Annotated in this window: 41 protein-coding genes (1 of these 41 running past the window's edge); 32 read left to right on the top strand and 9 right to left on the bottom strand. The window is 54.8% G+C overall.

Going from position 1 to position 57,671, the window contains the following annotated elements; all coding sequences use genetic code 11:
- The 6 genes in view from EJQ19_RS24760 to EJQ19_RS24735 are tightly spaced (at most 59 nt apart) and all read left to right on the top strand, a layout consistent with a single transcriptional unit that may run on beyond the window.
- On the top strand, positions 1-741 hold the 3' portion of the coding sequence (locus EJQ19_RS24760; protein ID WP_126143919.1) for a metallophosphoesterase family protein. The gene continues 84 nt to the left of window position 1, outside the view; only the last 741 of its 825 coding nucleotides appear in the window; its start codon lies beyond the left edge, outside the window; the stop codon is at positions 739-741.
- 26 nt (positions 742-767) lie between these two features.
- Positions 768-2,075 (top strand): ABC transporter substrate-binding protein, encoded by a 1,308-nt coding sequence (locus EJQ19_RS24755; protein ID WP_126143918.1) that lies wholly within the window; start codon positions 768-770, stop codon positions 2,073-2,075.
- Positions 2,076-2,099: 24 nt separating this feature from the next.
- Entirely contained in the window at positions 2,100-3,056 is a 957-nt protein-coding gene (locus EJQ19_RS24750; RefSeq protein ID WP_126143917.1) for a carbohydrate ABC transporter permease, read from the top strand.
- Between the two features lie 59 nt (positions 3,057-3,115).
- Complete coding sequence (locus EJQ19_RS24745) at positions 3,116-3,946, top strand: carbohydrate ABC transporter permease (RefSeq protein ID WP_206438482.1); 831 nt, start codon at positions 3,116-3,118, stop codon at positions 3,944-3,946.
- Positions 3,946-4,644 (top strand): GntR family transcriptional regulator, encoded by a 699-nt coding sequence (locus EJQ19_RS24740; protein WP_164716710.1) that lies wholly within the window; start codon positions 3,946-3,948, stop codon positions 4,642-4,644. The genes EJQ19_RS24745 and EJQ19_RS24740 overlap by 1 nt, the downstream gene beginning before the upstream one ends.
- A 39-nt stretch (positions 4,645-4,683) precedes the next feature.
- Positions 4,684-5,421, top strand: a complete 738-nt coding sequence (locus EJQ19_RS24735; RefSeq protein WP_126143915.1) for a tyrosine-protein phosphatase — start codon at positions 4,684-4,686, stop codon at positions 5,419-5,421.
- Positions 5,422-6,213: 792 nt separating this feature from the next.
- On the opposite strand, the gene EJQ19_RS32670 is transcribed toward EJQ19_RS24735, so the two are convergent.
- Positions 6,214-7,533 (bottom strand): tetratricopeptide repeat protein, encoded by a 1,320-nt coding sequence (locus tag EJQ19_RS32670; RefSeq protein ID WP_126143914.1) that lies wholly within the window; start codon positions 7,531-7,533, stop codon positions 6,214-6,216.
- A gap of 31 nt (positions 7,534-7,564) precedes the next feature.
- Positions 7,565-8,233: an O-methyltransferase gene (locus EJQ19_RS24725; RefSeq protein ID WP_126143913.1), complete on the bottom strand. Its 669-nt coding sequence runs from the start codon at positions 8,231-8,233 to the stop codon at positions 7,565-7,567.
- Between the two features lie 121 nt (positions 8,234-8,354).
- On the opposite strand from EJQ19_RS24725, the gene EJQ19_RS24720 reads away from it, so the two are divergent.
- Positions 8,355-9,242 (top strand): LysR family transcriptional regulator, encoded by an 888-nt coding sequence (locus EJQ19_RS24720; protein ID WP_126143912.1) that lies wholly within the window; start codon positions 8,355-8,357, stop codon positions 9,240-9,242.
- A gap of 90 nt (positions 9,243-9,332) precedes the next feature.
- Positions 9,333-10,751, top strand: coding sequence for a patatin-like phospholipase family protein (locus EJQ19_RS24715; RefSeq protein ID WP_241243082.1), 1,419 nt, complete (start codon positions 9,333-9,335; stop codon positions 10,749-10,751).
- Between the two features lie 71 nt (positions 10,752-10,822).
- Here EJQ19_RS24715 and EJQ19_RS24710 read toward each other — a convergent pair whose 3' ends face one another.
- A complete protein-coding gene (locus tag EJQ19_RS24710) occupies positions 10,823-11,035 on the bottom strand; it encodes a hypothetical protein (protein ID WP_126143910.1) in 213 nt (70 codons plus the stop codon).
- 202 nt (positions 11,036-11,237) lie between these two features.
- On the opposite strand from EJQ19_RS24710, the gene EJQ19_RS24705 reads away from it, so the two are divergent.
- The gene (locus tag EJQ19_RS24705) at positions 11,238-13,157 is read left to right on the top strand and encodes a DUF2334 domain-containing protein (protein WP_164716708.1); all 1,920 of its coding nucleotides are present in this window, start codon (positions 11,238-11,240) and stop codon (positions 13,155-13,157) included.
- A gap of 772 nt (positions 13,158-13,929) precedes the next feature.
- Here the strand turns inward: EJQ19_RS24705 and EJQ19_RS24700 are convergent.
- On the bottom strand, positions 13,930-14,394 hold the full coding sequence (locus EJQ19_RS24700; RefSeq protein ID WP_241243081.1) for a MarR family winged helix-turn-helix transcriptional regulator: 465 nt from the start codon (positions 14,392-14,394) through the stop codon (positions 13,930-13,932).
- Between the two features lie 183 nt (positions 14,395-14,577).
- Between EJQ19_RS24700 and EJQ19_RS24695 the strand changes: the two genes are divergently transcribed.
- From EJQ19_RS24695 to EJQ19_RS24680, 4 genes are all read left to right on the top strand, one after another.
- Positions 14,578-15,510, top strand: coding sequence for a phosphotransferase family protein (locus EJQ19_RS24695; RefSeq protein ID WP_241243074.1), 933 nt, complete (start codon positions 14,578-14,580; stop codon positions 15,508-15,510).
- Positions 15,511-15,609: 99 nt separating this feature from the next.
- Positions 15,610-16,119, top strand: a complete 510-nt coding sequence (locus EJQ19_RS24690) for a hypothetical protein (protein ID WP_126143907.1) — start codon at positions 15,610-15,612, stop codon at positions 16,117-16,119.
- A gap of 413 nt (positions 16,120-16,532) precedes the next feature.
- Entirely contained in the window at positions 16,533-17,987 is a 1,455-nt protein-coding gene (locus EJQ19_RS24685) for an MATE family efflux transporter (RefSeq protein ID WP_126143906.1), read from the top strand.
- 139 nt (positions 17,988-18,126) lie between these two features.
- Positions 18,127-18,960, top strand: coding sequence for a Nif3-like dinuclear metal center hexameric protein (locus tag EJQ19_RS24680; protein WP_241243073.1), 834 nt, complete (start codon positions 18,127-18,129; stop codon positions 18,958-18,960).
- A 138-nt stretch (positions 18,961-19,098) separates the two neighbouring features.
- Here the strand turns inward: EJQ19_RS24680 and EJQ19_RS24675 are convergent, their stop codons facing one another.
- Positions 19,099-20,496 carry a sulfatase family protein gene (locus EJQ19_RS24675; protein ID WP_126143905.1) on the bottom strand — a complete coding sequence of 466 codons (1,398 nt, stop codon included), beginning with the start codon at positions 20,494-20,496 and terminating at the stop codon, positions 19,099-19,101.
- A gap of 253 nt (positions 20,497-20,749) precedes the next feature.
- Here EJQ19_RS24675 and EJQ19_RS24670 point away from each other — a divergent pair, with 253 nt between their 5' ends.
- The 8 genes from EJQ19_RS24670 to EJQ19_RS24635 all read left to right on the top strand — a co-directional run bounded on the left by EJQ19_RS24670 (position 20,750) and on the right by EJQ19_RS24635 (position 32,410).
- On the top strand, positions 20,750-22,237 hold the full coding sequence (locus EJQ19_RS24670; protein ID WP_126143904.1) for a sulfatase family protein: 1,488 nt from the start codon (positions 20,750-20,752) through the stop codon (positions 22,235-22,237).
- Positions 22,238-22,264: 27 nt separating this feature from the next.
- Positions 22,265-23,800: an extracellular solute-binding protein gene (locus EJQ19_RS24665; RefSeq protein ID WP_126143903.1), complete on the top strand. Its 1,536-nt coding sequence runs from the start codon at positions 22,265-22,267 to the stop codon at positions 23,798-23,800.
- Positions 23,801-23,870: 70 nt separating this feature from the next.
- Entirely contained in the window at positions 23,871-24,830 is a 960-nt protein-coding gene (locus EJQ19_RS24660) for an ABC transporter permease (protein ID WP_126143902.1), read from the top strand.
- A gap of 1 nt (position 24,831) precedes the next feature.
- Complete coding sequence (locus EJQ19_RS24655; protein ID WP_126143901.1) at positions 24,832-25,701, top strand: carbohydrate ABC transporter permease; 870 nt, start codon at positions 24,832-24,834, stop codon at positions 25,699-25,701.
- 128 nt (positions 25,702-25,829) lie between these two features.
- Positions 25,830-26,846 carry a response regulator gene (locus tag EJQ19_RS24650; RefSeq protein ID WP_126143900.1) on the top strand — a complete coding sequence of 339 codons (1,017 nt, stop codon included), beginning with the start codon at positions 25,830-25,832 and terminating at the stop codon, positions 26,844-26,846.
- Positions 26,847-26,849: 3 nt separating this feature from the next.
- On the top strand, positions 26,850-28,688 hold the full coding sequence (locus tag EJQ19_RS24645; protein ID WP_126143899.1) for a cache domain-containing sensor histidine kinase: 1,839 nt from the start codon (positions 26,850-26,852) through the stop codon (positions 28,686-28,688).
- The gene (locus EJQ19_RS24640) at positions 28,685-30,148 is read left to right on the top strand and encodes a sulfatase (RefSeq protein ID WP_126143898.1); all 1,464 of its coding nucleotides are present in this window, start codon (positions 28,685-28,687) and stop codon (positions 30,146-30,148) included. Before EJQ19_RS24645 ends, EJQ19_RS24640 begins: the two co-directional genes overlap by 4 nt.
- Before the next feature lie 15 nt (positions 30,149-30,163).
- On the top strand, positions 30,164-32,410 hold the full coding sequence (locus tag EJQ19_RS24635) for a glycoside hydrolase family 3 C-terminal domain-containing protein (RefSeq protein WP_126143897.1): 2,247 nt from the start codon (positions 30,164-30,166) through the stop codon (positions 32,408-32,410).
- A gap of 542 nt (positions 32,411-32,952) precedes the next feature.
- On the opposite strand, the gene EJQ19_RS24630 is transcribed toward EJQ19_RS24635, so the two are convergent.
- On the bottom strand, positions 32,953-34,428 hold the full coding sequence (locus EJQ19_RS24630; RefSeq protein ID WP_126143896.1) for a carboxylesterase/lipase family protein: 1,476 nt from the start codon (positions 34,426-34,428) through the stop codon (positions 32,953-32,955).
- A 56-nt stretch (positions 34,429-34,484) separates the two neighbouring features.
- Positions 34,485-35,240 (bottom strand): sulfite exporter TauE/SafE family protein, encoded by a 756-nt coding sequence (locus EJQ19_RS24625; protein ID WP_126143895.1) that lies wholly within the window; start codon positions 35,238-35,240, stop codon positions 34,485-34,487.
- Positions 35,241-35,370: 130 nt separating this feature from the next.
- On the opposite strand from EJQ19_RS24625, the gene EJQ19_RS24620 reads away from it, so the two are divergent.
- The 8 genes from EJQ19_RS24620 to EJQ19_RS24585 all read left to right on the top strand — a co-directional run bounded on the left by EJQ19_RS24620 (position 35,371) and on the right by EJQ19_RS24585 (position 49,074).
- Positions 35,371-36,303, top strand: coding sequence for a LysR family transcriptional regulator (locus EJQ19_RS24620; RefSeq protein WP_126143894.1), 933 nt, complete (start codon positions 35,371-35,373; stop codon positions 36,301-36,303).
- Positions 36,304-36,376: 73 nt separating this feature from the next.
- Positions 36,377-36,883, top strand: coding sequence for a CcdC protein domain-containing protein (locus EJQ19_RS24615; protein ID WP_241243072.1), 507 nt, complete (start codon positions 36,377-36,379; stop codon positions 36,881-36,883).
- Positions 36,884-37,112: 229 nt separating this feature from the next.
- Positions 37,113-40,583, top strand: a complete 3,471-nt coding sequence (locus EJQ19_RS24610; RefSeq protein ID WP_126143893.1) for a sugar-binding protein — start codon at positions 37,113-37,115, stop codon at positions 40,581-40,583.
- Positions 40,584-40,811: 228 nt separating this feature from the next.
- Complete coding sequence (locus EJQ19_RS24605) at positions 40,812-42,959, top strand: alpha-L-rhamnosidase (RefSeq protein WP_164716707.1); 2,148 nt, start codon at positions 40,812-40,814, stop codon at positions 42,957-42,959.
- 242 nt (positions 42,960-43,201) lie between these two features.
- Complete coding sequence (locus EJQ19_RS24600; protein WP_126143891.1) at positions 43,202-44,095, top strand: ABC transporter permease; 894 nt, start codon at positions 43,202-43,204, stop codon at positions 44,093-44,095.
- Between the two features lie 27 nt (positions 44,096-44,122).
- Positions 44,123-45,007, top strand: coding sequence for a carbohydrate ABC transporter permease (locus EJQ19_RS24595; protein ID WP_126143890.1), 885 nt, complete (start codon positions 44,123-44,125; stop codon positions 45,005-45,007).
- 70 nt (positions 45,008-45,077) lie between these two features.
- Positions 45,078-46,691, top strand: a complete 1,614-nt coding sequence (locus tag EJQ19_RS24590) for an extracellular solute-binding protein (protein ID WP_126143889.1) — start codon at positions 45,078-45,080, stop codon at positions 46,689-46,691.
- Positions 46,692-46,911: 220 nt separating this feature from the next.
- A complete protein-coding gene (locus EJQ19_RS24585) occupies positions 46,912-49,074 on the top strand; it encodes a PDC sensor domain-containing protein (RefSeq protein WP_164716706.1) in 2,163 nt (720 codons plus the stop codon).
- A gap of 151 nt (positions 49,075-49,225) precedes the next feature.
- On the opposite strand, the gene EJQ19_RS24580 is transcribed toward EJQ19_RS24585, so the two are convergent.
- Both EJQ19_RS24580 and EJQ19_RS24575 read right to left on the bottom strand, forming a co-directional pair.
- Positions 49,226-49,837: a transmembrane-type terpene cyclase gene (locus EJQ19_RS24580; protein WP_126143887.1), complete on the bottom strand. Its 612-nt coding sequence runs from the start codon at positions 49,835-49,837 to the stop codon at positions 49,226-49,228.
- 606 nt (positions 49,838-50,443) lie between these two features.
- On the bottom strand, positions 50,444-51,736 hold the full coding sequence (locus EJQ19_RS24575) for an MDR family MFS transporter (RefSeq protein ID WP_126143886.1): 1,293 nt from the start codon (positions 51,734-51,736) through the stop codon (positions 50,444-50,446).
- Between the two features lie 274 nt (positions 51,737-52,010).
- Here EJQ19_RS24575 and EJQ19_RS24570 point away from each other — a divergent pair, with 274 nt between their 5' ends.
- The 3 genes from EJQ19_RS24570 to EJQ19_RS24560 all read left to right on the top strand — a co-directional run bounded on the left by EJQ19_RS24570 (position 52,011) and on the right by EJQ19_RS24560 (position 57,216).
- Entirely contained in the window at positions 52,011-52,781 is a 771-nt protein-coding gene (locus tag EJQ19_RS24570; RefSeq protein WP_126144003.1) for a GTP pyrophosphokinase, read from the top strand.
- Between the two features lie 53 nt (positions 52,782-52,834).
- Complete coding sequence (locus EJQ19_RS24565) at positions 52,835-53,269, top strand: DUF6526 family protein (protein ID WP_126143885.1); 435 nt, start codon at positions 52,835-52,837, stop codon at positions 53,267-53,269.
- A gap of 188 nt (positions 53,270-53,457) precedes the next feature.
- Positions 53,458-57,216: an Npt1/Npt2 family nucleotide transporter gene (locus EJQ19_RS24560; RefSeq protein ID WP_126143884.1), complete on the top strand. Its 3,759-nt coding sequence runs from the start codon at positions 53,458-53,460 to the stop codon at positions 57,214-57,216.
- Positions 57,217-57,671: the final 455 nt, after the last annotated feature.

Genomic DNA, 57,671 nt, shown 5'->3' with positions numbered 1-57,671 from the left:
GACAAACTGCACAGCATTTTCGCCGAAATCGGCAAGTTGGAAACGAAGCCGGCCTTTGTCGTGGTCAGCGGCGATTTGACGCATGACGGCGATCTGGAGGATTACCGTTTTCTGCGGAGTTTCCTGCAAGCGGAAGAGCGTGCGCTCGGCGTGCCGATTCATGTGGCGCTCGGCAATCACGATACGCGCGAGCCGTTTCGCGAGGGGTATCTCGAGGAGGAGCCTTCCGACGCTTCGTACTACTACAGCTTCATGAACGACGGGCTGCGTGTGGTCGTGCTGAATACGCAAGTGCCGGGCAGCCATGACGGATATCTGGATCCTGAGCAGCTTCGCTGGCTGAAAGGCGTGCTCGCCGAACCGGCACCGATCGGCACCATTCTCGTGCACCATCACCCGGTCGTGGCGACGCCGACGGCGATGATGGACAGCCACCTGCTGCAAAATCCACAGGACCTGGCGGCGGTCATCGAAGGCAGCGATGTGATCGGTCTGCTGTCGGGGCACATTCATTTTCACAACATCGGCTTGCTGAACGGCATCCTGTGCGCTTCGGCGGACGGTTCGGCCTTCGGCTTGGATCCGATGGCAGAGGGCGTCATGCGCATGGTCGAGCGCTCCGGCTATAACTATGTTCTCGTGAAAAACGGACAGATGATCGTACAACCGATGATGGTGCCGGGCGAGCAGCGTGTGCTGGTCGAGTATGATCTGAAGAAGCTGCAAGCGGCGCATAGCTAATCAGAATAGAGGAGAGGGAGACCATCATGTCCAGAAAAATGGTAACAGCCGGCGTAATTGCCTTGGCCATGTTGACAACAGCGGCCTGCGGGACTGCCAATCAGGAGGCATCCGGTTCTGTGAAGTCGTCCGGCGAGCCGACCCAAATTACGTTCTACAGCTACAATCTGGCGATTGCCAGTCAAAAAGAGGGCGTGCTGCAGTTGATCTCCGAATTCGAAGCGGCTCACCCGGATATTAAAATCGATCCGATCGCCATTGCGTCGACCGAAATCAATACGAAGGTGCAGGCGGATATTGCCGCCGGCTCGCGTCCCGACGTGGCGCAGCTCGTCTTTGACGGACTGGATTATGCCGTGCAGAACTACGGCGCCAAGGCGCTCGAGGACGTTGTTCCGGCCGACGAGCTGAAAAAGAACTTCGAAGGCTTCTCCCCTAACGGGCTGAAGCTGGGACAGCTTAAAGGCAAAACATACGGCATGCCGTACACATTCAGCACACCGGTTCTCTTTTACAATGCGAAAATCTTCCAAGATGCCGGACTCGACCCGAACCAGCCGCCGAAAACGTGGGACGAGGTGAAGCAGGCAGCCCTGCAAATCACCTCCAAAACGAAAGCCGCAGGCGTCCACATCCAAGGGATGGCAGGCGCAGACTGGGTCGCGCAAGCGCTGGTCGGCAGCAATGGCGGCAAGGTGCTCTCCGATGACCGCAAATCGATTCAGTTCGGTGAGCCTGCGGCCGTCGGCGCCATCACGATGTGGCGGGATCTGATCCAAAGCGGCGCGCACGACAAATTGAACGACGGCGACGTGACGCAATCGTTCAGCGAAGGCAAGCTCGGTATGCTGCTCACCACAAGTGCGCTGCAAAGCGGCTTCATCACAGCGGCGAAAGCAGGCGGCTGGGAACTGAAAAACGCAGCGATGCCTTCCTTCGGCAGCAAGCCGACAACGCCGGTGAACTCCGGCAGCGCTTTGTTCATCTTGTCCGAAGATAAAGCGAAGCAAAAGGCGGCGTGGGAATTCGTGAAGTTTGCGACTAGCGAGCGCGGCTACACCATCATCACGACGAAAATGGGCTACCTCCCGCTGCGTCCCGCGATCGTAGACGACGCGCAATATCTGAAAGACTGGGTTGCGCAGAATCCGCTCGTTAAGCCGAATCTGGATCAGCTTGCGCGCCTGCAGCCATGGGTGTCCTACCCAGGCGCCAAATTCAGCCAAGTCGAGTCGACCTTCCTCGATGCCGTGCAAAAATCGCTGCAAACGACCGGCGATATTACGCCGATCATGCAGGACGCGCAGAAGCGCGCGCAAACGCTGATTCAATAAGCTTGACCGGAAAGGAGCAAACCCATGAATAATACCCTTGCTGGGGCTCTGCCTAAGGAACGGTCCAACCCGGTGCAGCGCGTGCGCCGCAAGCGCTCGCTGCGCTGGATCATGCCGTGGCTGTACCTGCTGCCGGCGCTGCTGTCCATCGGCTACTGGGTGTACCGTCCGCTGCTGCAGACAGTGCGGCTCAGTTTCTATGAGTGGAACATGCTGCCGACTTCGCCTCAGGTCTGGATGGGACTGAAAAACTACGAGCTCCTGTTCAAGCTGCCGGACATGAGCCAGGCGCTGCTGAACACGCTGATCTACACCGTCGGTGTGCTGCCGTTCTCACTTATCATCCCGCTGGCTATCGCCATTGCCACCGACAACATCGGCAAGCGGTCGCGCACCTTGTATCGGGCGCTCGTCTTCGTGCCGATGATCATGGCGCCGGTCGCCGTATCCGCGATCTGGAGCTGGCTCATGAACCCGATGGGCGGCCTCATCAACAAAACGTTGATGGCGCTGCATCTCGTTCATGATCCGATTCGTTTCTTTTCCGACGCCAACTGGGCGATCTGGTCAGTCACCTTCATTACGGGCTGGAAGCTGATCGGCTTCAGCACCTTGATCTTCTCGGCCGCCTTGTCCGGTCTGAACAAGGAGTACGTCGAAGCGGCCAGAATGGATCGGGCAAGCCGCTGGCAAATCATTTGGCACGTGCTGCTGCCCTTACTGTCGCCAACGATTATGTTCATGGCGATGCTGAGCACGTTGTTCGCCGCCGAATGGAGCTTTTCCTACATCAATGTGCTGACGCAGGGCGGCCCGATGAACTCCACGACCAACATCTATTACCTGCTGTGGACGTACGGCTTCAAGACATTCTCCGTCGGATCGAGCTCGGCGGCAGCAGTTGTTGTCGTATTCGGCTCGAGCTTGATCGCGCTTGGTTTCATGAAGCTCTCGAACAAGCTGTCGTTCTACGATAATTAATTGCGCGTTCCGAAATTACTGCCTACTTATTCGGAAAAGTCGCCAAAGGAGGAACAGACGTGAAGAAAACGTCTCTGACCGTGTCCCGCCCGGCGCTGGCCGGCAAGCATATTTTGCTCATATTGCTGAGTTTGTTGGCTGTTTTTCCATTTTACTGGATGCTGAATACATCATTTAAAACGGCCGGCGACATCTATTCCACTTCGCTGCTGCCGAAGCATTGGACGTTCGACAACTACCTCTATGCGTGGAAAGCCATTCCGATGGCCCGCATGATGGCGAATTCGCTGACGGTGGCGATCGTGCAAACGGCAACGCAGCTCTTGACGAGCGTTCTGGCCGCTTTTGCGTTTACCCGCTGGCAGTTCCGCGGGCAGGGCATCGTGTTTGCCCTGATCTCGCTTACTTGGCTGGTGCCGTTTCAGGTCATCATGATTCCGAACTATGTCGTCATCAGCGGCTGGGGGCTGCGCAATAATTTGCTGGGGCTGATTATTCCGAACCTTGTCTCGGCGTTCGCCGTCCTGCAGATGTACCACACGTTCCGAACGTTTCCCAAAACGCTGATCGAAGCGGCCCGTCTCGACGGGGCCTCCGATTGGAGCGTGCTGTGGCGCACCATATTTCCGAACTTGCGGGCGACGATCGCCTCAACGGGCGTGCTGCTGTTCATATCGGCTTGGAACGATTATTTCTGGCCGCTGCTCGTCACGAATAAACCGCAGTTTTCGACCCTGCAGATCGGTCTGCAATCTTTTATGTCCACGGAGGCCAACCAATGGGGGCCGATGATGGCGGCGACAACCATGGCGAGCCTGCCCATTCTCGTGATTTACCTGGCTTTGCAGCGACACATTATCGATTCTTTCTTAAAAGGCGGCTTGCGTTAATGAATTCACCTGCACCCGATGAACGGGATTACTCACAACTAACGGGCTTGGCTAAACCCTCTCTGGAAAAATTAGCCCATCAACAAATTCGGGAGCACATGTTAAATGGCTACTTTTTGCCTGGCATGCTGCTCTCGGAAAATGAACTGGCCGAACGCTTCGGCATGAGCCGAACACCGATCCGGGCCGCTATCTCTTTGCTGGAAAAAGAGGGCTTCGTGGAGTCCATCCGGGGACGGGGCGTCTTCGTCAAAGACATCTCGTTCCGGGAGTTCCACGAGATGTTCGAGGTGTTGTCCTCGCTCCAGCTGTACAGTCTGGACATCGCGGCGATGCGAAAGCTCGACTTCGATTTGCCGACGCTGGAAGGGTATCTGGAGCGGCAGTTGCGCGCCTCTGCGGAGGACGATTACCGCACCTATTATGAAAGCGGGCTGCTCTTTATTGAAACGATGCTGCGCATGGTGAAGAATGCAAGCATGCTGCAGATCATCGAACAGATCAAAGGCAAATATATGTTCAAAATCATTTCGTACCGCAAGCTGCATGTCCACACGCTGCCCAAGCCGCAGCAATCGGGGCATTTCAATAAACGCATCTACCAGGCGCTGGCGGCAGGAGATCTGGACGAAGCGAGAGGTGTCGTCCTGGAGTTGATTGAACAGATGCGCCGGCAATTTCAATCTTTTGATATGTAACGAGCAGTCATCCTATCATAGAAACGGTGGTTACACGCTATGAATGCCATGGTAAAAACAGGGGAGCGCGTGCTTGCAGTGGAAGGCGCATATAACGTACGAGACTTGGGCGGTTATGCGACAAAAGACGGTAAAACGACGAAATGGGGAGCGTTCTACCGCGCGGACGGCTTGCACCGGGTATCGGAACAAAGCCGTGCCGCTTTGGCAGGCCGGGGAATCGCGAGCGTGATCGACCTTCGGCATTCGCGGGAAGTGGAGGAGAAGCGGAACGTCTTCGCGGAGTATGAAGGCGTCGCGTATCACAACATTTCGCTGATTAACCCGGCGAAAGTGTCTAGCGGCGCGGTGCGCAGCCTGGGCGACCTGTACGTCGACCTGCTGGACGGGGCGCAAGCGGAATTGCTGCGCATCTTCACGGTGCTGGCGGAGAGCGGTGAAAGTGCCGTTCTGTATCACTGCACGGCGGGCAAAGACCGCACCGGCGTCGTGTCTGCGCTGCTGCTCGCGCTGGCGGGCGTGCCGGAGGCGACCATCGTCGAAGATTATAGCCTGACGGCTGTCTGCTTGACGCCGCTCATGGACGAACTGCGCCGCGACCGCCCCGAGGGAGTGTCGGCGGAGGTGTACGAGCACTTTATCGGCTGCGACCCCGGCAACATGGTCATGATGCTGGAGCACCTCGCCGAGAAGTACACGAGTGCCGAGCAGTACTTGCGCGGCATTGGGCTGACGGAGGCGCAGCTTCAGGCGCTGAAGGCGCGGTTGGTTGGGTAGAGTTGAACACGTCCCCTCTGTCTGGAGAGGACGTGTTTTTTTGTGGCTAAGCGACGCGGGGAGGGCGTTGTCTCTGCGAAAAGGGGGCGAATCCCGCCTACCGCGGTGCGCCGCCTGCAAAAGTACAGGAAATTTCGCTATCCCGGCCTAATCCTTGAAGGCTCCTGCAAAAAGTACATTAAATTCCGACAACATTTCATTTGGAAGCGATTACAAATCGACCTTCTTGAAATTTAGCTGTAGGAAATGCAGGTATTCCTGTAATTTTGCTCTATTGGGTTGAATTTAGCTGTAGTTTTTACAGTTTGTGGTTCTAAGAAAGTCCCAAAACTCAATGCCAACACGTGGATGCCGCGCCAGTCGCTTAAATCGCACTGTTTATGCTTATTCCAAGAGTTAGAAGAGAGGAGTGGCAGCGAATTTCTGACTTGTTGTACTTGAATGAGTGGAGTTTGGAAAAATGTAATGTGTAGCGGTTGCCACAGTGCTTATGCAGCTTCCGATGCGTCATTTCAAATTGTAACGGTCGCGACAGCGCTTATTTGCTGAAAAACCAACGAAATCTGGTCAATTTGACTCGAATAGCCGCTGCTGCAACCGTTAGCCTTGAAAAAATGGTATTTAGCGCTAAATAGGCGCCAGGGCAACCGTTAGCGTTGAGGTGCTTGTTCAACTTGATCATCATTAGGAGGCGCCAAATTCCACTTCTTTCATCACAACTAAAAACCTGGCCGCAGAGGGCCAGGCTTCTATCTTCACCGCACACATTAGAAGGGAAGCGCATGAGAGCAACTAATTCTTGGCCATCCAGCTGACGATTTCGGGATGCTCCGTGTACAAGCGATGGTGGTACATAAAGTACTCGACAGCCTCCGACTCATCCCCGAACCCAATCGTCTCCGGTGGGTTCTTAGGCACCTTTTTCAGTCCAAGCAGCAGCGGGAGGACATGAGGATTTTGTTTCTTGGCTTGGCGCAGCAGTCTTTTCATTTCCTGTTGTGGCCCTTGCAGCATGTACAGCATGAAAAGGCGGTTATAGTTGAATTGCGCGCTATCCTCATCGTACTCGTCAATGACAGCTATCCCTTTCTGGTATTGCTTAGTGAATATATAGGCGGTGACCAGCAAGTAGCGGGCGCCCATGCCGTCGTCCGGTGAGAGGGCAAGCATCTCCTCAAGCAGGGATACGGCTTCCTTTGAGCGCTGCAACACGTAGAGACAAAGCTCAGCGCAGCCGTACATGGAGCGCATAAATGGTCTTGTTTCCGTTAATCCCCAGAAAAAACCTTTGTTTTTCGCGAAAAAGGCGCTGCCGAGCTGCTTGCGCCCAGCTTCGATGCCTTGGCGATAGTAGTCGGCGGCTAAGTTGAAGTCCTTCAAGTCCCCGGCAATAATGTTATAGGCATCCGGATGAAGGGGATCAAGCTTGATCGCTTGCTCGGCTAGTGACTTCCGTTCCTTCTGGGAGCGTGTGTGCCAAGCTTTATCGATAAGGTGCTGCGCCGGACTGACGGAGCCAAGGCGGGACGACCGCAGCTGCGATGCCATGAAGGAATCCTCTTCATCCAAAAAATCGTCATCGTCATCCCACGCAGCATCCTCTTCTTCATCGCTCATGGTCTGATCTAAGAAACCGAGGATTTCCTGGAACCGTTTGGAGATGCTGCCGGCTGAAACCCCGTAACGCGCGGCTACAGCCGTTTGAGTGGCCTCCACTTCTTCCAACAGGAAGGACAGCGTGTACTCCAACGTGGCGAGGACTACAGTCTGCTTGTTAATGATTGGTTTGGATGAGGTCGAATAATGATTCCAAAGCGAGGCAATCATGGAAATGTCTTTCCACGTGTAACGCCCCAATAAGTGCTCAGGGAGCTTAGTGGCAATGATCTCGTAAACGGGGGATGTCCATTGCAAGTAAGCAATGAAAGACTTATATTCGGCTTGCGAAGCCGGGTGTTGCGGTTCCGCCTTCACTTCTTCCTGCGCCGTTTGCTGCGCGCCGATGCGCACAACGTTCCCGGCCTCGTCTGCCGGAAGGCAGCATTTCTTATACTTATTGCCACTACCGCAAGGACAAGGATCATTCCTGCCGACTTTCACCAATTGTGACATATACAGCCCTCAAATCTTCATTTTCTTTCAATTATATCACAATACCTAACATAAACCCGTCATAGCCTTTGCTGCCCACAGTCTGGATCGCCGTTGCGCTGATGCGCGGTTCTTGGGCCAACAGCTCGTAAAATGTCCGGACCCCCTGCACGCGCGCATCGGCACTGTCTTCCCGCAAGATCTCGCCCTCACGGATGACGTTGTCGCCGAGAATGACCGTGCCTGGCTGCGAGAACGCCAGCGCCCACTTCAAATAGTGCGGATTGTTCGGCTTATCCGCATCGATAAAGATGAAGTCGAACGGCTGCGTGCCCTCGGCTTCGAGCTCGGCCAACTGCGCCAGGGCGTCGCCCACCCGCAGTTCCACCTTGCCGGCCAGCCCCGCCAGCTGCAAGTTCGCTTGTGCGATTTCCGCATGGTGCGGGTCCAGCTCCAGCGTGACAAGCCGTCCGTCTGCAGGCAGCGCCCGCGCCATCCAAATCGTGCTGTAGGCACCCAAGGTGCCGATCTCCAGAATACGCTTCGCACCCTTCATCTGAATGAGAAGCTGCAGCAGTTTGCCTTGGCTCGGGCTGACATCGTAGGGCGGCAGAGCCGCCATCCGATTGGCGGAGAGCACTCGCTCCAGATCGGGGTCATGCGGAATTAATTGCTGCTCAATATAATGATCGACTTTTTCCCACGTTTCGTTCGGTTGCATGTGAATCACGTCTCCTCAGTGAAAGGGTTACTTTCTGCTTTTAGTGTACGAGGATTCGATGCATAAATATAATATATAATTATCTGTAAATCATACATTTAGTGTATAAATGGAGGCGCCAATGAATTTACATGCTTTGCGGCTGTTCCATATCATCGCGTCAACGGGCAGTGTCACGCGCGCTTCGGAGCAGCTCCATATCAGCCAACCGGCCATCACCGCGCAGATCAAAAGGTTCGAAAAAGAGCTCCGCTTCCCGCTCTTAAAGCCGGAAGGGCGAGGCATCGCCTTGACCGATGCGGGGGAGGAGCTTGCTCGGTTGGCGAAGCGGCTGTTCGCGGTGGAGCAGCAGCTTGAGCAGTTCGCGGACGATTACCGCAATGGGGCGACTGGCGTCATTCGGCTGGCGGCGACGTATTTGCCGGCGCACTTTTTGCTGCCGGCGTGGCTAGCGCGTTTTAAACGGCAGTATGAGCAGGTGGAGATGACGATTACGACGACGAACTCCGGAGACGCCTTGGCCAAGCTGATGAATGTCGAGGTGGATATTGCGATATTTGGAGGGGCCGCAGAGGACTATCCGGAGGCGATTCATAAGGAGGAGTTATTCCAGGATGAGCTATGGTTCGTCGTAGCGCCTCATCACCGATACGCGGGTCAGCGGGTGACACTCGCGGAGATGATGAAAGAACCTTTTGTTATGCGGGAGGAAGGAAGTACGACGCGGGAGCGGCTGCTGTCGCTTTGCCGGACGTATGGTGCCGCGCTCCCGACGATATCGCTCCAATTTAATGGCTTGCATGAAGCGATTCAAGCTGTCATTGCGGGGTACGGTGCGAACTTTGTGTCTTCGCTTGTGGTGCGCGACTTTGTGGAGCGCGGCGAGCTCGCCCGCGTCTACGTGGATGGCATTCAGTTGATGAATGCCATCGGCATCTGTACCCGGAAGCATGAGCCGCTCCCCCCTTCGGCAGCGAATTTCATTCAGTTGGTGAAGGGGGAAGCCTGAACGGACATGCAAAACATGTAAAAATTTGTAGAGGAAATGACTTCCATTTGTCGAACTATTCCTCCAAAAGGGGGAATGGACTTGTTAGGAGTGGCATTATCCGGCGGCGGCTACCGTGCATCGTTATTTCATCTTGGGGTGTTGGCACGCCTTGCCGATTCAGGATTGCTAAGGCAGGTCGAGGCGTTCTCAACGGTATCGGGCGGTTCGATTGTAGGGGCATTTTATTATCACATGCTGTGCGAGGAGCTGCGGAAGGATCGCGTGTTAACCGATCAGGATTATCGCGATTTGATGCAGCGGGTTATTGGAGCATTTGTCACAGCGGTGCAGGAGGATTTGCGCAATCGAGCGCTGGTCTCGGGGGTGATCTCATCCGTCATCCCGCCGCAGATTACGAAGCCGCTGCTGAGTTTCATGCATCGGATCTTTCCGTCATTGAACACCGACGTGGTGTTCGCTTCCAAGTTGGAGCAGGGGCTTAGGGCGTTGATGTTCCACGATACCGTCCTGCTGGACTGGCAGCAGCCACCTGTCCACCCGTCGAACCGGAAGCCGGAGCTCATCATGAATACGTCGATTCTTGAGAATGGACAGACGCTTTATGTATCGACGAATCCTGACAGTGTGCTGTGGGCACGCAACGCGATGAATCATGGCGTGCAGGCGGATGAGCTGCAGCAGCTGCCGATTGCCAAAGCGGTGGCGGCATCGGCCTGTGTGCCGGGGCTTTTTGACCCGATGGATATTCGCTTTGGGGATCATGGGGTTCATGGCGTCGACGGCGGTGTATTGGACAATCTGGGCGGTCATGCGCTGGAGCTGCTGCGGCAGTCGGACATGACGATGCTGCTCAGTGACGCGTCAATGCCGATGGCCGTGGAGAGCTACGAGGACGTCGACGCGGTGGAGTCTTTTCTCCGTATCCAGGATTTGTTCATGAATGTCATTCGTGATCTGCGGATGGGAGCGGCCGGGGATGTACGCATCGACATGCGCTGCGATCTTCCCGGCATTGATTCGACTGTCAGGACACTGGCGATGACGATGCGAACGGATCTGAACGCATTCTCGGAGGTGGAGGCCTACACCTTGATGTACGTGGGATATCGATCGTGCGAGGAACAGCTCAGACGCAAACAGGTGAAAGATGAGTTGCTGGCAGAGGCTGCAGCGGAAACCGCCTGGCCGTTTATGACCATTCGCGAATATGCGGCATCGCCAACGCCGGCATACTTGACGATGCTGGATCGCAAGCGAGACAAGCGGTTTGCCATCCCTAAGCCGAGCATCACGCAGTTCATCAGCCTGGCGTATTTGCTGTTATATGCGACGCTGTTTGTCTACATAACGATAAACCACGGCGTAATAGAGGCGCTGTGGTATGCGTTCTGCATACCCGTGCTCTTTGTAACGTGTGTTGGCCTTCTGTATTTACGCAGGCGCCTCGTCAAGGATCGACGCCGAGGGACGCTGGCGCAGCTGGAGCAAAGCAATTTCCGCCTGTAACGGGGCGGGATAGAGAAAGGGAGGTCACGGTATAGACGACCGGGACCTCCCTTTTTAGTTATATCGATAACCTACTGCGGATTCGCTTCAATAGCGCCCCCAAGCCATTCGAATTCATATTCAAATTGAGCTGTGGAGCTGTAAACATCAGGTGAGTAGGGACGGACGACCGGGAGGGAGGCGGAAGGCTGGGCAGCGGCCTCCGGATTCTTTTCATGGGCGCTGACGCCTAACGCCGTTAGGAAAAATAAGCCAATGCATAACCAGACCATTTTGACCGTCATAAGGTTCGCCGCCTCCGTCGCTTCAAGATATTTTAAGTGTAAGCCGGGCATGTCATCGCAGTATCAACGGGATGTAAAGATTGCGTGGATTTTCTAGTAATCTCGTATAGTAAGCGGCGATAGATTCCGATATAATTTGATTACAAAAGATGTCGAATTGTAGGGATGATCGATGCTTGGCACAATTGGGGGAACAGCTAGAATGAGACGCAGATTCAGGTTATGGAAGCAAATTGGCATCGGGATATGCGGCGGTCTCATCGGAACGATCGCTTTAACGTTCACCCCTGCGACAACAGAGCAGAATACCACGCCCAATGTGGAGAAACGGCATGTGATGATTCGGCTGGAGGATGTCGGCCTTGGCGGCGATTACAACAGTCCCGAGGGGTTGGGCAAGCTGCGTGCGGTGTTTGAATATTTGGCCTCGGAGCATGTGCCCTATCATGTTGCAGTCATTCCGAGGCGCATTTCGATGAAGGCGGACGGTGTCTGGAAAGAACGCGGCATCGACGACCCGAATCCCGATCCTCTGGTAAGCGCGTTCATCAAGGTACTCCAGGATGCGCAGCGAAACGGCGGCGTCCTCGGTATGCACGGCTACCGGCATCAGTATGGCGAGTCGTATCGGGCAGACGGTGAGCATAACTCGGGGATCGGCTCAGAGTTCAACGTGCAGGGTGCGCCGGAAACGATGGAGACGTCATATGCGGCCGAGCGGATGAAGGATGCGCTTGCCGCGTTTGCGAAAGCGGGCTTGCAGCCGGCCTTTTGGGAGTCGCCGCATTATCAGGACACCCGGGGGCAAGAGGAAGTGTTCCGGTCGTTCGTCGGCCTGCTCTATCAACCGGACATGCATTCGAAGAACTCCCTGAAAGATCTCGTCACCTACGATACGGTCAATACGTATGGGCAAAAGAGTCTCGGTTCCGTGTACGTCCCGGCCCCTTTCAAATATGTGAGCGACTCGCTGTCCGTCGATCAAATGCTGGATCGAGCGCGGACGGACGACGGGTTGGCGTCGTTTTATTTTCACCCCTTCCTGGAATTTTCGCATTTGGAGCAGGTAAAAGGCACCGACGGCGCGCCTGTGGTAAGGGACGGGCTTCCGGCATATGCGTATCGGCAGGAGGAGGATCCCTCCTACTTGCACAAGCTGATGGCCGGCTTCCAGGAGCGCGGCTACCGCTGGATGTCGCTGTACGACGTCGTGCCGTTCACGCCGGGCAGCCGCGTCACGCTGCCGCCGAAGACGCCGATCCACCATGTGCTGGTGGGTGATGTGACAGGCAAAGGGCATGCCGATGTTGTCGTGCGGGAGGCGCACCGCATCCTTGTGATCCCCGGCAACTATACGCCGCCGCGCAACCGCACACAGGAAGGGTCACAGGTGTGGCTGCAGGAAGCGTATGCACCGGAGGAGCAGCTCGTGCTGCTCGACGTAAACGCCGATGGCAAGCAGGACCTGCTCGCGTACAACGCGCAGACCGGCGCTGTCCGCGTGGCGCTGTCGGACGGGCAGGCATTCCTGCCGCCGGAGGACATGGGCGCGATGCCGCCGGGCTTGACCTCGCTGAAAGCGCTTCAGCTCTCGCGCGGCAAAGGGCTGATCGCCAAGGGCGCGCACGGCCTTGTGCAGGCGGCGGTGTCGGGCAAGCGCGTCGAGTACGCCGACGTATCCGCGGCGCTGCCGGAGGATGCGGCCGTGTACACCGGCCGCTTCGACAGCACGGACGTCGACGACGTGCTGTGTGTGTCGGGCAGCGACCGCAAGCTGTCGCTGCTGGCGCAGCAGCGCGGCGGCGGCTTCGCCCCGCCGCGAGCGCTGGATAAGGTGTCCGTGGACGCGGACAGCCAGGTGTTGGTTGGCGATGCGGACGGGGACGGGCGCAGCGATGTGATTTTGTACAACGCGGCGACAGGCGTCTGGCGCGTGCTCGAGAATGAAGGCGGCGGGAGCTTCCGCCCGCTCGACAATGCGTTTGGCCCCTGGGCGCAGGGCGCCGCCCGGCAGGGGCTCGCCGCCGATTGGGACGGCAATGGCAAAGCGGACATTGCCTCGTATGACGAGGCCGGCCATGTCCTGGACATGGCGATGTCGTTCCGCGGCGCGACCCGGTAGGGGGCGTGCGGGTGTTGGTGGAGGGCCGCTCCTTCGGGGGCGGCCTTTTTGGCTGGGCACGCTGCGCTGCAGGTGGCTCAGCAAGGTTTTTAGGCAGTTTGGCGGAGGCGGCGTGCTAGAGCAGCGGCAACAGCGGCAACAGCGGCAACAGCGGATTAGAGCAGGAAGAGCAGGAAGAGCAGAGGAGCAGGAGGAGCAGGGAGAGCAGGCTGGCCAGGCGCGGTGGGGCTTGTCAGGCGAGTAGTCGGGGGCAAGGTCGGCTGGCTTGCTTAAGGGGAACCCCGCCCGCTGACAAGTTGCTTGCCGACAAAGAAACGACGAAATTCCTGCGAATGCGCAGGGATTTTTCGCATTTTCGGCCTGTTCGGGGAAATGCCTGCGAAAACGCAGGCATTTCGAGCGGATTCACCGAAAATCGGCCGATCTGCCACAAAAACCTGCCAAATCGCAGGCTTTTGCCGAAATCGGGGGAGAACGGGATGAAATTCCTGTCTAATCGCAGGTTTGGGGCGGTGGCGTGAACAGCGGAAGGGGGAGGCAGCGTAATATTAGTCTACTTCAGCAGGTATGCGTGGTGAGCGCATGTATCATGGGGAGTGAGGAGTGCCAGGCGTGATTTGTGGCGCTGCCGGCGAACAGCAGGCTCGACCAAAGCGCCGCACGAGTCCACTGCCGTCGGACGACTATGCCCCACCCCCCCCCCACCTGCAACCGGCAAAAAGGCCCTCACGTTCTTTTAACGGAACGTGCAGGGCCTTAGGTCGCTTGCAGGTTACTCAGCGTTCTTTTTGCCAACCCCTTGCAGGTAGGTGAAAGATTCCGATAAGAGATGGATCAGTTGATCCGTCTGCTCTTTGCCCAAGTGGTCGATTAATCCTGCGAAAATCTCTTTATACTGATCCGTCGCCTTTTGCGCGAGCGTGATGCCTGCTTCCGTCAGGGTCAGCTTGGAGATGCGGCGGTCACTTTGGTCCGGGGAGCGTTCGATATAGCCGTTGTGAATGAGACTGTTCGTCATTTGCGTCACGGTCGGCGAAGTGACTTGCAACGTTTTGCGCAGCTCGGAAACGGTCGTTCCCGATGTATCGCCTTGGTCCAACATTCTCTTCATGAGGACGAGAACGCGGACTTCGCTCGTTTTGATTCCCCAGACCGTGGTTTTGCGCCAATCAGCCTTAGCCAAACGTGAAAATACATCAATCAGGCTGAGGATGTAAGCATGGGAGTATTGTGTCATTGTCGTCACCGCCAGACATTCCTGATAGGTAAGGCACACTAATCATAAGAAAAGAGCTCCTTGTCGTCAACTTTCGGGCCGCATTACTCGGTGTTCGAACGATGCGGCATCGGAGAGGAAGAAAAAGGAAAACAGAGATTCAAGCAGAATATTGAGAAGATATCGAGTAGGGGAGGGCTTTCTGTGACGAATGAGGCAATGATGCAAATAACCGAAGTGCGGGAATATATCCCACTACTGCGGAACGCCACGGCGATCTCAAAGATTCATAAAGGTTTCTCTTATGACGGGAAATACCTCGTTTATGAAGGGAGTAACAAACCGGCTTATGTACTCCGTACTGCGACTTTCAAGCAGAGCGAACGTAAAAGGCGGGAGTTCGAGATCGTAGGCCATATCCACGCCCTTGGCGTTCGTACTTCTGAGCCTGTTGCATTTGGCACGATTGAGGCGCTTGATTTATGTTACATGGTTTTACGGTATGTCGAGGGGGAGGATGCGTCCGAAAGGCTGCCGCAGATGACGGCTGAGGAACAGTATAACGTGGGTGTTGAAGCAGGCCGGGAACTGCTTATGATGCACGAGATGGAAGCGCCTGTGGATCTGGAAACGTGGTCAATGCGCAGGATTGCGAAGCATAACCGTCACTTGTCGGACTATCGCCAATGTGGGGTTAAGCTGCCTGGAGAGCGTGCGATTATTGCCTTTATCGAAGAGAAATTGCCGCTGCTGGAAGGTCGCCCGAACCGTTTTCAACACGATGACTTTCATCCCGGCAACCTGCTCGTGCAGGGCGGTGCGTATGCGGCGGCGATCGATTTCAATCGGTACGACTGGGGAGACCCGTATCATGATTTTCTGAAAATCGCCTACTTCGCCAGCGAAGTCAGTATTCCGTTCTCGATGGGGCAAATCGACGGATATTTTAAAGGGAAGGTTCCGGGGGAGTTTTGGAACCTGTATGCGCTGTATACGGCAATGATTATGTTTGGAACGATCACGTGGACGCTCCAAGTCGTGCCGGCACAGCTCGATTCAATGATGGTCCGCATTCAAAGGGTACTGAATGATCATCGGAATTTCGAAAGCGCCGTACCGAAGTGGTACAAAGGCTAGCCAAGCATTTAGAGGATGAGGATGCAAGAGCAAATTGAAGAGTTCGTCATACGTGGGCTAAAGAGGTCTTCATACCATAGTTAATAGTTGGAGGTACCGATGCGATTTTTTGAGATTACTGACGATTCAGGATTTCTTGGCGTATTCAACCCGCAAACCTACATTTCCTTCGTAGACGAAGATTGGGAGTTCGGCCAATTGATCCGTCACTTTAAACAACAGATTGGTCACAAAAACCTTCTGCTTTGGGGGAGTGGTGGTGAAGGGGCTTTAAAGGTAGGCATCGGTGAGAAGTTTAGCGGGGTAAGCGGATTTAAAGAAATCGAAGGGATTATCGAAGTAACAAATGGCAGACTCTGTCTGATTAACTATGAGTCTCTAACAATGGGGGCACAATTTCCTGATGTCAGCTTACCGGAAGCTCATTTGCGAGACTGTGTTTTTGAACTTAGCAATGGACTGTACAAATGTCGAATTGTCCAGATGAACAACGTTGAAGCGAGGTTGGATACTGAACCGGAACTGGACTTCATAATAGAGTTTACGCTAACCGACGATGGAGCTGAACCGTGGAGTCATATCCCATGGTTTGAAAGTGAATGCAACTAATTTTCCCTTTGACGCACTCAATGATGAGGGATGCAGATGGCAGTTCCCCTCGACGACCTGCACTTTGTACATCAAATCAGTCAGTCGAAGCGGGTTTTCGCATGAAATCATGCATTTTGTGCAGGTAAATCGGGTAGACTGCCCCGGTAGCGCCCCAAAAAATGGGTAAATCGCGGATTATATTTTAGGCTTTTTCGGGAAATTCGATGCAGGTTTTACAGGTTCATGGGCGAGGAGGGACGCGAAGGGGATGCTCAAAATGTACCCTCCATACGACACCATCTGTGCTATACTAAAAAAGCAGTGCCGGACAGTGAGGTCCTGCCAACAAAAGTTTCGCCAACAAAAAGATTTGCTGGCAAGCATGACGGTATGATAAATACAACAAAACAAAAAGAAGTTGATCCCTTCCTATGAGAACTACTATCAGCGCGAGAATGCAAACCTTTTTGAACAAGTATTTTACCGGAGATGCGATCGATTATCGCCACATTATCGCCCTCTATGTACCGATTCTCGTGGATCAGGCATTCCTCGTCGGAATGAACCTGATCAACACGGCGATGATTTCCTCATCGGGCGTGGCGGCGGTTAGTGCCGTAAGCATGATTGATTCGCTCAATATTTTTCTGATTAGCGTGTTCATCGCGGTTTCGACCGGTGGCACGGTGGTGGTGGCGCAGTACAAGGGCAGCGGCAACGACCGGATGGTGTCACGAGCGGCGGCAAGCTCAGTATCCTCCGTATCGCTGCTGGCGCTGGCGATTTCTGTGCTTATTTTGCTTTTCCACAGTCCTGCGCTAAAGCTTTTGTTCGGTGCAGCGGCAGACGATGTTTTCGCCAACGCCAAGACGTACATCGTGGGCAGCTCTCTGTCTTTTACGGGAATTGCGATTGTGGAGGCGGTATGCGGTGCGCTGCGCGGGATTGGCAAGTCCCGTTCTTCGCTCAAGCTGTCGCTCATCATGAACCTGACATACGTCGTGCTGAACGTGCTGTTCATTAATGTGCTTCATATGGGCGTGCACGGCCTGACCATTGCGATGAACATTTCGCGCTATGGCGCGGCAGCAGTGGCGCTTCTCTACCTGTTCAAGCTGGACACGAATCTGCGAGTGCAGCTCAGAGAAATGCTTCAGATCAACTGGGCGATGGTGAAAAAGATTTCCTACGTCGGCTTCCCCTTCGCGGCGGAGCAAATGTTCTTCAACGGCGGTAAAATGCTGACGCAAGTGTTCATCGTCAGCCTCGGCACGCACGCGCTGGCGACGAACGCGATCGGCAACTCGCTCGCGACGGTGTTCCAGATTCCGTCGATGGCACTGTCCATTACGACGGTAACGGTCATCGGCCAGTGCATGGGCCGCCAAAACGTGCGGGACGCCCGCAAGTTCGCCAAGGCGTTCATCGGCTTGTCTTCGTTCTCTTTTATTCTCATGACGTTGATTCTGCTGCCTTTATTCCGACCGATTGTCGGTCTGTTCCATCCGCCGGAAGATATTATGCACGACTTGTTCATCATAACCCTGATTAACGCGCTGATGCAGATTCCGCTCTGGCCGCTCTCCTTCTTGATGCCGGCGGCGTTGCGTGCGGCGGGCGATTCCAAGTTCACGTCGATCACCGCCATGCTGTCGATGTGGCTGTTCCGGGTCGTGCTGGGCTATGTGCTCGGCATCGTGTGCCACATGGGCATCGTCGGCGTCTGGCTCGCCATGAACATCGAATGGGGTGTACGCGGCGGCGTCTTCCTCTGGCGGTTCCGCGGCGATAAGTGGTACCGTCACCGATTGATCGAACCGATGGCGTCCTCAGCAAGCCCGCCCTCGGCCACATCGGCTTCTTCGCTTCCGACCGCGAAAAAGTGACAATGTCGCCTTGCAGCTCCCATCGGCGGCGCGGGAGCGGCGAGCATGCGGGGGAAATCCGGCGTTGCGGCTGAAAGTGGGTAAATGGTGTATGAAACTGGATACATAAGCAGACGTATGGTTAGGGGGCATGGTTGGCATGACGCCAGTAACGATGGGGGAAATAATTGCACATGTGCTGGAGGGCACGGCCCTGGCTGAGGGCGGCGTGGATGGTGTTGTGTATGAGCCGGGGAGCGAAGCAGGCAGCGCCGATGCAGATGCGGCCTCGGCAGCTGTGACAGGCGTCGCCGTTGTTTTTCTGGCGACGCAGGCGCTGCTGGAGCAGGCGACAGCGCTGGGCGTGAACCTCGTGATCTCGCACGAGGGTCTGTTTTACTGCCACCGGGAGGACGGCGCGACCTGGCTCCCGGATGACCCCGTCGTCCGCCGGAAGCGCGAGCTGCTCCGGCGGACGGGCATAACGGTCGTGCGCTGCCACGACCGTCCGCACCGCTGCCAGCCGGATACCATCACGGCTGGGTTAGTCGAGGCGCTCGGCTGGGCGCCTCAGGTCGTGACGCACGAGCCGGCGGCCGCGGTCGTGGCGATCGAGCCCATGACGCTGGCGCAAGTCGCGCGTCATGTGAAAGCGAAGCTCGGGATTCCCTATGTACGCATAGCGGGGAATCCCGAGCTGGTGTGCCGCCGCATCGGCATCGCGGCGGGGTATCGCGGCGGCGCCGGCGTAGCGGTGCCGCTCATCCAGGCGCACGGCCTGGATCTCGTCATTGCCGGCGAAGGCCCCGAATGGGAAACGCCGGAGTACGTGCGCGACGCGGCCCGGCAGGGCCGGCCGCTAGCTTATCTTGCGCTCGGCCATGCGGAGAGCGAGGAGCCAGGGATGCGGGCGCTCGCGGCGCAGCTGCGTGAGCGGTTCCCTGGCGTTCCCGTGCATGTGCTGCGGGATGAGCCGCTGTTTAGCGTACTGTGACGATCCTGTGCCCTATAGTCATTAACAAAGCTCTGCGCCTTATTATGATGGCGCAGAGCTTTTTGTTTGTTACGTGCTGGCCATACGGTTCTCCACGCACCTCTACGGTTAGGAGCTTGCTCCCCCGGCCATCTCCGTTTATTTCCGCAAGCCCGCCATGCTTTTCATCAGGCTTCGCACCGTTTCGGGCCGCTCCTTCGCAAGATTGCGCAGTTCCTGAGGATCCTCCTGCAGATCGTACAACTCCATCGCATCGTTATGGTTCTCAATATATTTGTATCTACCGTCAAAAATCATGCGCGTGTTGGTGAGCTCGCTAAGCTGATACGGCTTGTGCGGTGGGGGATTATCCTGCAATTGCGGCACGAGCGAGACGCCGTCAAGCCTGCTTTGGGCATACTGGATGCCGCACAGCTCCATAATCGTCGGGTACAGGTCGACCATCTCCGCGAGTGCCGGGCTTGTTCCCGTTGTCGTTTTCCGGGGATCTGCGATGATGAGTGGAACGCGCAGCGCGCCCTCATACATCGTATTTTTCTGGAATAGACCGTGATCTCCCATCATTTCGCCATGATCTGCGCAAAAAATAATGACCGTATTGTCCGCCAACCCCTTGCGAGCCAACGTATCTAACATGCGCCCCACCCAATCGTCGATTAATTGAATGGCCGCAGCGTACTGCCGCTTGACCTGCGTCAGGTGAGCTTCCGTCATATCGGCGGTTTGCTTTTTGGATTTTTTCTTGACCCATTCCGGCTTGCCGGAGTGATCATCGCGAATCGAATCCGGGAACGTACGGTCCGCGAACGCTTCCGCGTATTCGGCGGGTGCATCCCACGGGTCGTGAGGCCCAACGAAGCTGACAAATAAATGCCACGGGGCATCGTCTGGCGCCTGTTCGATAAATTCGCAGGATTTTCGGCCGATATAGCTGTCGTGGAAGTGCTCCGCAGGCAGCGGAGACGGCGTTGCGTTATAGTAGTTCCAGCCATCGAAGCGCTGACGGTAATCCTCGACGAAAGCGTCCAGTTGTCCATGCTCTCGCAGATAATGTTGATAAGGCCCGGCGATATGCGCATCGTCCCCGGTATCCAGATCGAAGTTCATGAGATGATTCCGACGAAACGCCGCGTTCATTTTGCCTTCGGTTTCATGTGGGTGCGTAAATCCAAGATGGTACATAATCGGCAAGTCGCCGTTCAGGCCGTAGAAGTGATCGCCTTTGTGCAAGTCGCTCTTGCCGACAATCCCTACCCGGTAGCCGGCCTGTCGCAAGGCTTGATAATAGGTGGGCTGCTCCACCGGGTAGTTGACGAAGTTCTCTAGATTGCCGATGCGATGGGGATACAATCCCGCAGCAATCGAGCTGCGGCTCGGGCCGCAAACGGGGCTGTTGCAGCTCGCCTGCACAAAGCGGACGCCGCCCCCGGCAATGCGGTCAATATGAGGGGTATGCACATAAGATGTGCCGGCGCAGCTCATCCAATCGGAGCGATATTGATCAACCATGATCATTAGAATATTCGGCCCATTCACAAGCAACTCTCCCTTCAAGCTGAGGTATTCCTATCTACTATAAACGGCTTCTTTTGAGCGGTGCGATAACCGATTCTCCGATTTCCTTGCATATTTTCCGAGGAGCTGGACCTAGTGAAATCGCCGGTAGAGTGTAAGAAATAATGCAAAGAAATCGGAAAATGCGTTAACGACGAAAACAGGGGCGGCGAAGTATAGTAAGGTCATCCCGAAGAAATGCCAGATTAACGTATGAAAAAGGGGGCAGAACCGTGTGGGAAAACAACCGCATATCATACTTTTCAATCCGGACCAATGGCGCGGCGACGTGCTGGGGCACATGGGCAATCGAGCGGCGGTAACGCCGAATCTGGATGCGATGGTGAACGAGGACGCCGTATCCTTTCGCAATGCCTTTTGTCAAAATCCGGTATGTACGCCGAGCCGCTGCTCATTCATGTCGGGCTGGTATCCGCACGTCAGAGGACACCGTACGATGTATCATATGATGAAGCCGGACGAACCCGTCTTGCTCAAAACCTTGAAGGACGCGGGCTACTACGTCTGGTGGGGCGGCAAGAACGATCTCATTCCGCCCAGCACCGGGTTCGAGCCGTACTGTGATGTGAAGTACGTGCCGAAACAAGCTCCGCGGCCGATGTTCGGCGGCGCCTTTGAAGGGACAGGGGACAATTGGCGGGGTGCACCGGACAGCGATGCCTATTATTCCTTCTTTGTAGGAGAGCTGGACACGGGGGGCGAATCCCACTATTACGATTCAGATTGGGCGAATATTCAAGGAGCGATCGAGCTGATTCAGAATCCGCCGACAGACAAGCCGCTGTGCATTTATCTGCCCATTCTTTATCCACATCCGCCTTATGCAGTGGAACGCACATGGTATGATCGCATCGACAAGTCGCAGCTGCCGGAGCGGATCGATACGAAGGCGCTGTCCGGCAGCAAGCCGTCCATCCTGGCGGGATTGCGCGAATTGTACCGCATGGAGAGCTGGTCCGAGGAGCGCTGGACGGAGCTGAGAACGACTTATTACGCGATGTGCGCAAGGGTAGATTATCAGTTCGGGCTACTTATGGAAGCGCTTAAACAAGCAGGCAATTACGACGATACCGCGGTTTTTTTCTTCTCGGATCACGGGGATTTTACCGGCGATTACGGGCTTGTGGAAAAAAATCAGAACACCTTCGAGGATTGCCTGACACGCGTGCCTTTCATTGTAAAGCCGCCCGCGGCGGAAGCGGCGAAGCCAAGAGTCAGCGACGCGCTGGTCGAATTGGTCGACCTGACGGCGACGGTGCAGCAGTATGCGGGCCTTACGCCGAACTATACGCACTTTGGCAAGTCGCTGGCGAGCCTGGTTGCCGGTGAGACGGAGACGCACCGCGACGCGGTGTTCTGCGAGGGCGGAAGGCTGCACGGTGAAACGCATTGCAACGAGTCGGCTCCGGCGAATGAGGACCCTTCCATGCTGTACTGGCCGCGCGGCGAGATGCAGCGCAGCGAAGGACCCGAGCATACGAAGGCGACGATGGTGCGAACACACCGCTACAAATATGTACGCCGCTTCTACGAGCAGGATGAGCTTTACGATCTGGCGCACGATCCGGGCGAAACGACGAATCGGATCGAGGATATCGCGCTAGCTTCCGTCCGTGATGAGCTTAGAGAGCGGATGCTCACCTTTTATATGGAGACGTGCGATGCGGTTCCACATGTTAGAGATGCGAGAGAAAAGAAATAATAATACGCAATCGGGAGGCTGAAGGGCATGAAAAAATGGATGTTGCTTTCACTGAGTACGGCGGTAATGGCTTCTACTTTGGCGGGCTGCTCCGGCGCCGCAACAACAGGCAAGGAAGGAACCGGCAAGGGGAAAGCCTCTGCGGACGATTTGAGCGAGAAGATCACGATTAATCTGATGACCCGCAGTTATGCGGGCGGCGGCTGGGCGCCGAATAATCCGATGATTGAGGAAATCAACAAGCGACTGAATATCGATCTCAAGATTGAGTGGGTGCCATCCGCAAGCTATCAGGAGAAGCTGAATGTTCTTGCCGCGTCAAACAATTTCCCGGATGTCTTCTACGCGCCGAATGCGGAATTCGTCAAATGGCAGGCGAAAAATGTGTTCATGGATGTAAAGCCGGAGCTGAGCAAATATCCGAACTTGACCAAATACATCCCGGAAGAATCGTTGAAGCTGTTCAATCCGAAAGGCAAGTATTACGGTCTTCCGTTCTACTACCAGGAAGTAAGGGACTCGCTCGCGATTCGCAAAGACTGGCTCGATAAGCTGGGACTTCAAATGCCGCAGACGATTGACGAGTTCTATAACGTGGCGAAGGCGTTTGCAACCCAGGACCCGGATGGCAACGGCAAGAACGATACCGTCGGCTTCTCGGTGGAAATCAGCCCTAACGGCAAATTCGGCTTCGGCGGCACAGGGAATTTCTTGACAGCCAGCTTCGGTCTTGCGAATTACTGGAAGCTGGATGACAGCGGCAAGCTGACCCCGATTCAGACGCAGGCCAAGGAGTTAAAAGATTATATCGGTTTCTTGCGAAAAGCTTATGCGGAAGGCGTGCTTGATAAAGATACGCCGATTCTGAAATCGCGCGACTCGCTGAACAAGCTCGAGGCAGGCAAGTCCGGTATTGCTCCTGTGAATCCGCAGCAATTGTTTGTAGAAACGATGCCTCCACTTCTGAAAACGGATGCGAAGGCTGAACTCGTCCAGCTGATGCCGCCGAAAGGACCGGCGGGCAGCGGCGGCATTCCTGTGCTGACGGCCGGAGATAATATCGTCATTAACTCGAAAATCGACGCCAAAAAGCAGCAGCGTATTCTGAAGCTGCTCGATTACATGGTGTCCGACGAAGGGTATGATTTTGTCAAGCATGGCATTGAGGGTGTCCACTACAAGAAAATCAGCGATACGCAGTATGAGCAACTGGATGCCTCAGTGAAGGATCGCCAGTTTTTGCTCCTGGGCTGGTTCTTCAAACGCTTTGATCCGATGTTCCTGATCTACAAATGGACGGATCCGAAGCAAGTGGCGGTCATTAAGTCCTATTTTGACAACAACGAGAAGGTACGTGTGAAAGATGCTGGAGCAGGCCTTGTATCGGATACAGCGACCAAACTCGGCACGAATATCGACAAAAAGTGGATGGATACGATGGTGAAGGTCATTGCGAGTCAAGAGCCGATGGAAGCAATCGACAAAGCGATTGCCGACTGGAAGGCTGGCGGTGGCGATCAGATTATTCAGGAAATGAATGAAGCGTACCTCAAGACGAAATAAATCATGAACCGTGTGCCGGGAAAGCCGATTCTATCACCAAGCTTTCCCGGAGTCGGGCTATAGGGAGGGCATGATCTTGCAATCAACTGTTGCACGAACCGAGAATATCCGCAGCAAGACAGGGAGCCGCAGCCGTTGGTATGAGTGGAAGCGGGGCTTGCCGGTCTACCTCATGCTCCTGCCGGGGCTTCTGTTCTTCATTGTGTTCAAATATGTGCCAATGGGCGGCATTGCGATTGCGTTTCAGGAATACGATCCGTTCGAAGGCTTTCTGGGCAGCCCTTGGGTTGGTTTGCAGCATTTCGAGGCGCTCTTTCGTGATCCTGATTTTTGGATGTTATTTCGCAACACCTTGCTCATTAGCGGCATCAATCTGTTTTTCTTCTTTCCAGTTCCGATTATTCTGGCGGTTCTCTTGAATGAGGTGCGCGTCAGCTGGTTCAAAAAAGGTGCGCAAACGCTCCTCTATGTGCCGCATTTTCTGAGCTGGGTCGTCATTGTCAGCTTGACGGCGCTGCTGTTCTCGACGCAGGACGGGGGCATTAACAATCTGCTGTCAACCTGGGGCTATGAGCGGATTGAATTGATGACCAATCCCCACTATTTCCGTTGGCTTTATTTGTTTCAGGTGATCTGGAAGGAAGCGGGCTGGAGCGCCATTATTTTTCTTGCTGCACTGGCATCGGTCGATCCTACGCTGTACGAAGCGGCGCGGGTGGACGGCGCGAGCCGGCTGCGCCAAATTTGGCATATTAACCTGCCGGCCTTGCGCTCTACGATTATCATTCTGTTTATTTTAAGACTTGGACATGTGATGGATACGGGCTTCGAGCACATTCTGCTGCTCCAGAACGCCTTGAATCTGCAGGTGTCCGAGGTGTTCGATACGTATGTATACCGTGTGGGGATTACCCAAGCGGAGTTCAGCTATACGACGGCGGTCGGTTTATTTAAGTCCATTATCGGTCTGTTTCTTGTTTATTTGGCCAATCAGGCGTCCCGCAAAATCGGGGAGGAAGGAGTGTACTGACATGAAATCTACGGCTGCTATGCGCAAGCTGTCCTTCTTCGATATTGTCATCTATGGGGTCATCGCCGTCATTCTGCTGGCGGTACTGCTGCCTTGCCTGTACGTGCTGTTCAGCTCATTCTCGACCAAACAGGAAATGCTCTCCAGAGGCGTCTTTCTGTTTCCGAAGACGTGGACGCTGAATGCTTACGGCTATTTGTTCAGCAATCATAATTTTCTAACCTCGTATTGGAATGCCATCATCATTACGGTTGGCGGCACCGCCTTGAGTATATCGGCGACTACGCTGATGGCTTATGCGCTTTCCCGGACGTGGCTCAAGGGCAGGAAGACGCTGAATCTCATGGTGCTGATTACGATGCTGTTCAGCGGCGGCATTATTCCGACCTATTTACTAACCAGCAATCTAGGCTTATTGAACAGCTATTGGTCGCTCTTCCTGAACAATCTGATCCTGCCGTTTAATCTGATCGTGATGCGCAGCTTCTTTCAGAACACGCCCAAGGAGCTGGAGGAGGCGGCACGCATCGACGGCTGCGGGGAATGGAAGCTGTTCTTGCGTGTGATGCTGCCGCTGTCCATGACCTCCATTGCGACATTTACGGTGTTCTATGCGGTATTTTATTGGAACTCCTACTTTCAGGCCATTCTGTTTATCAGCGATTCGCAGCTGATGCCCCTGCAAGTATTTCTGCGGCAGATCGTGCTGGAGTCCGGCAATTCGTTGGAGTCGGTTGCCAATGGTTACGAATTCGGACCGCCGGTCAAGATGGCCGTTGTCGCTATGGCGTCGCTTCCGATGATTGTCATGTACCCGTTCTTTCAGAAATACTTCGACAAGGGGATGCTGGTCGGCTCTGTGAAGGGGTAGTCATCCTGCCGGAGGTCTGTTAGGAAGCGAAATGGCGCATGATATAATCATCGTATGAGCGCTGCGAGCCCACACAGGCTGCGGCGCTCATGGCAGGATTTCATGACTAAATTTCGGAGGTTCTTCCTATGTATCAGATTATGGTGGTGGAAGACGAGCAGTGGATTCGCAGCGCCGTTGTGAAAATGGTTGAGCAGCAGGAAGGCGCATACGAGGTGGTGGCGGAGGCCGGCAACGGCACAGAAGCGCTGGAGATGATCCATCAGGTATGGCCGGCGATTGTGATTACGGATATCCGCATGCCGGTGCAAGACGGCTTGTGGCTTGTCAAGGAAATCGCAGAACGGCAACTGCCCGTCATCACGATCATTGTAACCGGTCATAATGAATTCGAGTATGCGCGACAGGCGCTGCGTTACCAGGTCAACGACTTTCTGCTGAAGCCTGTTCTGGAGGAGGAGCTCGTTGCTGCGCTGGAGAAGGCAAAGGCGCGGATCCCGCAGTTTCATCATTTACGCCAATACTTTTTGATGATTCAGCAATTATTCGATAAACTTACGGATTTTGAGACCTCAGAGCTATTCAAGGAGCAAGCTCGAATCACATCCAGCATCCTCTTGGCAGAAGATTTGCAGGAAAGTGAAAAGAGCCTGCTACTTCGAACATTCTCGAGTAAATACAACGAACTCATTCAGAACACGCAGCCTGGCTTCAAGCGATTGGGGTTGTCTCCGGGGCTGCGGCCGGAAGAGATTGAGGCGCATTTTCTGCAACTATCAGAGGCTTGGCTGCATAGCTATCACGCCATGAACAATGTGGAAATGCGGCAGATTGTACGGAAGGTGTGCGACTATCTACAAAGTCACTATCGGGAGGAGCTTTCCGTTTCCGACATTACGCAGCGCTTTCATATCAGCGTGTCGCAGTTCAGCTTGCTGTTCAAGAAATATACCGGGCAATCGTTCATTAACTATTTGAATGCTCTTCGCATCCAGCACGCCAAGCAATTGCTCGTCGACGGCGAGCGCAAAGTGTATGAAGTCGCCGAGCTTGTCGGCTTTCAATCGCTGCCTCATTTTAACCGAGTGTTTAAGCAGTTGACAGGGCAATCTCCCAATGAATATCGGAAAAGGTTAAGCGTGTAGCGAATGAACCGATACCTGCAGCGGTTTCATAAACGGTTCTCGATCAAAACCAAACTGACCCTCGCGTTCCTGCTCGTCGGTCTGCTAACGATTCTGGTCATGGGCTTGTTATCCTATTCCTATTACAGCAGCGGCATCAAGCGGGATTTCCATCGCATCTCGGAGGAAGCGACGCTTCGTCTGAACCATCATATCGATTTCTATATTTATCAACTGACCAAGTCGACCCAGTCTGTCATGAAAGACGAGCTTGTGCAGATGTGGTTGAAGGAAGAGAAGGAAGCTCCGTTGGAGGAGAAGCTGGAAGTTCAGAAGGTGCTGAGAAAGTATGTCGCCTTGAATTATCCGGAAATCGTCGGCATGTTCCTCATGGCATCCGATCAACGTACGTTGGCGATGACCAATCTGACGCTGCGCTCGGAAGAAGGGCTGTTGGAGGAGCCTTGGGCCCGGGACGGCATCCCGGAGAAGGCCCAGGTTCTCGAGACACATGCGGTCAAATACGTAAATGAGGATGTAAGGGTGCTTTCGCTTGAAATGCCGATCTACAGCGTCGACAATATGGATCTCTTGGGCAAGCTGGTGATCGATTTCTATCTGGATGAAATCCAGCATACGTTTGAGAAGTCCAGCCTTGCGCCGCATGGCCAGTTTTTCATCATATCCGACGGAGATCGAATCGTGTATTACCCCAACTATCCATGGCTGGGACTGCCGCGTGAGCAAACACCGCTTCACCAACTGAATTTGACGAATACCGAGAACGCCTCCATTCAGATGTGGGACGGACGGAAGACGCTAGTCGCTACGACACGTTCCGATACGACGGGATGGACGTTCGTGTCCATCGTGCCGCTGGAGGAGATGGCGTCGGCTTACAAGCATACGCCGAATGCCATGGTGCTTGCGTTTGTGATTATCGCGGCGTGCATCATCCTCGTCGTGCCGTTCATCTCCGGCGCGTTCGTCAAGCCGATTCTGCATCTCCGGCAGGTGATGGGCAGCGTGGAGCGCGGCGACTTGAGCGTGCGTGCGTCCTTTCAGTCGGGGCATGATGAATTTCAGTATTTGAACCGGAGCTTCAATATGATGGTGGAGCAGGTGCAGCAGCTTCTGGACACCGTCAGCTCCATGAAGCTGCGGGAGGTCAGCCTGCAATTAAGAGAGAAGGAAGCGCTTGTGAAGGCGCTGCAGACGCAGATTAATCCGCATTTTCTCTATAACTCACTCGATATTATTAAAAGCATGGCCTATCTCGAGGATATGCCTGAGATGGTAAAGCTGGCGCGGAGCCTGGCGGACTTCTATCGCTACACGGCGCAGGATATGAACAACATCGTGCGTCTGGAAGATGAATTGACACAGCTTCGGAGATATTTGTCGATCATCCATATCCGGTTTCCCGGAACATTTCGCAGCCAGATCAGCGTCAACGAGAAATTTATGAACTGCCGCATTCCCAAGCTCATCATACAGCCGCTTGTCGAGAATGCGGTCAAGTATGCGATTGAAGCGAAAGAAGGTAGGGGAAGCATCATTATTAATGCCTTCGACGATCAGGCCGATCTGGTGATCGAGGTGGCGGATAACGGCCCGGGCATTCGCCAAGAGCGCTTGGCGCAGATTCAGACGATGCTGAGGCAGCTGACAGAGAACGCCCTGAACGAGTTCGGCAAGCAGCCGAATCTTGGCATCGCCAATGTGCATGCGCGCATTGTGCTGCAATACGGCAGCGCTTACGGACTGTCGCTGGACTCGTTTGAAGGCCGGGGCACGGTCGCGTCGATCCGGCTTCCCCTGAATGATCAACTCCATGAACAAGAAGGCGAGGGTTTGCCATGAAAGCAATTATGCTCATGTTCGATACGTTAAACCGACATATGCTGCCACCTTACGGCTGCGATTGGGTCCATGCCCCGAATTTCAAGCGCTTGGCGGAACGGACGGTAACGTTCGATCGCGCGTATGTGGCCAGTATGCCTTGCATGCCGGCCCGACGCGAACTCCAAACAGGACGTTATAATTTTCTGCACCGCAGTTGGGGGCCGATGGAGCCTTTCGACGATTCCATGCCGGAGATTCTCAAATCGAATGGCGTGTATACCCATCTCGTCACCGATCATCAGCATTATTGGGAGGATGGCGGGGGGACGTACCATACCCGGTACAGCTCTTTTGAGTTGATTCGGGGACAGGAAGGCGATCCATGGAAGGGGCATGTGGCCGATCCCGATATGCCCGACATGATTGCGATGAAAGCCATGTATCCCTTGATCCGCCAGGACTGGGTCAACCGGGGATATATTCGGGAGGAGCATGATTTTCCGCAAGCGCTTACGGTAAGCAAAGGACTGGAATTTATCCGGCATAACCGGGAGGAGGATCGGTGGTTCGTGCAGATTGAAACGTTCGATCCGCACGAGCCGTTCTACGCGCCGCAGGCTTATCGGGACGTGTATCCTCACGATTATCGGGGCAAGCATTTTGACTGGCCGCCGTATGGGCCTGTGCAAGAAACGAGGGAAGAAGTCGACCACGTCCGTTACGAATACGCAGCGCTGCTCAGCATGTGCGATCACTACTTGGGCAAGGTGCTGGATACGATGGATGAGCTCGATCTCTGGAAAGATACACTGCTGATCGTCAACACCGATCACGGCTATTTATTGGGCGAGCATGACTGGTGGGCGAAGACGATTATGCCGTTCTACAATGAGATCGCGCACATGCCGATGTTCATCTGGGACCCGCGCAGCGGCGTCAGCAATGAACGCAGGCAGAGCCTTGTGCAGACGATCGATCTGGCCCCGACCCTGCTCCGCTATTTCGGGCTGGACATTCCGCCCGACATGCAGGGCAAGGATCTGGCCGCTACGATTGCTAGCGACCGGGAGGTACGAGAGGCTGCGCTGTTCGGGCTCCACGGGGCGCATGTCAACGTGACGGATGGCCGTTATGTATATATGCGTGCCCCGGTTTCGAAGGACAACAAGCCGCTGTACAATTACACGCTGATGCCGACGCACATGCGCAGCCGGTTCTCGGTGAGGGAATTGCAGAATATTGAGCTGCGGGCGCCGTTCACGTTTACGAAGGGTGTGCAGACCATGAAAATTCCTTCTGCAGGTTCCGGCTCCGCGCACAGCTACGGCACGCTGCTGTTCGACGTGCAGGAAGATCCGTTGCAGCAGCGGCCGATGGATGACCCTGAGATTGAATCACGGATGATAGGACACATGAAGCGGCTGATGAAGGACAGTGAGGCGCCCGAGGAGCAATATGTCCGTCTGGGCTTGATATAAAGGAGGGAGCGTACAATGAATATTGAGCAACTGATCACGCAGTTGACCGTGGAGGAGAAAATCAGTCTGCTCGCCGGAGCAAGCTTCTGGACGACGCAAGCGAATGAACGGCTGAGCATCCCGTCGGTTACACTGACGGACGGACCTCATGGCGTACGGCTTTCCACCGGAACGAATCCGGGCGAAATGCTCATGCAGACGAAGCCGGCAACCGCGTTTCCTATCGAGGCGGCTATGGCGGCCACGTGGAACGAGGCGCTGATTGAGGAGATGGGCGCTGTGATGGCAGAGGAATGCCAGCACTACGGTGTCAGCATCCTGCTCGGACCGGGGATGAACGGCAAACGCTCCCCCCTTGGCGGGCGCAACTTTGAGTATTTCTCGGAGGACCCGTACTTGACGGGTCGCATGGGCGTCGCCTTTGTCAAAGGCGTTCAAGGCGGAGGCGTGGGTGCATCGATCAAGCATTTTGTCGCCAATGAGCAGGAAACCAATCGGATGGTTGTTAGCGCTGAAGTCGACGAGCGTACGCTGCGGGAGCTATATATGCTGCCGTTCGAGATGGTCGTTCGCGAAGCGAACCCATGGACGGTCATGTGCGCCTATAATCAGGTGAACGGCACGCATATGGGCAATCATCACTCCTATTTAAACGGTGTGCTCAAGCAGGAGTGGGGCTTCGACGGGCTGGTGATGTCGGACTGGGGCGCCGTTGTCGATAAAGTGGCTTCGCTGCAATCCGGGCTGGATCTGGAGATGCCGGGGCCAAGTGCGCGCACAGAGGAGGCGCTGGAGGCATACCGTCAACAGCAGATCACAGATGAACAGCTCAATGATCACGTGCGGCGCATGCTGCGTACGGTGGAGAAGATCGTAACGCACAAGCGGGAAGTGCCCGCCATCGACGTCGAGCGGCACCATGCTGTGGCGCGGAGAGTCGCGGAAGAAGCGATCGTCCTGCTAAAAAACGAAGATGCGTTGCTCCCACTTTCTCCACATGCGAAAGTCGCCGTGCTGGGGGCATTTGCTAAGGAGCCACGTTTCCAGGGGGGCGGCAGCTCTCATATGAACCCGGCTCTGCTGGACTCCCCGTATGAGGAAATCGCCAAATTCGCCGATGCTGTATATAGCGCCGGGTATGACCAAACAGGCAGCGCCGAGCTGTTGGAGGAAGCGTGCATGCTGGCTGCGGGGCAGGATGCCGTCATTGTGTTCGCGGGAACGACCGAAGCGATTGAGAGTGAAGGCTACGACCGTGCCGACCTTCACATTCCCGCCAGTCATCTGAAGTTGATTGAGGCGGTCGCGCACGTCAATCCCAACGTGATTGTCGTTGTGAACAGCGGCTCCGCCACAGCGATTGGCGCCTATGCCGCCAAGGTGAAAGGAATCGTACAGGCGTGGCTGCCCGGGCAAGCGGGCGGCTCGGCCATTGCGAACGTGCTGTTCGGCAGCGTGACGCCGTCCGGCAAGCTGAGCGAGACGTTCCCGCTGCGGCTGGAGCATAACCCGTCGTACTTGTCATTCCCGGGCAATGTCCGCCAGGTGCACTATACCGAGGGCATCTTCACGGGCTACCGGCACTATGACACGAGGAAGCTGGATGTACTGTATCCGTTTGGCCACGGCCTATCCTATACGACGTTTGAATACGCCAATCTGCGTCTTTCCAGCGACGGCCTCACGAACGGAGAAGTACTGCGAATCGCTGTCGACATCACCAATACCGGGAAGTATGCTGGCCAAGAAGTCGTACAGGTGTACGTCCGCGACGTTCAGGCCGAGGTGGCTAGACCGGATAAAGAATTAAAAGGCTTCGCCAAGGTTGCGCTTCTCCCGGGTGAAACCCGTACGGTTGAGGTGCAGCTGGATGAGCGGGCGTTCGCTTATTACGCCGAACGCTTGGGCAGATTTGCCGTAGAAGCCGGGGCGTTCGATATTTTGGTCGGCGCTTCCTCGCGGGACATTCGTCTTAGCGCGACAATTCAATTTGCGTCGGAGGAAGAGGTCAGAGAGCCGTTGACGCTCTCTCATGCGCTCCGGGCTTGGCTGCGGGATGAACGCTATGCCGGGCAGGTTGGGCAGGTCATGCAGTACTTGCGGATGGATGAGAAGAATCCCATGTATGCGATTTTTCTGGGCATGCCGATTCGAACCATTATTGGCTTCCTTTCCTCGTTCGGCTATTCGCAGGAGGTTGTGGGGCAGATCGAAGCGATGTTCGGCCAATCTGCGCTATCCTCGCCGGAATTGCGGGGGTAGGCGGAAGATATTAAACCCATAAGCAAGTCAAAAACCAAGGAGCTGGGCGAAGTCTGTTTGCCTTTCGCTTCTTGGTTTTTTTATACCTGCTGAGGCTTTCTTCACCAGGGGCAAGAGAGCCAGCAAGCAGGGGATAGCCCTGGTCTAGCCCTAGTTAGCAAGGCAATCTGCCGGATGAAAGTGCCAGAAAGGGTCTAGCTAAGAGTGCCTAGCCCCTCTTAGTGAGCCGAAAACGGCGCGTTTGGCGTAATTAGAAGGGTCTGGTCCTAGTTAGCAAGGCGATCTGACGATTAAAGCGCCAGAAATGTGCTTGCTAAGAGTGCCTAGCCCCCCTTAGTGAGCCGAAAACGGCGTGTTTGGCGTAAATAGAAGGGTCTAGCCCTAGTTAGCAAGGCGATCTGGCGATTGAATCGCCAGAAAGGGTCTAGGTAAGAGTGCCTAACCCCTCTTAGTGCGCCGAAAACGGTGTGCCAAGTGCGGAAAGCTGGGTCTAGCCCCAATGCGGATAACCAGCCTCTAGAAAAACATACGCCATTCCTGCATCACCCCAGCGTCAGCGCCTGAATCGGAAAAGCTGCAGCCTCCGCCCAATCCTTTTCACTGACGTACGTATCCGTATCGTCGAAAAGCCTCACAACGCGCCGCTCAGACTCAAAGCGCGGCCACCCCGCTGCCTCTGGCGATTCTCCCAGTTCACCGGTATGGATAAAACGAATCCAGGCGCGGTGCACCGCGTGGGCCAGAGGCGCTCGCTCGGCAGGGAACCCGCGATGCCAGACGTATGGCTGCTCGCTGCCATGCCCGGCGTCCTGCGGCGCAGCGGCGCCGAAGCGGTACAGCCAGACCGGCCCGCCGGCCTGGCTGTACGCCTCCGCGGTCCGCAGCGCCGCGGATCGATAGAAGGCGTCGGTCAGCACCGACTGCCACACGTCCATGTCAGGAGCGGATTCGCCGCAGCGGCGACCGCTCCTTTGTTCGTAGGCGGCTTGGACCGCCGCCGCTCCCTGGCCGAAGAGGGTGCGCAGCACCTCTTCGGTTGGCGGGTTCAGCACGGCTTCGCCAGCGATGAACCCGTAAGCTTCATGGCTGGCCGTGCCGATGAGCAGCGGCCGGAGCGAGGCGCCTTGACGCGCCAGCGCCTCCAAAGGTGACTCGGTCACGACATGACCGTCGATGACAGGGCCAAAGAAGTGGAGCCCGCGCACATCGCGCATCCATACCTGCTGGGCCGCCATCAAGGTCGCGGCTGGCAGCTCCAGCAGGCGATCGGCTGTCGCTGCGGTGAGCCCCAGCGCGCGCAGGAACTGCTCGGTGAGCTGCGCCGAGGTCGCTTGATCGCGGATGGATTGCACCGCGCCGCTCATGGCAATCGCTCGGTGAAACAAGCCATCCGCCAGCGGGGACACGAGCAGCCCTCCGATGCTTTTGGCGCCGGCGGAGTGCCCCATGACGGTGACGCGTGAAGGATCGCCGCCGAAGGCAGCGATGTTGGCCTGCACCCAACGCAGTGCGGCGATGAGGTCGAGCAGTCCGGTATTGCCGGATGACGCGTAGTCAGCGCCCAGCACAGCGGACAGATCGAGAAAGCCGAGCGCACCGAGCCGATAGTTGACAGTCACGACGACGATATCGCCGTTCGCGGCGAACGTCTGTCCGTTGAGAGCGGGGGCAGAGCCTGAGCCCGATGTGAAGCCGCCGCCATGGATACAGAACAGCACGGGCCGTCCCGGGACGGAGGTGCCGGGGGTCCAAATATTCAGCATCAAGCAGTCTTCCGACTGCTGTGGGTTGAAGTCGAGCGTCGTGGGCTGCGGGGCTGCGGGGCCATACAGACTGGCGTCGTGAACGCCGTCCCAGGAAGTTGGCGGCAGCGGCGGACGAAATCTTCGACTGGCGCCGACCGGTGGCGCTGCATAAGGAATTCCGCGGAAGGCAAGGATGTGGTCTTCCCGGACGCCGCGGACAGGTCCGCAGCTTGTAGTGACGACAGGGCAATCGTCCCGTTGCGTAAACGGCATGGTACGTTTCCTCCGAATCTTGTGATAAGATGGTGGCAAGTAAAAGGCAGTACGAATTAGAGCAGCAGCAGGCAGGCACCGATCATCGGGATAGCAATCATGCCGGTTTTGAGAACGGATGCCGGCATGCTTCTGGTGAACTGGGCGCCGATATAGGAGCCCGTCATGGAACCGACGAGTACGGTGAGCAGCAGCTTGTAGTCCAGGCTCCCTGCTGTATAGTAGCCTGCTGCGCCGGCTGCGGCGATCGGCAGGATGACGAGCATGGACGTGCCCGCGGCCGTGCGCATGTTCAGGCCGACTAGCAGCATCAGGCCCAGCTGGATAAAAGGCGTCGAACCGATCCCGAAGGCGCCGGTCAGAAAGCCGACGAGCAGACCGAGGCCAATGGCGGACAATCTGCTCCGCAGCGCGGAGGGAGCGGGCCGATCGGCGGGATGCTTCGCGGCATAGGACATGCGCAGCCACAGGGCGAGGCCCGAGACAATCAGCATGCCGGACGTGCACCATTTCATCGCGCCTGCCGGAATGGCAAAAGCGACGCCGGACCCGAGCCACGACGAGCAGGCGCCGGTTACGCCGACGAGAATGCCGCTGAGGACGTCGGTGTTTTTTTGCTTGAGCTGGCCGATGAAGCCGGTCAGCGAGGTAAACAGCATCGCCGCGATGGCGGTGCCCATGGCGAGGTGAATCGGGTAGCCGAAGCCGACGGTGAGCACGGCGATCATAAAGCCGGAGCCGCCCGCGCCGACAAAGCCGAGCAGCAGGCCGACCAGCAGCATCACGAGCATAATGGCGAGTACAGTAGTCATAAGAGCCTCCTGATTGTGGTAAGGAACAGGATCGATCGTCTGTTGCTTTTGATTGTAGAATTGAGCGGAGCCGATGTCTAATGCGAAAAGGCAATCGAAGCTATGCACAAAAAACATGGAGGGTTGCAGCATGGAATGGCAGCAGTTGGAGCATTTCAAGGCGCTTGCCGAGGTGCAGCATTTTACCCGCGCGGCGGAAAAGCTTTCCCTGTCGCAGCCTGCGCTGAGCCGCTCGATTGCGAAGCTGGAGGCGGAGCTTGGGGTGCTTTTGCTGGAGCGGGATGAGCGAACGGTGCGGCTTAGTCGTTATGGGGAGCAGTTTGCGAAGCGGGTCGACCGCATTTTAGGAGAGATGGAGGCAGGCAAAACGGAGCTGCTCGAAGCGCTCGATCCCGACAGCGGGACCGTGGTTATTTCTTTTCTCAAATCGCTCGGCATTTCGGCGGTTCCGGCGCTGCTGAGCGAATTTCTCGCGCTGCGGCCGCGGGTTCGGTTTCAACTGTATCAGGACTCCACGCGGGATATGCTGGATCGGCTGGAGCTGCGCGAGGTTGACTTTGCAATTTCCGCGATGACAGAGGCGCGAAGCGGGGTGGCGTGGGCGGATTTGTGGCAGGAGCAGATGTATGCCTACGTGCCGCAGCATTCGCCGTTGGCGTCGCAGGCGGCCGTCTCGTTGCAGGAGCTGGCGGAGCATCCGTTTATCGCGCTCAAAAAAGGCTACAGCCTCCGCACCATCACGGACAACTTGTTTGGCCGCTTGGGGCTGGAACCTCGCATCACGTTCGAGGGGGAAGAAGTGATGACGGCGGTCGGCCTGATCGCCGCGGGACTTGGCGTCGCCATTTTGCCGGATGTTCCGATCTGGTGCCCGGACAAGGTCATCCGGCTGACCATAACGGACCCCGACTGCCGCCGGACGATCGGACTCGCCTGGAAAACGGAGAGGCGCTTGTCTCCCGCGGCCGAAGGCTTTCGGGCTTTTCTGCTGGGCATGAGGAATGCCAACACAGCAGAGAGCTCGGTCTCGAGACCGAGAAAAATTCTACCTGCAGATGGATGAGCGGGACGTGGGTCTTATTTTACAATATGAAGTGCAAGCTAGAGGTAACACGTATATCTGAAAGGAGTTCAGTATGAACAGCCAAACGCTCATCGGCTATGCGATCATGGCCGTCGTTATTATTCTTGTCTTCTGGCTGCGGAGCCGCCGCAGTGATCGCCCTATCCGCAATAAAGGGTTCAATATGTTGATTCCGGTCGTGATTCTTTTAGTCGTATTCGGTTTTAGCATCTCCTCTTTGATGCATATTCCCAACCAGCCGTTCCATGCGCCTGCGCTGTGGGAGGATCTGTGCGCAGTCGTGCTAGGCGCAGTCTTGGGCAGCATTATGCTGTACCACACAGGCTACGAGAAGCGGGAAGACGGCGAAGTGTATGGGAAGCCGAATAAAAATTTCAAATATGTCCTGATCGCCATCATCGTCATTCGGGTTGTGCTGTCGCAGTATTTGAAATCGTTGAATTACACGGAATTTACGACATTAACAATGGTAATGGCATATGTTTACATTTGTGTATGGCGCATCGGCAGCTTTGTGAAATATCGGAAAGAACTCGCGAAAAACTTGAGTCAAGTATAGGGAAGCTCTTCCCTTCCTCCCATCCATCCCCTTTGGGGTCGTGGATAGGGAGGTTTTTTGCTTTCCGGCTCAAAAAATAGATCTTGCACAAAAAAAGAGGATAACAGAAATATCGATAAAGCGTAATTGACGAAAAAGTGTAGATTTTTGGGGTTTATTGGTCATGGTACGTTTGGTTCGGTTGACCGAAAGGGAGTATGAATAAACCAATGAGAAAGGAGCTTTATTCATGAGAAGAGGAAAACGGAAATGGTTGATGGCCGCATTGGTAATGGCACTAATAGTGAGCCTGTGTGTACCGGGCGATCTGGCAGGGCGGGCTCATGCGGAGGAAGCAGCGAATCTTCTTGCAAACGGAGGATTTGAGTCAGGGACGTGGCCATTAAAAACAGGCACTATGCTTGATACAGCAACCAAGCATAGCGGCAACCAGAGCGCTAGTATGAGTGGCACAGCCTCAAGTCAATATCTGGGGAGCGGATTAATTCCCGTGCAAGCCAGTGCGGTCTATGATTTAACGGCCTGGATTAAAACAGCTGGAATATCCACAACGGATGCGGCCAGCATCAATGTCCTTATGATCGGCAACAGTAATAACTCGCTGGGGTGGTACAGCGGAGCTATGAAGCTGATTCGAACTGGCGGTGATCAGGATTGGACGAAATTTAAGGTCGAGCTAAGCGCATTTACTTCTGGCACCGCTTACATCAGAGTGTATGTTCGCCTGGATGCCAATGTTTCCGGCACCGTGTGGTTCGATGATCTTGCGGTACAAACCTCCGGCAATACATTGGCGAACGGGGGATTTGAGTCTGGCTTGTGGGCGATGAAGAAGGGTGCCATCTGGGCGGACACCGCCGTACGGCATAGCGGAAACACTAGCGCCGGTATAACCGGGGGGACTGAAGGTCAATATTTGGGGAGCGTCCTGATTCCGGTTCAAGACGATGATGTGTATGATTTGTCAGCCTGGATTAAAACGACAGGAGTATCCAGCAATGACGGCGCCAGTGTCAATGTGCTGCTGGCTGACGCAGATATGAATTCCTTGGGCTGGTACAACAATGCCATGAAGTTGATGGGGACCGGGGGTACGCAGGACTGGACGCAATATTCGGCGGAACTGGACCATCTGCTTCCTGGTACGGCATACCTCCGGATTTACGTTCGTCTGGATGCTAATGTCTCTGGTACTGTATGGTTCGATGATCTTGCACTCAAATTGAAAGAGTTGGTGATTGGCACCGACGGTCCTGTCGGCAACATTGTAACGGCAGACAATCTGGCATCGTTGGATCTTACCATGAAGAACAACGCCGCCCAAGACAAGGATGTGCATGTAACGTACAGCTTAAAGGGTGCTGATTCCAAGGTATTTCCCGGGGGGAGCTTTGATGCTCATGTGACGGCAGGCTCGACGTATCGGAGTTCAGTCAATTTGTCTGCTCTGAACCGCTTTGGGCTATACACGTTGTCTGTGGCAGCCCAGGAAGCGGGAAAGTCTGCCCTCACGGAAGCGTTTACCTTTAGCCTGGTTGATTCGCCTGCGGATCCCGTAACGGATAATAGTTTTGGAACGGCTCTTCACTTGATGGGAAAAACCGACGCCAATCTGGTTGACACGTATCTTACACAGGTTGCGGATACGGGCATCAAGTGGATCAGGGATGACGCTCGGTGGGAAAAGGCGGAAACCACAGCGGGGCAAATTGGGATTCCTGCCTCCTGGGATTTGTTTGTGGACACAGCGATATCCAAAGGTCTTCATCCGATCTTAATTATTGATTACGGCAATCCGTTATATGACGGGGGCAAAGCGCCTTACACGGATGAAGGTATTGCTGCTTACGCCAATTATGCAGGCAAGCTGGCCGAGCATTTCGTGGGAAAGGTGGATCATTTTGAAATATGGAATGAATGGAATATCGGCGGCGGGAACCCGGATCGTCTTTCCCCCGAAGCCTATGCCAAGGTGCTGAAGGCAGCATATGCAGCAATAAAAGCAGCCAATCCCAATGCTTTCGTTATCAGCTGCGCCACATCCGGAGCGGATGCGGAGTGGATCGGCCGCGTTCTGGCGGCAGGGGGATATGGCTATATGGATGCTGTGTCCATCCATCCCTACACCTACCCGGTGAACCCGGATGACGGAGGCTTCGCTGCCAGTCTGGCAGCCATTCATAATCTGTTCGCCGCGTACGGTCCTGCGAAGCCAGTCTGGGTGACGGAAATCGGCTGGCCTACCAGTGAAGTACTCGATCGCGGAGTAAGCGAGCGGACATCAGGCGCATATGCGGCTAGAGTCTACACGCTTGCCTTGAGCAGCGGCATTGCCGAGAAAGTGTTCTGGTATGATTTTAAAAATGATAACAAGCCAGAAACAAGTCTGGAGGGTCACTTTGGCCTTGTCAGGGGGGATCATGAATCAGTCCCTTGGTCGGCCAAAGAAAACTATATTGCCTACCGTGCTGCAGTCTCCAGACTGTCCGGAGCTTCGTATGTGCAGTCGTATGCCCCAGGGGATCGGGTACAGGCATATCAGTTCCATCGAAGTCACGACGGCAAGGACGTGATTGTCGCTTGGAGCCAAGGCGATTCCAAGCAGCTTCTGATGCAGCTTGGGGCTTCCACCGCCACGGCTTACGATTTATTTGGCAATCGTACCGCGCTCTCTGCGGGGACAGACGGAACGATAATGCTGCCGGTTTCGGAGGAGCCGGTTTATGTTGAAGGGAATTTTGCTCCGGTCATCAGCGTTAAAGATCCGTACAGTCTGGATGTTTATCCGCAGTTAACAACGTCACCGGAAGGAGATCAGTGGGCGGCAGAGATTCGCATTCGCAATCAACTGGATATTGCCCAATCTGGAACGGTGCAGATTTCAGGTTCAGGTCCTTGGGAGAATGGCAGCGTTGCGCAGCCATTTACGGTTATGCCCAATTCCACGACAACCGTGACCTACCTATTTACGGGAGAGCCGGAGGCCGTTTTGTACGATCTTAACATCCTGACCATTCTGGATAATGGGGCGGACACGGTGGTGAAACGAAAGCTTAGCTTCATGGCGGCGGAGCAAACGGATCAGCCTCCCGTAATTGACGGCATGATGAGCGCAGGAGAATGGGCTGGCGCCAGGCCCATCGCTATTGACCAGGCTTTCCAATCTCATATCGCAGATTGGGGGGGAACCAACGATCTCAGCGCGACAGGATATCTGCAATGGGATGCGGATAATTTGTACCTGGCCGTGTCAGTTCAAGATAATATTCATGCTCAAAGCGGTACAGGCAGCGACATCTGGAAGGGCGACGGCATTCAATTTGCCATTGATCCGGGGAGGAAACTGGGTTCCTCAACGCTGGGGTACAATGAAATGGGGCTTGCGCTTAACGCGGATGCATCCAATGTCATCCTATGGAGATGGAAGACTCCGGCAGGCGCGGGAGGGTTGAATAGTGTACAACGAGCCGTCTATCGCGACGCCAGCAGCAGTACAACTGTCTACGAAATGGCTATTCCGTGGACGGCCTTGCTGCCCGCGGGGATTGCTCCGACTGCAGGCGCCGACTTCGGATTCTCCCTGCTGATTAATGATAACGACGGCTCCGGTCGACGTGGCTGGATGGCGTACATGGGTGGGATTGGCGAATCCAAAGATCCTAAAGCCTTTGGGGATTTGCTGCTGGTTGTGCCGGAGTAGCACTCAAGAAGCTAAGTCACAGCCAGTTCATAGATGATTGGAAGGCTCATGATGGCAATCATGGGCCTTTTATCTTTTGAAGCATAAAAAGGGAAGCCTTCCACAAAAAAACGATGCTGCGCACACTGACGAAAATGAAGATTCGCACAAAACTTGATGATTTCTCAGTCCTCGCCTTGCATGCTACCGTTAGAGCTGGTTTTTACAACGACAGGAAAAAGAAAGGAAGTGGCATTCATAGACATGGATACGGGTACGTGGAAATCGCAATGGATCGCGTATGCCGAATGTACCGGCGATGTGTCCCCGGTTTTCAGAAAAAGCTTTACACTGCCATCGGAATGCAAGGGGAACGTATATGCTCGCATTAGCGGACTCGGCTTTTATGTGATGAAGATTAATGGTCGCCGCGTGGGCGAAGATATCATGCAACCGGCGTTTACCGCTTATGACAAGACGGTGTTGTTCAATGTTTATGAGGTGAATGAATATCTTGCGCCCGGCGCAAACGTCATCGAGGTGACACTGGGCAACGGCTGGTACAATGAGCGGCAGGCCACTGCCTGGGAATTTGAACATGCGGCATGGCGGGGGCGGCCCAGAATGACCATGGAATTGATTGTGAACGGTACAATTATCCTCTCTTCCGATAGCAGTTGGGATTGCGCACCAAGCGGCACGCGATTCAACTCTTTGCGGTGTGGTGAAACGTTTGACGCGGGATACGAGGTGAATGCATGGAGAAAGGCGATCATTGTCCCGGGGCCTGGCGGTGTTATGAAGGAGCAGCGGATTCCTCCTATTCGGGTAAGGGAGCGGATTATGCCCGTGAGTGTGGTGCCTTGTCCATTGCCTGTTATTTACGATTTTGGCGTGAACCTGTCTGGCAATGTGGAAATTAAAGTAACGGGCAGCAGAGGCAGCAAGGTCACCATCCAGTATTTCGAGTTGCTTCGCTCTACAGCAACGCCAGATTTGGAGCGATACCGGCAGCATGTATACGACGAACGCTTTCAGCAGGATGAATATGTGCTGTCTGGGGACGGAACGGAGGTGTGGCACAGCGAGTTTGGCTATCACGGATTCCGCTACGCGCGAATCTACGGAGACTTCGAGACGTTGGAGGTAGAGGCGCGCTGCTTCCATACCGATCTGCCTGATGCAGGAGGTCTGGTTTGCGACAATCCTCTGATTACGGCCATTCATCAAGCGGTGCGCCGCTCCACGCTGACCAACTTTCACCACATTCCCACAGATTGTCCTCATCGAGAGAAGAATGGCTGGACCGCAGATGCTCATCTCTCCTGCGAGCAGGCTCTTTATAATTTTGCAATCGACGGTGCCTATGAGAAATGGCTGGATGATCTTGTAGAAGCTCAGCGCCCCAACGGCCGCATTCCCTGCATCGCTCCTGCCGGCAACTGGGGGTATGATCAGATGGTGTGCGGTCCTGCCTGGGACGCAGCGCTTTTCGTGGTGCCCTGGCAGTTGTACCGGTATACCGGAGAGACCCGATATTTGGAGAAGTACAGTGAGCCTATGGAAAAATATTTGGTATACCTGTCCTCTATACTCGATAACGGTATTTGCCGTACAGGCCTTGGCGATTGGTCAGCGCCGCCTTCGGCGCCTGCATTTCCAAAGGAAGCATTATTAACCGGATACGCGTATCATATGGTTGATTTGTTTGGAAAAAGTTGTGGCGTGCTGCACAAGAACGAAGGTCAGGAGCGGGCATTCAGGCTAAGGGATGTTATTAAGAGCGCATTTGTACGGGAGTACGGGCGTTTTCAGTCAGACAGCCAGGTATTCCATGCCATGAAGCTTGAGTTCGGGTTGACGAACGATGTGGCAGAAACGATAAAGAACTTGGTCAAGGCAGTAGAACTGGCGGATGATCATATTATGGGCGGGATTTTTTGCTCCAAGCTCATTCTGGATGCGCTGACAGATCATGGACGATTCGATCTGGCCTATAAGATTGCCTCCCAGCGGGATTTTCCCGGTTGGGGTTATATGACGCAGGTTTGCGCGGGTACTTTGGGAGAAAACTGGTTTGGCGGCTCGTCTATGAATCACCCTATGTTTTCCGAGATCGGTGCGTGGTACTACAAGGCTGTGGCGGGTTTTCGAATCGACGAGGGTGCCCCTGGATTCAGAAGAATCCGCCTGGCCCCCCACATCCCTGATGATATCCGCAATCTTCACGCCTGGCATGACACACCCTTCGGGAGGTTGGAAATTGCGTGGGATGAGCGGAAAGTTACCGTGTTGATTCCGGAAGGGAGCACCGCGACTTTGACGTTGGGCACTTTAGGGGAGGAACTTGGTCCTGGAAGACATAGCTTTCCCAGAGCGCGAAGCAATCCGTCATGATCACAAAAAAGAGGGTCTATCACAAAAAAAGAAGATGAGATACCACCGATAAAGCATACCGAATGAAAAGGTGAAGATTTCGCAAATCCCGGCTGCATGTTACCGTTGCATCAGATCGAATGCCGGCACAGTCGGCGAATGACAAGAAAGGAGCAATTTCCGTGCGGCACTCTCAAAATATCAAACCGCAACTCCAGCGGCAGGATAGCCTCCACGCCGGCTTGAGGCTGAGGCAGCGCCTGATGAAGCCTATTCTGCGTGACAAATATTTATATCTCATGCTCGCTCCTGTGGTTGTTTACTTTCTCTTGTTCAAGTACGCGCCATTGTTTGGCGAACTCATCGCCTTCAAAAATTACCGCCTGGCGGACGGCATCTGGGGAAGCGCCTGGGTGGGACTGGAGCATTTCCGAAAGCTGTTCTCCAGTACCGATTTCTATATTGTGCTTCGAAATACCCTGCTGTTGAATCTGTACAATTTGGTGTTTGCCTTTCCTGTGCCCGTCGTATTGGCGATTCTCCTGAACGAAGTGCGCCTTAGCGGGTACAAGCGAATGTTGCAGAATCTGCTCTACATTCCCCACTTTATTTCATGGGTGGTACTCGGCACCATTGTGATTGCGATGTTATCCCCCTCTACCGGCATCGTCAACACGATGCTGAAGTTTTTCGGATTGGAGTCCATCTACTTTATGGCCAGCAACGTATGGTGGCCGGTTTCCTTTGTGGTATCAGGCATCTGGAAGGAGGCAGGCTTCGGTACCATACTCTACATGGCGGCCATGACGGCCATTGATCCGATGCTCTACGAGGCAGCCAAAATAGACGGGGCTGGCAAGCTGCGGCAGATGTGGCATGTAACCCTGCCTGGTATTCGAAGCACAGCCGCCATTCTCATGATCCTCCAGGTGGGGCGAATCATGGACATAGGCTTCGAGCAGGTGTATGCCATGAAGAACCCCGCTGTTACCAAAGTGGCCGAGGTTATCAGCACCTATGTGTATACGCGGGGCATCGAGAATCTGCAATATAGTTACACTACAGCTCTTGGATTGTTCCAGTCTTGCGTGGCGCTGATCCTGGTCGTCAGCGTCAACTGGTTGATTAAATCCATGGGGGAACGGGGACTGTGGTAGTTCACCCGAAGAAAGGATGATTGGTATATGCAACCCGAGCGTAAACGCTTAAGTGTCTCATCTGCAGGCCATTGGGTGAACAATATCTTTTTGGCCTTGTGTGCCGCTGCTACGGTATTCCCATTTATTAATATCATTGCCGTCTCCCTCAGCGGCAGCAGAGCCATATCGGCGGGAGAGGTGTTTCTGTGGCCTGTGGAGTTTAACATTGCGGCGTATCGCAATCTCATAGAGGATGGGCAGCTTATCGTGGCCATGAAGAATACCGTGCTGATTACAGTAGTCGGGACGCTTCTGAATATGGTTTTCACCACCTTGGCCGCCTATCCCTTGTCCAAACCCGGCTTAAGAGGCAGAAGTGTTATGCTGCAAGCGGTACTCTTCACCATGTTGTTCGGCGGTGGAATGATTCCTCACTTTCTGCTGATCAACACGCTGGGGCTGGTGAATACTTACTGGGCCATCTGGCTTCCGGCACTGATCAGTGTCTACAACATGTTTGTAATGAAATCTTTTTTCGAGGGGCTGCCGGCGGAAATAGAGGAATCGGCGGCGATGGACGGCGCCAATGAATGGGTGGTGCTGCTCAGGATTATCCTTCCGCTATCTATGCCTGTCATCGCAGCGTTGACGCTGTTTTATGCCGTGGGCTGGTGGAATTCTTACATGAACGTGCTTATTTATATCCGCAGCACAGACAAGATGTCGCTGATGGTCAAGCTTTACCAGATGATTGATCTGGTCAGTCCGGAAATGCTCCGCAGTGGAGAGGGTGTCGCGCAACAGACCATTACGCCGGAAGGGATCCGTGCGGCCGCTATCGTGTTTTCCATTACACCTATTCTATGTGTGTATCCTTTCTTGCAAAGGCATTTCATAAAGGGAGTTTTGCTGGGTTCGGTCAAAGGTTGATCCGGCGTTGGATCGATATCACAGGCTGCTGTCCGGCCATGATATAATAAAAATATTCAGGAGGTCACACATGAAATTCAGACAGAAGACAAAGTGGGTTGCTTCTGCGGCTGTATTAGCGCTGGCAGGGACCATGTTTGCAGGATGCTCGAATCAAACAGAGAAAGGTGCTGGCATTCCATCAGGAACATCACCTTCAGGAACCAATGCGAGTGCAGATCCATATGCCAGCCTTCCCAAGACTGTCAGCATCTCAATGTTCGACAGAGGCGCGGTATCCAGTGACGAGGGAACATATGAAAACAATCGTTGGGTGAAGTGGATGAAGGAACAGTCTGGCATCGATGTGAAGATTGTGCCTGTTCCCCGCAATCAGGCTCAGGATAAGCTTAATGTGCTGATTGCCTCGAATCAGGCTCCAGATCTGATCTGGGAGTATGATCGTACGTATATCGGCAAGTTAATTACACAGGGCGCTATACAGCCAATCGACCAATATATTGAGAAATACAGCACTTCTTATAAGAAATACTTGCAGGAGCATCCCGAACTGAAGGCCTATCTTACCTTCGAAGGCAAGATGTATGCCGTAGCCACGGAGCGTACGCTGGATTCTGTTGCCAACCATGGCATGTGGATCAGGCAGGATTGGTTGGATAAGTTGGGACTGAAGACACCAACGACGATGGATGAACTAATCGAAGTGGCCAAAGCCTTTAAGGACAAGGATCCGGACGGTAACGGAAAGGCGGATACCGTTCCGTTGGTAGGCAGTACTACATTTGATGCCTACTCCGCCATGAATGCGGCCATGAGCAACCAGTGGTATCTGGAGAACGGGAAAATGAAGTACGGTCCCACGCTGGATCGCTTTGGAGATAGTATGGCTCTGGAGAAGCTTATGTACGAGAATGGACTGGTGGACAAGGAATATCTGACAGATAAGAACTTCCAGCGTGCCAATCAGTTGTGGACGACAGGCAAAGCTGGTATTTATGTGGCGAGCTGGGGAAGCGGCGCTATGGAAACTCATATTAAGGACATGTGGAAGAATGTTCCGGATGCTAATCCGGTTCCGCTTGAGCCCGTTTCCACCAAAAACGGCAAATTCGGTTTGTATCAGGAGACCAAGCCCTTCATATTTGTAGCTTTCAATAAGGAAATGAAAAATCCTAAGGCTGCGGTAGAATACTTGGATTGGTTGGTGGACAAAGGCTGGATGACGCTGGTCAACGGAACTGAGGGTACGCATTATAAGTTGGTCAACAATGTGCCGCAGCAGTTGGATTCGGACAAATACAAGAAAGAAGTTAGTTATGCTCCTGAATATGCAGTGCTGCGAAATGCCAAGTTTTCCCCGGCTGATCTGCTGGTGAAAGCAGCTCCCGACGCTGTTTCCCAAAAGGTCGCTGCTTTGAGTCAGAAAGGTCTGGAGACGGCGATGAAAAACACTTTCCGTCGAGATATTCCGTATCAGCCTAATTTTACGGAACTGAATGATATCCAGACAGCGCTGAAGCCTTTTATAGAGGATATTCGGGCCAAGGTGACGATGCAAGGCAACTCGTATACCGCTCCTTGGGGTCTGGAGGAAATTCGCAAGGAATGGAAACGGCTTGGCGGAGAAAAGGTAGAGGCACTGGCGCAGGATTGGTACGAAGCCAACAAGGCAAGTTTTAAATAACGACCAGAGCTAAGCTGTATGCGCCGTCGACGCCAATTACACATGTGAAAGGAACAGGAACATGAACCGTGTGCAGAATCAATGGATGAAAAAGATGATAACAGGTCTAATCATGCTCCTGTTCCTGAGTGTAACGGTATCGGCGGTGCTCTCTTACTTCATTTTCACAAATGATCTGAAGGAACGTCTTATCGGCACCAATATGGAGCTGCTGGAGCACATGGAACAGAAGCTGGAGCTAGTGCTGAAAAATGTGGACAACGAGGCCATTCAATTGGTTCAGTATGACGAGGTCAAGAAATTCTTTGACGACAACTTGCCCCAAGGGGAGCGGACCAGCAATGATTACCGGGTCGGCAGCCATATTGATAGGCTTATCCGCAGCGATGACTACCTGTTCTCCGTGGATCTCTATTCCTATTCCCAAGATCGACTGGTGTCCGGTGATATTCTTACCGAGGAACTGAGGCTGAGGGATTACGCCTGGATCAGCCATTTTGCCCAGTATGACGGCTATTCGGACTGGCTGGCCAGCCGTAAGGTGCTGATTAGTAATTCCTCCTTTCCGATTTATCGCAATGTGGTGACATTGGTTAGGACCTATCCCTTGATTCACTCTTCCGGCGCCCGCAAGGGTGCCGTTGCCGTTAATTTGAAGGAAGAGATGCTGCTGCCGCTGATTCATCATGAGGAGGATGCACAGGGTTTGAATCTGGTTTTGGATAAAGAGGGACGGGTGGTCATTCATCAAGATCAGTCCCAGCTGGGAGAGAATCTGGGCTCTATACCGTTTGTGGCGCAAATCGCAGCCGAGGGCAAGAACGCAGGCACGTTCAAGACCAAGTTGAACAATCGGGTTTCTACCGTTTTTTATAAGGTTAATCCCTATACGGGTTGGAGGATCGTGAGAATTGTCTCGGATATTGAGATGAATAAGCCCCTGCTGGTGATCCGTAACACACTGGCTGTTTTGTCCGGTGTTATACTGCTATTGGCAGTCGTGCTTGCCCTCGCAGTGGGGAGATGGACATTCAAACCGCTGAACCGTTTTCTGGGCAATCTTGCATTAAGGCTGAACGCTCAATTTCCCCAAGAATTGAGCGGTGGCGGAGAAGCGAGTCTCCGGCTGATGGAGTCCCGTTTTGAGGACATTCTGGAGAATAGTGAGCAGCTCAGGAAACAGGTTCGGGAAACCAAACCGATACTGAAATGGCAATTGATCATGGAATTGCTGTCTAACTATAAGATTAACATTGCCAATACCCGACAGTATATGGATATGCTAGGGATGCAACTGGATATGAACCGTTTTGTTGTCCTGGCTGCGGAGTTCGACCAGCGCCATGAACTGACGCCTCGGGATGTCCATCTGTACAATTACGCCCTGTGTAATATAGCGGAAGAATTGATTCATGCTGAAGGTAAAGGGATGGCAATCGAACTTGAGAACGGTTGCTGCGCCATCCTCATGAGTTTCTCCGATGGCGATGGAGAAGCCGAATTAAGGGCTGGTGTGGTAGCGGAGCTTATCAAGAATTATGTAATGGAAAATTTCAATCGCACAGTCACTATCGGCGTGGGCGGGTTGGCCGGTTCTGCGGAAGAGATTCATTTGTCTTTCAGGCAGGCCTGTGACGTGCTGGCCTACCGTTTGATTCTTGGAGGCAATACCGTTATTACTCGGGATGATGTGCAAATTGGTGAATCCGCACTGCTATATCGATTGATCGCTATGACCGACGGGATGATGGATTCGCTCAAGCTATTGGATGGGGAAAAGCTAATAGCACAGATGGATCGTTGGTTTGATGCCTTCACCCAATACGGTATTCCTCCGGAAATGATTCGGCAGATTAACTTGCAATGTTTGATGAAGGCTGTCCTGGTCGCTGGAGAAGCGGGGGTTGAGCCAGCACAACTTCGCATGCCGCAGGAAATGCGAACATCACTGCACCAGTATGAAAGTCTCGAAGACATGAAACGGTTCATGCTGGAAACGCTGCGAGAATGCATGGAAGCGATCCGTCAGAAGCGGAGCAGCCGGGAAAAGAATGATCTAATTGAAAAGGTGTTGGCCTATATTCACGGTAATTATGGCAGGGCCGAGCTTTCCTTGAATTTGCTGGCTGACGAATTTCGGGTGAGCCTGTCCCATCTCAGCAAATTATTCAAAGAGCAGACAGAAAGCAACTTCATCGATTACCTGATGAATCTCAGGATCAGCCAGGCCAAGAAGCTGTTGACCGAAACAGAGGGACGCATCCGGGATATTGCCGAGGCGGTCGGTTACAGCAATGTAAACAGTTTTGTTCGCATATTTAAAAAGTTGACTGCGCTGACGCCCACGGAATATCGAGAGCATGGGAAGAAGGACAGCGTGTAGGCCGAATGGACACAATGGGCAAACTAGCGAGCAATGCTTAGGGACGAACCTATTCATAAGCGTGGCTGTCCCTCTGAGGATGGTGGCGCTTTTCTTTTGCATGCTGGGATGCGGCGGGTTAGGATCGTTGGCGGTGCGTGATGGGAGGCGTCTAAGGGCTTGGCTTCGTGACGACGATCACGTACAGGAGATCCAGCAGGAACGTCAGGATATACAGCGTTGTCAGTAAAAGAGACTCCGGATACATGGCGTATCCCAGGATCGAGGCGCATAAAGTGCCGATCATTTTGGCGTAGGCGATGGCGAGCGACTGGCCTTTGCCTGGCTGTTTCAGCCACATGATGATGAAGAGGAGCGACATCATGAGATTGATGCCGAAGGCGGAATATTTCCCTTCCTTGTCGTGAAACTCCACGTGCATGCCATAGTGCAGCAACAGCGCCATCACGAGCAGGCCGGCGACGGAGAGATAGAGGAGCTTTTTGTGGGTTGTTTCGCGCGAAGCGTAGAGGAGAAACTGCAGGAAAATTACACAATCCAGGGCGAACCAGACGCTCGTGCCGATTTTTTGAAACGGGTCGAACGGGATAATGAAGCCGTACAGAAATTCCCACGTAAGATTGGCGCATAACGCCAGCAAGGGCATGCCGCAAGTTCGGTCGCGGAACCCCTGCAGGATGATGAGCACATAAGTGACCGTCCAGAAAAAAGCAAGCCCCAACTGCAGCCAGCGTTCCGCTTCATGATTCAAAAGGGAGTCCATGCCGCTCTTCACATCCTTCCCAAGCTCTTTCATAGATAAATATGAAGGGCTTGGGTTGTCTATGACGGGGGACGGGGGCGGTGTAGTGGCTGCCAGATATTTCAATCTATGCACTTATGCAGGGTGCGACTTGCATCGAAAAGCCGATCAACCTTTTACTCGTATTTCAATCCACGCACCCATGCAAAGGTGCGACAGCTCTTTTTGATGCAAAAGCTCTTATTTCCCTTAGCATTTGATCAAATCAAGCGAAAAATAGAACAGCTCACCTACTAGGCGGTTGAGATTATAAGGGACAAAAAAATCCCTTAGCCGCAGAGAAGCCCCCTTTGCGATTTGTAACGGTCATCCGCGACTGTTAAAGCTGTTTTCTGCCTTCAAAACGCCCAGATTTGCCCCTAAAAGACAGAAATGTCCGTTACCGATGCGAAAACCACGATAATCCGCCGGTAAGAGACGCCGCTGTCCGTTAGACGCAAACCACTCCGAACCGCAACTCCCCAATGGTCGCGGCCCCCCTCTGACACGCAGCTAAAATATAACGTGAAGCTCGCAGCCTGACACGAGCAGACGACCCAGCTGCTCGAGAAACTCCGGCCGCACGCGTTAACCCGGCAACACGGAACTTGCTCGCTCACCGCTTGCGCCCTCAAAGCGATTGAACATCGCATTGTACAGCACAGCGGCTGCCACCGCCAGCCCGGCGAGCAGGCTGAACGTCCACACATACCCGATCCACGCGCTCAGCGGGATCGACAGCGGCGCGAGCGTGCGGCCCAGCGTATACCGCAGGCTTGCCGCCGCAAAATACTGGCCGCGCATTTGCTCCGGCGCCAGCCGCGAGACGAACGCCTGCTGCGGCCCGGCCGACATCAGCTCGGCGAGCGTAAACACGGCGATGGCGAGCGTGAAGCCCCAGAAGGTGGACATCTGGCAGAACAGCACCATGCCCACCGCATAAATCAACGCCCCGCCGATAAACACGTACCGATCGCGGAACGCCAGCATCCATTTCGTGATCGCAACGGTGAACAACGCCACGAACAGGCCATTCTCGGACACGATCAGGCCGAATAACTGCTTGCCCGTCACGTCCAGGTTCCAGTCGCCGAAGCTAAAAATCGTGCTAAGCGGCACCGTTTCCTGCAGGAAAACGGGGAACAATAGATCGAGCTGCATGAACGTCTGCGACAGCAGCACGCCGGCCAGCACGAACAGCAGGAACACGCGGTCCGTGGCGATGACCCGGTAGTCGCGCAGCTGCGCGCCGACGACCCGGTACCACGGCTCGCCGGCCGACGAGCGGCGGCGCTCCGCCACAGAAGCCGGCAGCGTCTCCGCCAGCCGCCGGCTCATGAACAACGCGAGCAGCGCACAGAACACCGCTGCGCCAAACAGCACCATGTACGGGTTGTCCTTGTACAACAAAGAGCCAAGCAGCGGGCCGACGACCACGGCCATATTCGCTGCCGTATAAAAAATCGCGAACACGCTCGAGCGGTGTTCTTCCGGCACGACGTCCGCCACCATGGCTTGGCTGGCGGGCCAGTACAAAGAGCCGGCGAAGCTAGCTGCGCAGAAGCCGATAAAGCTCAGGGCCGGCAGGCCCACCGCCGGCGAGGCGGCAAGGGCGAACAGCCCATAGCCTGCGGCCTGCGCGGAAGCCGCAATGACCATCATGCGCTTGCGGCCGAATCGGTCGGCGCAGTAGCCGCCGAGCAAGTTCGCCACAACCGAGAGCGCCTGCGACAGGATGAGCAGCAGGCCTGCCCAGCCTTTGCCGAACGCCTCGGCGAAGTAAATCGATAGAAACGGAAAAAACGTCCAAAAAATTACGTTAAACGCGGTCTCCCCGCCGAGGCGGATTTTCAAATTCGTGTCCCAATCTCTGATTTTCATATAGAAGAAGCCTCTCTGATTCTTTCTGGTTGTCTATCTTTCTTTTTATACTATATTAACCTATGGTTAATAACAAGACATCCATCCGGAGACTGAATCCGGAATAGACCATTATTTCCGTACAATTTGCAACCCCGCCCCAACTCCATTACACTAAAAATTGGAACCGTTCGGAATTCCCGGCGCGCCGGCGCACCGGCGCAGCATCGCACCCTCCACGGGTGCGTGTACCGAAATAAATAACGGCAGTGAAAGGATGAAATCACCCGTGAATATGCTTAGTACGCTTTCCATGCAGGATTTGAAAAACTTCAAGCACGAGCTGACGCGTTTTATGATGACGTATAAATTTGCCCTGGATGAAATGGAGACGCGCATCGAGATTCTTGTTCAGGAATTTGAAATGCTCCACGAATACAACCCGATCGAACATACCAAATCTCGGCTGAAGTCGCCGGAGAGTATTATTCAGAAGCTGTACCGCAAGGGCGGCGATCTGTCTTTTGACGGCATCAGGGGCAATGTGAAGGACATCGCGGGCCTGCGCATTACGTGCTCGTTCGTTTCGGACATTTATGTCCTCAGTGACATGTTGAAGAACCAGAGCGACCTCCATCTCCTGAGCGAAAAAGATTACATCAAGCACCCGAAGCCGAACGGCTACCAAAGCCTTCATCTGCTGATCGAGGTGCCCGTACATATGTCGGACCGGACCGAGCGTGTCTGCATGGAGGTGCAGATTCGTACGGTGGCGATGGATTTCTGGGCGAGCCTGGAGCACAAAATCTTTTACAAGTTCAAAGAGGGCAATCAGGCGGTTCCCCAGCGTTTATTGCAGGAGTTAAAGCAGGCCGCGGACGTGGCCGCGAAGCTGGATGAGCAGATGGAGCGTCTGCATCGTGAAATTGACGAGATCCAGGCGGAGCAGTCGGACGAGGCGGCGGATTCTCTGAACCGGATTATCATTAATAATCAGCAGTTTGCGCTCCCGAAAGCATTAATGTCGGCGCTTATGAATAATGATGGGGATGAGGACAAGTCGTAGAGCGGGAGAGCTCTGAGGTAGTCCTAATTTGGAAAAAAGAGGGGATTCGGCACATGAAGGCTCAGAACTACGCGAATCACAAAAGGATGCACCCGCTGTTTCACTACGTATTGTCACTGCTCATTTTTGCGCTCATCGTGGCCGCCATGTTCGAGCTGGTGAACAGCCTCAAGGCGGGAGAGGATTTGCTGCCTGCGGTTTTGTTTTTGCTGATCACGCTGATTGTGATTGTGGTGTTTTTGCTGCTTCGCTCTTACCCGCTCAAAGCGCAGGACCGCGCGATTCGGGCGGAGGAGAACCTTCGCCATTACGTGCTGACGGGCAAGCTGTTGGATGCGAGCCTTACCCCAGGCCAAATTGCCGCGCTGCGTTTCGCATCGGATGCCGAATTTCCCGCGCTGGCGGAGAAAGCCGCTGCCGAGCGCCTCGCTCCGGATGCGGTCAAGAAGCAGATTCGCGATTGGCGCGCGGATCATGAGCGGATTTAGTTGGTACAGGTAATGCTCATACTGTGGCTTAAATAAAAAGAGAGTGTGGATGCTTCCGGCATCTGCACTCTCTTTTTTGTGAATCCCCCACAAATTTTGTCGAAACTTAGTTATTTTACACTAGGACTTCTGGTACAATTTCCATAGATGATTTCGTTACACAGAATCTGACGGATGGAGCGGTGTGCATGAGCAGGGTGGTGAAGGGGAAGGCATTTCAAGCATTTTTACATAAATGGTCTGAGGATAAAAAAGAGTACCGCAAAGTGCTCCTCCTGTTTGTCTACTTATTCTGTGTCGTATCGGCATCAACGATCGGGCGGACGGCGGCGGACACGCTGTTTTTGAGCCGGTTCGACAATTCGTACTTGTCGGTGATGTATCTGCCGCAGGCGATGGTCATGATCACGGCGGGGATTCTGTTTCAGCGGTTTTCGCCTAAAGTGCGTCTGGACACGCTGATCAAGGTGCTGATCCCGCTCATTAGTGCGCTTGTCTTGGTCTCCCGGCTGGGCGTAGGCATGGAGCTGCGCTGGGTGTTTCCGGTCATGTATATCGGCTACGATGTGTTCAATTTTCTGATGATCGTATGCTTTTGGCAGTTTGCGACTTCGGTCATGGATCAGCGCAAAGCGAAGCAAATGATCGGCCTCGTCGGCAGCGGGGGGATCGTAGGCGGGATTTTGAGCGGGTTCGGGTTAAAAGCCTTGGTACCGCTGGTCGGCACGGCGAACCTGATCTACTTCTATGCAGCGCTGCAGCTGCTTGGGATGGCGGCGGTGTACGTTATTTTACGTACGACGAAGAAGGAGTCAGCTGCAGAGACGAAGCCGGCACAGGCCGCCGCCCCTGCCGTCAAGCGGGCGAATGCGCAGAAGTCGGGGCTTTTTGCCAGCGTTCCCCATCTCAAATATGTAGCGATACTGGCCGCCGCCCTCGTGCTGTCTCTGACCTTGATCGACTACCAGTTCAAAGTCATCCTGCGGGGAACCTTGCAGAACGAGGCGTTGGCCGGCTTTATGGGGAGCTTTTACGGCTTCTCGGGACTGATTGCGCTTTTCGTGCAGCTGTTCGTCTCCGGCAAAATCATTACCCGATTCGGCGTGATGACGGCGCTGCTGATTTTTCCTGTCGTGCTGTTTGCGGGAAGCTTGGGCGTGCTTGTGCTGCCTGTGTTGGCGATGGCCGTCATGGTCAAGGGGAGCGACAAGGTCGTCGGAGACACGATCTACTCCTCGGTGAGCCAGCTCGTGATGTTTCCGGTTCCGCCGGAGTGGCGGGGCAAAGCCAAGGGTTTCCTCGACGGCATCGTTCGCAATGGTGCAAAAGGGCTGGCGGCGATCTGCTTGCTGCTTGTGACGAGGTGGGTAGCGCCGGAGGATCTGAGCTATATTGTGCTGGCGCTGCTGCTGGTGGGGATCGGGGCCGGCATCAAAGTGAAAAAAGCGTACCTCAGCACCCTCCTCGCCAATCTCAAAACTGCGACCGACGACACGCAAATCGAACTCAATTTGATGGACTCCGTGACTCGGCAAATTTTGATTGAGACGTTGGGATCTCCGGATAAACAACAGGCTCTGTATGCGTTCGGGTTATTAAAAGAAGCATCCTACGATTTGACGCCGCATGTGCGTGATCTGCTGCGGCATAGGGCGCCGGAAGTTGTGATGGAGGCGCTGTCCTATGTGGAGGAGCGGGTGCCGGCGGGGTTCGAGGGGGATGTGCAGGCGCTGCTTCACGCAGAGTCGCCGCCCGTTCGGGCCAAAGCGCTGCTCGCGCTGTCGGCCTATGCAGATGATGCGTATCTGGATGAGATCACGGGGCATTTGGACGCGGAAAAAGTGGAAATTCAGGCCGCCGCCATCGCAGGACTTGTCAAATATTACGGCATTGAGGGCATGTTCCGTGCGGTCGGCAAGCTCAAGGACATGCTGGAGAGCGGCCAGGAGGAAGAACGGATGGCGATGGCGTCGCTGTTTGGACAGATTCGGGTCAAAAACTTCTACAAACCGCTGCGCGCGCTTCTGGAGGACCGGAGTCCGCAGGTGCGGATCCGGGCGCTGGAGTCGGCGGCCATTCTGCATGTGCCTCCGCTGATTGATGCGATTGTGGCGCTGCTGCGGGACAATCAAACGCGTCGTCATGCGGTAGAGGCACTGGCCGCTTACGATGAAGACGTGGTGCTGCCGCAGCTCGCCCCGTATTTGGAAGAACGGAGCGTCCGGCTTTATATGCCGGCGGTGTTTGAGCGGATGCCGGGGGAGGCATCGGTAGGTCTGCTGTTCGCCAGCTATGCGGCGGCTCCGTACGAGCTGCGCGACCGCATCGTCGAGGCGCTGCTCCGTATGCAGCAGCTGCAGCCGCATATGGCGGTCGATGCGAAGCTGACGGAGACGTACATTTTGGAGGAAATTCAGCTGCACGGCCAATTTGCAGAGCACGGCTCCGCTATCGCAGGGGACGAACAGTATACGGAAATTGTGAAAATGGTTCAGGAAAACCGCCGGGCGATGAGCCGACGCGTGTTCCAGTTGCTGTCGCTGCTGCACGACAGCCAGACGATGCAGGCGGTATACCTGGATTGGTCGGAGGGTGACTCGCGCCAGCAGGCGAACGCGGAGGAGGTCATCGACCAGACGTTGCACGGCGCGCTGCGCACGGAAATGGCCAAGCTGATGGCGAGCCCGCGCGAGCTTGGCAAGCATGCGGCGAGCCCGACAGAGCGGACGCTGCATCTGAGCTGGCTGGCGGAGCAAGGAGACGATTGGCTCGCCCAGTCGATCCGCCACCTGCTGCAGCGGGAGTCGGGCCGAAGCGGCGACGCAGAGCTTGAGGAGCTCATGCATCGAGTGCAGCTGCTGCGCCAGGTGGCGCTGTTCCAGGGGCTGACGAGCCGGGACCTCGCCGCCATCGCCGTACGGCTTCACCCGATCGAGGTGGAGATGGGCACTGTAGTGATCCGCGAAGGGGATCCCGGGGATTCCCTGATGCTCCTCGTCGAGGGCGCAGCCGGTGTGTACCGGGCGAGCGCGAAGCTCGGCAGCCTGAAGCCGGGGGACTGCTTCGGTGAGATGGCGATTCTCACCCAGAGCGCGCGCACGGCGTCGATTGTGGCGGAAGCCGATTCGCAGCTGCTGCGGCTGGACTCGGCCGTGTTCTACGACATGATGTTCGACCAAAAAAGCATCGCCGTCGAAATGATGAAGCTTCTCTCGCGCCGACTGCGCTCGGAGCTCGCGCGCGGCAGGGCGGCGCAGGAGGCGGCGGCCGGCGCGGAGGCGGGGACAAGTGGAACCGGGGGAGAAGGGGTGTCGGCCGAGGTGCAGACTCACCATCCGGATGCAACTCCCGCTGAGGTAGCCGCAGGAATGGAGCAGGTGTTGGCGGATGAGGCAAGCGTATCGGGAACGGGACAAGTGTTGGAAGAAGCGGCAAGTGTTGCGGTGGCGGAACAGGTGTCATCTGGTGAGGGCAGACCGGTAGCGGCTATTGAGTCAGCTGCAGACGTGGAGGAAGTTGTATCCGATTTGACAAGCAACGGCGTCATCCTGCGGCGCATTCTGGTGCTCCAGAAGATTGAGCTTTTCGCCCACCTCGCGCCTAAGGACTTCGTCTGGTTAGCGCAGATGGTCGAAGAAGTCGCCTACGCGCCGGGAGATACGATCTGCAAAGCCGGCGACTTTGGCGACAGCATGTACGGCATCATCGAGGGCCGCATCCGCGTGCATCGCGGCAGCGACACGTTCGCGATGCTGGGAGAGGGCGATTTCTTCGGCGAGATGGCGATCATCGACAGCGGCCCGCGCTCGGCGGACTGCACCGTTGCCGAGCCTGCCGTGCTCATGAGATTGCATCGCGATCTCGTGTTCAGCTTCTGTTTCCAGAACATCGACGTGCTGCGTAGTATGATGCGCGTCATCGCGGATCGGCTGCGAGGGATGAACTAAGGAGCTTTAGCTCTTCCGGCCGATCGACGTGGACGGTGGCTGCAGCCCATCAAGCCGACTGGCACCGCCGGTGGTGTCGATGATGGCAGGTAATCGTTTGTTGCCCCGGTAATGCCGCGCCAATGAGGGGTTACCGGATTGTTAGAGAATAAGAGTGGTGAACCACTCTTATTTCCTGGATTTCCCTCGGCTGCGTGCAAATAGAGGGGGTAAACCGCTCTTATTGCGGAACTACTGCCCCCGAAATAATGGATTTGAAACAAATAAGCGTGGTCTACCACTCTTATTTCTCGCCATTCTCGCGAAAAGGCCGAAATAGAAGCGGTGAACCACGCTTATTTTTCTCATTACGGCACATGAACGTATGAGTGACTCATTCGACAAACAAATTAGCAGTGCCGAGCCCCTCTTAAATCACCGGAAAGTGACGTTTGTGGCGAAATAGAGGGGTCTAG

Source organism: Paenibacillus whitsoniae (assembly GCF_003955665.1).
Taxonomy (GTDB): domain Bacteria; phylum Bacillota; class Bacilli; order Paenibacillales; family NBRC-103111; genus Paenibacillus_E; species Paenibacillus_E whitsoniae.
Note: the sequence above shows the minus strand (reverse complement) of the source record. Positions and strands in the feature narration are given on the sequence as shown.

Excerpts from the sequence above, each read along its gene's own strand:
- EJQ19_RS24570 (WP_126144003.1), top strand. The coding sequence starts at position 52,011 with ATGCTTAGTACGCTTTCCATGCAGGATTTGAAAAACTTCAAGCACGAG.
- EJQ19_RS24630 (WP_126143896.1), bottom strand. The coding sequence starts at position 34,428 with ATGCCGTTTACGCAACGGGACGATTGCCCTGTCGTCACTACAAGCTGC.
- EJQ19_RS24710 (WP_126143910.1), bottom strand. The coding sequence starts at position 11,035 with ATGACGGTCAAAATGGTCTGGTTATGCATTGGCTTATTTTTCCTAACG.
- EJQ19_RS24755 (WP_126143918.1), top strand. The coding sequence starts at position 768 with ATGTCCAGAAAAATGGTAACAGCCGGCGTAATTGCCTTGGCCATGTTG.
- EJQ19_RS24610 (WP_126143893.1), top strand. The coding sequence starts at position 37,113 with ATGAGAAGAGGAAAACGGAAATGGTTGATGGCCGCATTGGTAATGGCA.
- EJQ19_RS24705 (WP_164716708.1), top strand. The coding sequence starts at position 11,238 with ATGAGACGCAGATTCAGGTTATGGAAGCAAATTGGCATCGGGATATGC.
- EJQ19_RS24645 (WP_126143899.1), top strand. The coding sequence starts at position 26,850 with ATGAACCGATACCTGCAGCGGTTTCATAAACGGTTCTCGATCAAAACC.
- EJQ19_RS24565 (WP_126143885.1), top strand. The coding sequence starts at position 52,835 with ATGAAGGCTCAGAACTACGCGAATCACAAAAGGATGCACCCGCTGTTT.
- EJQ19_RS24600 (WP_126143891.1), top strand. The coding sequence starts at position 43,202 with ATGAAGCCTATTCTGCGTGACAAATATTTATATCTCATGCTCGCTCCT.
- EJQ19_RS24655 (WP_126143901.1), top strand. The coding sequence starts at position 24,832 with ATGAAATCTACGGCTGCTATGCGCAAGCTGTCCTTCTTCGATATTGTC.
- EJQ19_RS24685 (WP_126143906.1), top strand. The coding sequence starts at position 16,533 with ATGAGAACTACTATCAGCGCGAGAATGCAAACCTTTTTGAACAAGTAT.
- EJQ19_RS24575 (WP_126143886.1), bottom strand. The coding sequence starts at position 51,736 with ATGAAAATCAGAGATTGGGACACGAATTTGAAAATCCGCCTCGGCGGG.
- EJQ19_RS24720 (WP_126143912.1), top strand. The coding sequence starts at position 8,355 with ATGAATTTACATGCTTTGCGGCTGTTCCATATCATCGCGTCAACGGGC.
- EJQ19_RS24635 (WP_126143897.1), top strand. The coding sequence starts at position 30,164 with ATGAATATTGAGCAACTGATCACGCAGTTGACCGTGGAGGAGAAAATC.
- EJQ19_RS24660 (WP_126143902.1), top strand. The coding sequence starts at position 23,871 with ATGATCTTGCAATCAACTGTTGCACGAACCGAGAATATCCGCAGCAAG.
- EJQ19_RS24595 (WP_126143890.1), top strand. The coding sequence starts at position 44,123 with ATGCAACCCGAGCGTAAACGCTTAAGTGTCTCATCTGCAGGCCATTGG.
- EJQ19_RS24735 (WP_126143915.1), top strand. The coding sequence starts at position 4,684 with ATGAATGCCATGGTAAAAACAGGGGAGCGCGTGCTTGCAGTGGAAGGC.
- EJQ19_RS32670 (WP_126143914.1), bottom strand. The coding sequence starts at position 7,533 with ATGTCACAATTGGTGAAAGTCGGCAGGAATGATCCTTGTCCTTGCGGT.
- EJQ19_RS24680 (WP_241243073.1), top strand. The coding sequence starts at position 18,127 with ATGACGCCAGTAACGATGGGGGAAATAATTGCACATGTGCTGGAGGGC.
- EJQ19_RS24725 (WP_126143913.1), bottom strand. The coding sequence starts at position 8,233 with ATGCAACCGAACGAAACGTGGGAAAAAGTCGATCATTATATTGAGCAG.
- EJQ19_RS24740 (WP_164716710.1), top strand. The coding sequence starts at position 3,946 with ATGAATTCACCTGCACCCGATGAACGGGATTACTCACAACTAACGGGC.
- EJQ19_RS24640 (WP_126143898.1), top strand. The coding sequence starts at position 28,685 with ATGAAAGCAATTATGCTCATGTTCGATACGTTAAACCGACATATGCTG.
- EJQ19_RS24650 (WP_126143900.1), top strand. The coding sequence starts at position 25,830 with ATGTATCAGATTATGGTGGTGGAAGACGAGCAGTGGATTCGCAGCGCC.
- EJQ19_RS24625 (WP_126143895.1), bottom strand. The coding sequence starts at position 35,240 with ATGACTACTGTACTCGCCATTATGCTCGTGATGCTGCTGGTCGGCCTG.
- EJQ19_RS24690 (WP_126143907.1), top strand. The coding sequence starts at position 15,610 with ATGCGATTTTTTGAGATTACTGACGATTCAGGATTTCTTGGCGTATTC.
- EJQ19_RS24560 (WP_126143884.1), top strand. The coding sequence starts at position 53,458 with ATGAGCAGGGTGGTGAAGGGGAAGGCATTTCAAGCATTTTTACATAAA.
- EJQ19_RS24615 (WP_241243072.1), top strand. The coding sequence starts at position 36,377 with ATGAACAGCCAAACGCTCATCGGCTATGCGATCATGGCCGTCGTTATT.
- EJQ19_RS24590 (WP_126143889.1), top strand. The coding sequence starts at position 45,078 with ATGAAATTCAGACAGAAGACAAAGTGGGTTGCTTCTGCGGCTGTATTA.
- EJQ19_RS24750 (WP_126143917.1), top strand. The coding sequence starts at position 2,100 with ATGAATAATACCCTTGCTGGGGCTCTGCCTAAGGAACGGTCCAACCCG.
- EJQ19_RS24585 (WP_164716706.1), top strand. The coding sequence starts at position 46,912 with ATGGAACAGAAGCTGGAGCTAGTGCTGAAAAATGTGGACAACGAGGCC.
- EJQ19_RS24700 (WP_241243081.1), bottom strand. The coding sequence starts at position 14,394 with ATGACACAATACTCCCATGCTTACATCCTCAGCCTGATTGATGTATTT.
- EJQ19_RS24620 (WP_126143894.1), top strand. The coding sequence starts at position 35,371 with ATGGAATGGCAGCAGTTGGAGCATTTCAAGGCGCTTGCCGAGGTGCAG.
- EJQ19_RS24580 (WP_126143887.1), bottom strand. The coding sequence starts at position 49,837 with ATGGACTCCCTTTTGAATCATGAAGCGGAACGCTGGCTGCAGTTGGGG.
- EJQ19_RS24665 (WP_126143903.1), top strand. The coding sequence starts at position 22,265 with ATGAAAAAATGGATGTTGCTTTCACTGAGTACGGCGGTAATGGCTTCT.